The 56,289-nt window shown below is 60.8% G+C and carries 56 protein-coding genes, 1 tRNA gene and 1 pseudogene (2 of these 58 running past the window's edge); 33 read left to right on the forward strand and 25 right to left on the reverse strand.

From position 1 onward, the window contains the following. Together G533_RS23580 and G533_RS0113215 are read right to left on the reverse strand one after the other, a co-directional pair. Positions 1-558 carry the 5' portion of a glycerophosphodiester phosphodiesterase family protein gene (locus G533_RS23580; protein WP_051230334.1) on the reverse strand. 819 nt of this gene lie to the left of the window's left edge, so the window shows 558 of its 1,377 coding nt (coding positions 1-558); its start codon is at positions 556-558; its stop codon lies off the left edge, out of view. 69 nt (positions 559-627) lie between these two features. Beyond that, the gene (locus G533_RS0113215; RefSeq protein ID WP_051230336.1) at positions 628-1,572 is read right to left on the reverse strand and encodes a cyclase family protein; all 945 of its coding nucleotides are present in this window, start codon (positions 1,570-1,572) and stop codon (positions 628-630) included. 102 nt (positions 1,573-1,674) lie between these two features. Between G533_RS0113215 and G533_RS0113220 the strand changes: the two genes are divergently transcribed. The 4 genes from G533_RS0113220 (at position 1,675) to G533_RS0113235 (ending at position 6,182) form a co-directional block, all read left to right on the forward strand. After that, positions 1,675-2,283: a hypothetical protein gene (locus G533_RS0113220; RefSeq protein WP_027950362.1), complete on the forward strand. Its 609-nt coding sequence runs from the start codon at positions 1,675-1,677 to the stop codon at positions 2,281-2,283. Continuing rightward, positions 2,280-3,146, forward strand: a complete 867-nt coding sequence (locus tag G533_RS22015) for an alpha/beta hydrolase family protein (protein WP_051230338.1) — start codon at positions 2,280-2,282, stop codon at positions 3,144-3,146. Before G533_RS0113220 ends, G533_RS22015 begins: the two co-directional genes overlap by 4 nt. After that, the gene (gene kynU / locus G533_RS0113230; RefSeq protein ID WP_027950363.1) at positions 3,143-4,372 is read left to right on the forward strand and encodes a kynureninase; all 1,230 of its coding nucleotides are present in this window, start codon (positions 3,143-3,145) and stop codon (positions 4,370-4,372) included. The genes G533_RS22015 and kynU overlap by 4 nt, the downstream gene beginning before the upstream one ends. A 64-nt stretch (positions 4,373-4,436) precedes the next feature. After that, on the forward strand, positions 4,437-6,182 hold the full coding sequence (locus G533_RS0113235) for a DUF885 domain-containing protein (RefSeq protein WP_027950364.1): 1,746 nt from the start codon (positions 4,437-4,439) through the stop codon (positions 6,180-6,182). Positions 6,183-6,188: 6 nt separating this feature from the next. Here the strand turns inward: G533_RS0113235 and G533_RS0113240 are convergent, their stop codons facing one another. Then, entirely contained in the window at positions 6,189-6,902 is a 714-nt protein-coding gene (locus G533_RS0113240) for a YebC/PmpR family DNA-binding transcriptional regulator (protein WP_027950365.1), read from the reverse strand. 161 nt (positions 6,903-7,063) lie between these two features. Here G533_RS0113240 and G533_RS0113245 point away from each other — a divergent pair, with 161 nt between their 5' ends. Genes G533_RS0113245 through G533_RS0113255 form a run of 3 tightly spaced genes read left to right on the forward strand, consistent with a single transcriptional unit; the run spans position 7,064 to position 9,307 of the window. Further along, a complete protein-coding gene (locus G533_RS0113245; RefSeq protein WP_027950366.1) occupies positions 7,064-7,861 on the forward strand; it encodes a hypothetical protein in 798 nt (265 codons plus the stop codon). A gap of 3 nt (positions 7,862-7,864) precedes the next feature. Beyond that, positions 7,865-8,710 (forward strand): glutathione-dependent disulfide-bond oxidoreductase, encoded by an 846-nt coding sequence (yghU, locus tag G533_RS0113250; protein WP_027950367.1) that lies wholly within the window; start codon positions 7,865-7,867, stop codon positions 8,708-8,710. Positions 8,711-8,758: 48 nt separating this feature from the next. Next, on the forward strand, positions 8,759-9,307 hold the full coding sequence (locus tag G533_RS0113255; protein ID WP_027950368.1) for a DUF2058 domain-containing protein: 549 nt from the start codon (positions 8,759-8,761) through the stop codon (positions 9,305-9,307). A gap of 23 nt (positions 9,308-9,330) precedes the next feature. Here G533_RS0113255 and G533_RS0113260 read toward each other — a convergent pair whose 3' ends face one another. Further along, positions 9,331-9,945 (reverse strand): DUF4136 domain-containing protein, encoded by a 615-nt coding sequence (locus G533_RS0113260; protein ID WP_027950369.1) that lies wholly within the window; start codon positions 9,943-9,945, stop codon positions 9,331-9,333. A gap of 156 nt (positions 9,946-10,101) precedes the next feature. On the opposite strand from G533_RS0113260, the gene G533_RS0113265 reads away from it, so the two are divergent. Together G533_RS0113265 and G533_RS0113270 are read left to right on the forward strand one after the other, a co-directional pair. Next, positions 10,102-10,560: a nuclear transport factor 2 family protein gene (locus tag G533_RS0113265; protein ID WP_027950370.1), complete on the forward strand. Its 459-nt coding sequence runs from the start codon at positions 10,102-10,104 to the stop codon at positions 10,558-10,560. Next, positions 10,547-11,815, forward strand: coding sequence for a cytochrome P450 (locus G533_RS0113270; protein WP_158413421.1), 1,269 nt, complete (start codon positions 10,547-10,549; stop codon positions 11,813-11,815). Before G533_RS0113265 ends, G533_RS0113270 begins: the two co-directional genes overlap by 14 nt. Positions 11,816-11,828: 13 nt before the next feature. Here G533_RS0113270 and G533_RS0113275 read toward each other — a convergent pair. The 7 genes from G533_RS0113275 to rpsU form a co-directional block, all read right to left on the reverse strand. Beyond that, a tRNA-Ile gene (locus tag G533_RS0113275) sits at positions 11,829-11,905 on the reverse strand. 85 nt (positions 11,906-11,990) lie between these two features. Further along, on the reverse strand, positions 11,991-12,737 hold the full coding sequence (locus tag G533_RS22020; protein ID WP_051230342.1) for a hypothetical protein: 747 nt from the start codon (positions 12,735-12,737) through the stop codon (positions 11,991-11,993). A gap of 140 nt (positions 12,738-12,877) precedes the next feature. After that, positions 12,878-13,888, reverse strand: coding sequence for a glycosyltransferase family 2 protein (locus G533_RS23585; protein ID WP_027950372.1), 1,011 nt, complete (start codon positions 13,886-13,888; stop codon positions 12,878-12,880). Between the two features lie 73 nt (positions 13,889-13,961). Next, positions 13,962-15,773: an RNA polymerase sigma factor RpoD gene (rpoD, locus tag G533_RS0113290; protein ID WP_027950373.1), complete on the reverse strand. Its 1,812-nt coding sequence runs from the start codon at positions 15,771-15,773 to the stop codon at positions 13,962-13,964. A 123-nt stretch (positions 15,774-15,896) separates the two neighbouring features. Continuing rightward, positions 15,897-17,738 carry a DNA primase gene (dnaG, locus tag G533_RS0113295; RefSeq protein ID WP_027950374.1) on the reverse strand — a complete coding sequence of 614 codons (1,842 nt, stop codon included), beginning with the start codon at positions 17,736-17,738 and terminating at the stop codon, positions 15,897-15,899. 132 nt (positions 17,739-17,870) lie between these two features. Next, positions 17,871-18,326 carry a GatB/YqeY domain-containing protein gene (locus tag G533_RS0113300; protein WP_027950375.1) on the reverse strand — a complete coding sequence of 152 codons (456 nt, stop codon included), beginning with the start codon at positions 18,324-18,326 and terminating at the stop codon, positions 17,871-17,873. Between the two features lie 34 nt (positions 18,327-18,360). Further along, the gene (rpsU, locus tag G533_RS0113305) at positions 18,361-18,576 is read right to left on the reverse strand and encodes a 30S ribosomal protein S21 (RefSeq protein ID WP_027950376.1); all 216 of its coding nucleotides are present in this window, start codon (positions 18,574-18,576) and stop codon (positions 18,361-18,363) included. A 239-nt stretch (positions 18,577-18,815) separates the two neighbouring features. Between rpsU and tsaD the strand changes: the two genes are divergently transcribed. From tsaD to folK, 3 genes are all read left to right on the forward strand, one after another. Beyond that, positions 18,816-19,841, forward strand: coding sequence for a tRNA (adenosine(37)-N6)-threonylcarbamoyltransferase complex transferase subunit TsaD (gene tsaD / locus G533_RS0113310; protein ID WP_027950377.1), 1,026 nt, complete (start codon positions 18,816-18,818; stop codon positions 19,839-19,841). Between the two features lie 129 nt (positions 19,842-19,970). Beyond that, on the forward strand, positions 19,971-20,333 hold the full coding sequence (gene folB / locus G533_RS0113315) for a dihydroneopterin aldolase (protein WP_027950378.1): 363 nt from the start codon (positions 19,971-19,973) through the stop codon (positions 20,331-20,333). Then, complete coding sequence (gene folK / locus G533_RS0113320; protein WP_027950379.1) at positions 20,330-20,845, forward strand: 2-amino-4-hydroxy-6-hydroxymethyldihydropteridine diphosphokinase; 516 nt, start codon at positions 20,330-20,332, stop codon at positions 20,843-20,845. Before folB ends, folK begins: the two co-directional genes overlap by 4 nt. A 4-nt stretch (positions 20,846-20,849) precedes the next feature. Here folK and G533_RS0113325 read toward each other — a convergent pair whose 3' ends face one another. From G533_RS0113325 to rsmA, 4 genes are read right to left on the reverse strand one after another with little or no spacing between them, the layout of a single operon-like run. Further along, positions 20,850-22,067, reverse strand: coding sequence for a multifunctional CCA addition/repair protein (locus G533_RS0113325; RefSeq protein WP_027950380.1), 1,218 nt, complete (start codon positions 22,065-22,067; stop codon positions 20,850-20,852). Next, a complete protein-coding gene (locus G533_RS0113330) occupies positions 22,064-22,900 on the reverse strand; it encodes a symmetrical bis(5'-nucleosyl)-tetraphosphatase (protein ID WP_027950381.1) in 837 nt (278 codons plus the stop codon). The genes G533_RS0113325 and G533_RS0113330 overlap by 4 nt, the downstream gene beginning before the upstream one ends. 9 nt (positions 22,901-22,909) lie before the next feature. Beyond that, positions 22,910-23,341 (reverse strand): Co2+/Mg2+ efflux protein ApaG, encoded by a 432-nt coding sequence (gene apaG, locus G533_RS0113335; protein ID WP_240472437.1) that lies wholly within the window; start codon positions 23,339-23,341, stop codon positions 22,910-22,912. Further along, on the reverse strand, positions 23,338-24,126 hold the full coding sequence (gene rsmA, locus G533_RS0113340) for a 16S rRNA (adenine(1518)-N(6)/adenine(1519)-N(6))-dimethyltransferase RsmA (protein ID WP_027950383.1): 789 nt from the start codon (positions 24,124-24,126) through the stop codon (positions 23,338-23,340). Before rsmA ends, apaG begins: the two co-directional genes overlap by 4 nt. 157 nt (positions 24,127-24,283) lie before the next feature. On the opposite strand from rsmA, the gene G533_RS0113345 reads away from it, so the two are divergent. Further along, positions 24,284-25,057 carry an ABC transporter permease gene (locus G533_RS0113345; RefSeq protein WP_027950384.1) on the forward strand — a complete coding sequence of 258 codons (774 nt, stop codon included), beginning with the start codon at positions 24,284-24,286 and terminating at the stop codon, positions 25,055-25,057. After that, on the forward strand, positions 25,054-25,779 hold the full coding sequence (locus G533_RS0113350; RefSeq protein ID WP_035528134.1) for an ABC transporter ATP-binding protein: 726 nt from the start codon (positions 25,054-25,056) through the stop codon (positions 25,777-25,779). Before G533_RS0113345 ends, G533_RS0113350 begins: the two co-directional genes overlap by 4 nt. Here G533_RS0113350 and G533_RS0113355 read toward each other — a convergent pair. Further along, positions 25,721-27,052, reverse strand: a complete 1,332-nt coding sequence (locus tag G533_RS0113355; protein ID WP_027950386.1) for a Wzz/FepE/Etk N-terminal domain-containing protein — start codon at positions 27,050-27,052, stop codon at positions 25,721-25,723. The genes G533_RS0113350 and G533_RS0113355 overlap by 59 nt on opposite strands. Beyond that, a complete protein-coding gene (locus tag G533_RS0113360; RefSeq protein WP_027950387.1) occupies positions 27,049-28,152 on the reverse strand; it encodes an MraY family glycosyltransferase in 1,104 nt (367 codons plus the stop codon). The genes G533_RS0113355 and G533_RS0113360 overlap by 4 nt, the downstream gene beginning before the upstream one ends. A gap of 140 nt (positions 28,153-28,292) precedes the next feature. Here G533_RS0113360 and G533_RS0113365 point away from each other — a divergent pair, with 140 nt between their 5' ends. Beyond that, complete coding sequence (locus G533_RS0113365) at positions 28,293-28,790, forward strand: transcription termination/antitermination NusG family protein (RefSeq protein WP_027950388.1); 498 nt, start codon at positions 28,293-28,295, stop codon at positions 28,788-28,790. Between the two features lie 196 nt (positions 28,791-28,986). Here G533_RS0113365 and G533_RS25145 read toward each other — a convergent pair. From G533_RS25145 to G533_RS25155, 3 genes and pseudogenes are all read right to left on the reverse strand, one after another. Beyond that, a pseudogene (locus tag G533_RS25145) lies at positions 28,987-29,118 on the reverse strand (GDP-mannose 4,6-dehydratase); the annotation flags it as partial. After that, on the reverse strand, positions 29,115-29,264 hold the full coding sequence (locus G533_RS25285; RefSeq protein ID WP_338035406.1) for a GDP-mannose 4,6-dehydratase: 150 nt from the start codon (positions 29,262-29,264) through the stop codon (positions 29,115-29,117). The gene G533_RS25285 and the pseudogene G533_RS25145, both read right to left, overlap by 4 nt. A gap of 219 nt (positions 29,265-29,483) precedes the next feature. After that, positions 29,484-29,678 (reverse strand): GDP-mannose 4,6-dehydratase, encoded by a 195-nt coding sequence (locus G533_RS25155; RefSeq protein WP_240472438.1) that lies wholly within the window; start codon positions 29,676-29,678, stop codon positions 29,484-29,486. A gap of 288 nt (positions 29,679-29,966) precedes the next feature. Between G533_RS25155 and G533_RS0113390 the strand changes: the two genes are divergently transcribed. The 14 genes from G533_RS0113390 to wecB all read left to right on the forward strand — a co-directional run bounded on the left by G533_RS0113390 (position 29,967) and on the right by wecB (position 44,880). Beyond that, the gene (locus G533_RS0113390) at positions 29,967-30,302 is read left to right on the forward strand and encodes a MarR family EPS-associated transcriptional regulator (RefSeq protein WP_027950390.1); all 336 of its coding nucleotides are present in this window, start codon (positions 29,967-29,969) and stop codon (positions 30,300-30,302) included. A 137-nt stretch (positions 30,303-30,439) separates the two neighbouring features. Further along, positions 30,440-31,672 (forward strand): oligosaccharide flippase family protein, encoded by a 1,233-nt coding sequence (locus G533_RS0113395; protein WP_027950391.1) that lies wholly within the window; start codon positions 30,440-30,442, stop codon positions 31,670-31,672. 261 nt (positions 31,673-31,933) lie between these two features. Next, positions 31,934-32,182, forward strand: coding sequence for an LbetaH domain-containing protein (locus G533_RS24835; RefSeq protein WP_158413422.1), 249 nt, complete (start codon positions 31,934-31,936; stop codon positions 32,180-32,182). A gap of 203 nt (positions 32,183-32,385) precedes the next feature. Beyond that, positions 32,386-33,591, forward strand: coding sequence for a hypothetical protein (locus G533_RS22035; protein ID WP_144079880.1), 1,206 nt, complete (start codon positions 32,386-32,388; stop codon positions 33,589-33,591). Continuing rightward, complete coding sequence (locus tag G533_RS0113405) at positions 33,588-34,718, forward strand: glycosyltransferase family 4 protein (RefSeq protein WP_027950392.1); 1,131 nt, start codon at positions 33,588-33,590, stop codon at positions 34,716-34,718. The genes G533_RS22035 and G533_RS0113405 overlap by 4 nt, the downstream gene beginning before the upstream one ends. Before the next feature lie 36 nt (positions 34,719-34,754). Beyond that, positions 34,755-35,882, forward strand: a complete 1,128-nt coding sequence (locus tag G533_RS24025; RefSeq protein ID WP_027950393.1) for a glycosyltransferase — start codon at positions 34,755-34,757, stop codon at positions 35,880-35,882. Continuing rightward, positions 35,879-36,697 carry an FkbM family methyltransferase gene (locus G533_RS22040; RefSeq protein WP_084638999.1) on the forward strand — a complete coding sequence of 273 codons (819 nt, stop codon included), beginning with the start codon at positions 35,879-35,881 and terminating at the stop codon, positions 36,695-36,697. Before G533_RS24025 ends, G533_RS22040 begins: the two co-directional genes overlap by 4 nt. After that, positions 36,694-37,620 carry a glycosyltransferase family 2 protein gene (locus G533_RS0113420; RefSeq protein ID WP_205622619.1) on the forward strand — a complete coding sequence of 309 codons (927 nt, stop codon included), beginning with the start codon at positions 36,694-36,696 and terminating at the stop codon, positions 37,618-37,620. Before G533_RS22040 ends, G533_RS0113420 begins: the two co-directional genes overlap by 4 nt. After that, positions 37,620-39,794 (forward strand): bi-domain-containing oxidoreductase, encoded by a 2,175-nt coding sequence (locus tag G533_RS0113425; RefSeq protein WP_027950395.1) that lies wholly within the window; start codon positions 37,620-37,622, stop codon positions 39,792-39,794. The genes G533_RS0113420 and G533_RS0113425 overlap by 1 nt, the downstream gene beginning before the upstream one ends. Before the next feature lie 113 nt (positions 39,795-39,907). After that, positions 39,908-40,171: a hypothetical protein gene (locus G533_RS24840; RefSeq protein WP_158413423.1), complete on the forward strand. Its 264-nt coding sequence runs from the start codon at positions 39,908-39,910 to the stop codon at positions 40,169-40,171. Next, positions 40,159-40,848: an ATPase gene (locus tag G533_RS24550; RefSeq protein ID WP_158413424.1), complete on the forward strand. Its 690-nt coding sequence runs from the start codon at positions 40,159-40,161 to the stop codon at positions 40,846-40,848. Before G533_RS24840 ends, G533_RS24550 begins: the two co-directional genes overlap by 13 nt. Next, positions 40,848-42,563, forward strand: a complete 1,716-nt coding sequence (locus G533_RS0113440; protein WP_027950398.1) for a heparinase II/III family protein — start codon at positions 40,848-40,850, stop codon at positions 42,561-42,563. Before G533_RS24550 ends, G533_RS0113440 begins: the two co-directional genes overlap by 1 nt. Then, entirely contained in the window at positions 42,560-43,750 is a 1,191-nt protein-coding gene (locus G533_RS0113445) for a glycosyltransferase family 4 protein (protein ID WP_027950399.1), read from the forward strand. Before G533_RS0113440 ends, G533_RS0113445 begins: the two co-directional genes overlap by 4 nt. Before the next feature lie 35 nt (positions 43,751-43,785). Next, positions 43,786-44,880 (forward strand): non-hydrolyzing UDP-N-acetylglucosamine 2-epimerase, encoded by a 1,095-nt coding sequence (gene wecB, locus G533_RS0113450; protein ID WP_027950400.1) that lies wholly within the window; start codon positions 43,786-43,788, stop codon positions 44,878-44,880. A gap of 338 nt (positions 44,881-45,218) precedes the next feature. Here wecB and G533_RS0113455 read toward each other — a convergent pair whose 3' ends face one another. The 5 genes from G533_RS0113455 to G533_RS0113475 form a co-directional block, all read right to left on the reverse strand. Then, positions 45,219-46,637, reverse strand: coding sequence for a hypothetical protein (locus G533_RS0113455; protein ID WP_027950401.1), 1,419 nt, complete (start codon positions 46,635-46,637; stop codon positions 45,219-45,221). Then, positions 46,634-47,899, reverse strand: coding sequence for a hypothetical protein (locus G533_RS0113460; RefSeq protein ID WP_144079882.1), 1,266 nt, complete (start codon positions 47,897-47,899; stop codon positions 46,634-46,636). The genes G533_RS0113455 and G533_RS0113460 overlap by 4 nt, the downstream gene beginning before the upstream one ends. Positions 47,900-48,086: 187 nt before the next feature. Then, the gene (gene pdxA / locus G533_RS0113465; RefSeq protein WP_035528142.1) at positions 48,087-49,142 is read right to left on the reverse strand and encodes a 4-hydroxythreonine-4-phosphate dehydrogenase PdxA; all 1,056 of its coding nucleotides are present in this window, start codon (positions 49,140-49,142) and stop codon (positions 48,087-48,089) included. Between the two features lie 7 nt (positions 49,143-49,149). After that, entirely contained in the window at positions 49,150-50,430 is a 1,281-nt protein-coding gene (locus G533_RS0113470) for a peptidylprolyl isomerase (protein ID WP_027950404.1), read from the reverse strand. After that, entirely contained in the window at positions 50,420-52,780 is a 2,361-nt protein-coding gene (locus G533_RS0113475) for an LPS-assembly protein LptD (protein WP_084639004.1), read from the reverse strand. Before G533_RS0113475 ends, G533_RS0113470 begins: the two co-directional genes overlap by 11 nt. 88 nt (positions 52,781-52,868) lie before the next feature. Between G533_RS0113475 and G533_RS0113480 the strand changes: the two genes are divergently transcribed. The 4 genes in view from G533_RS0113480 to trpE are tightly spaced (at most 55 nt apart) and all read left to right on the forward strand, a layout consistent with a single transcriptional unit that may run on beyond the window. Further along, the gene (locus tag G533_RS0113480; RefSeq protein WP_084639000.1) at positions 52,869-53,897 is read left to right on the forward strand and encodes an aminoglycoside phosphotransferase family protein; all 1,029 of its coding nucleotides are present in this window, start codon (positions 52,869-52,871) and stop codon (positions 53,895-53,897) included. After that, positions 53,894-54,589, forward strand: a complete 696-nt coding sequence (gene murU / locus G533_RS0113485; protein ID WP_027950407.1) for an N-acetylmuramate alpha-1-phosphate uridylyltransferase MurU — start codon at positions 53,894-53,896, stop codon at positions 54,587-54,589. The genes G533_RS0113480 and murU overlap by 4 nt, the downstream gene beginning before the upstream one ends. 55 nt (positions 54,590-54,644) lie before the next feature. Further along, a complete protein-coding gene (gene rpe, locus G533_RS0113490) occupies positions 54,645-55,325 on the forward strand; it encodes a ribulose-phosphate 3-epimerase (protein ID WP_027950408.1) in 681 nt (226 codons plus the stop codon). Beyond that, positions 55,322-56,289: the 5' portion of an anthranilate synthase component I gene (trpE, locus tag G533_RS0113495; protein WP_027950409.1), read on the forward strand. Its footprint extends 523 nt past the window's final position; 968 of the gene's 1,491 nt are visible here — the first part of the coding sequence; it begins with the start codon at positions 55,322-55,324; its stop codon lies beyond the right edge, outside the window. The genes rpe and trpE overlap by 4 nt, the downstream gene beginning before the upstream one ends.

Genomic DNA, 56,289 nt, shown 5'->3' on the forward strand with positions numbered 1-56,289 from the left:
GGCCACCTCGGCGTAGGCATAAAGCGTGTTTTCGGGGAAGTCGATCACACCGCCCCGGTGGGCGTAGTTGAGCGGATCGGCACCGAACACGCGCCAGGGGTTGGGCTCTTTCAGCGCCGGGCTCGTGCACTGTGCATCGTCATTGGCGATGGTGCCCAGCGCCGCGTCACCGGTGGCTTCTGCGTTGCCGTCAACGGTGTAAACCAGGCGCAGTGTCTTGGCCGGCTCGTCAGCCGCGTTGCCAAACACATCAACGGTGATAGCGGCGCTGAGTGCCCCCGGCTCGAGGGTGACTTCACCTTCGGCAGGCAGGAAGTCGACATCGGGCTGTGCGCTGTCGCCCTCTGTGCGGTAACGCACACGCACGGCGGCCGGCTGAGCCTCGGTCATGCTGATCCGAAAGCGGAGCGCATTCATTTCCCCTGGCGCACCCTCCGGGATGGCGGTGGGCGCTATGCTCAGCGACGAGGGCGGCGGCGGTGGTACATCAGTACCGTCGGAGCAGCCCGCCAGCACAGCAATGGCGAGCGGAAGAAGCAGCGGTCGGGATGTATTCACAGGGAACAGTTCCTTGGTGGGAGGCGCATAACGCTACGCAATTTCCGTGACAATCGCTAGCGCATCTCGTTAGCGAATAGCGACAGGGTTGATAATGGCCTGCACGGCACCGACAAAGCGTGGCTGCCCGAGCACAAACAGGAACTCCTGCACCTGATCCGCCACCAGGGCGCGCGTGTCCATGTTTTCCAGTATGTAAACGCCCTGGCGTGCGAGCAGTTCCTGATGGGCCGGGAACAGTACCTCGGCTTTATCGCCGGGCAGGGCGTCGAGCCCCCAGGTGTCTGCCCCCACCGCGACCACGCCGAGCTCCCCCAGGTAGCGTGCGCCGTCCTCACCCAGGCCGGGTTCGCCCGCCATGAAGCGGGCCGGGTCACTGTCGGCGATCGACAGCCAGCCGGTATGGAACAGCACCACGTCACCCTGTTTCAGGCGCACATTCTGGGCACGGGCGGCGGCTTTGATGTGTTCACTGTTGAACACGGTGCCCGCATCCAGCATGGGTTGGTTGAAGTGCGCGGCCATGTTGAGCAGCACGCCGCGGCTGACGATGGGGGGCAGGCTGTCGATGCTGAACGTGGTGAGGCCGGTCACTGTGACGAATTCGCTGGCGTGCTTGCCGTTGTAGTAGCGATGATCGATGCCGAGGTGGCCGAGGCCATCGATCTGGCTGCCGATACCCATCCAGGTTTGCAGCAGGTCGTCGTTGGAGGTCATACGATTCGAAGCCATCGGTGTGCCCAGGCCGTCATCCAGTTGCAGCACTGTCATGGCGTAGCGGCGCGGCCCGTAGGCGGGTGAGTTTGGCCCCGTCGGTACGCCCAGGGCGTAGGTTTTACCGGTGGTCACCAGCCGCGCGGCCTCCACGACAATCTCCGGTGACAGGAAGTTGATGGCGCCCAGCGTGTCATCCGCGCCGTGGCGAGAGGGGTACCAGTCATCCGCCAGTGCCGGAGTCGCGAGCAGCAGTGCTGCCAGAAGTGTTCGCAGTTGAGCCTTGCGTGAAGCTGTCATGCCGAGATTCCTCAGTCTTGTTATCGTTGCGGCCTGTAGTCGCCAGCCGCTCTGGGATAGCATACGGTGCCAGACCCCGTCGACCAAGAGGATTCACCCGTCATGAAAATCATTGTTGCGCTGCTGTCCGCGCTACTGGCCGCCTGCCAGGCGGGTGCGCCGGCGCCCCAGGCCTCAGCCCCCGCGCTGAGCGCCTGCGATATGAGCGAGAACCTGCTGGGCAATCCGGGTTTTGCCAGTGAGGGCGAAAGCGGTTCCCGCCGCCCCTGGTCCGGCTCACAGCACGCCGGCGAGCCCTCTTTCACCACGGAAGTGGATGACGGCGTGTTGACCATCGAGAAAATTGCCACCCAGCCGTGGTTCAAGTTCAGCCAGGCCCCCAGAGCCCGTCCCCTGCGAGGCGAGCAGTTGCTGTTTCAGGCGGAGCTGAAACTGGCGCTGGATACCCATGAGGTTATCCACGGCTTCAAGCGCGGCGGCGGTGCGCAGATTCTCATCTGGGGCGACCCTGACCCGGTGATGGGCGGTGATCGCCTGATGCTGGAAAGCACCCTCGAGCACGAGCCGCATCTGGGGCAGACGGACTGGTTCACGGTACGTATCCCGGTGAGTGTGCCGGCAACGGCCACGCGGATGAACGTGGGCTTTGTGCACCAGGCCAACGGGGTGATGCAGGTGCGTAATCCCGGCCTGTATCGCTGTGCCCCGTGAGCCTGCCTCGACGCCTGCAGGCGCTCCTGCTGCACCTGTCGTTGACCTGGCTGGCAGCGACGGCTAGCGCTGAGCAGGTCGTCATGCCTGTGAGTTTTGACGAGGTGTTGGCCGCGCAGTCTGCGTCGCACAGTGGACAGTTTGCCTACGGTGCGGCACAGAGCCAGTATGCCCGGCTCTGGCGGGCGCCTGTTGCCCACGAGCCGGCGCCGGTGGTGGTTCTGGTGCACGGCGGTTGCTGGCTGCAGGCGTACGACGTGGCACATATCGCGCCGCTGGCCAGCGCGCTTGCCGCGGCCGGTTTCGCGGTGTGGGCGCCTGAATACCGGCGGCTGGGTGAGCCCGGGGGCGGCTGGCCGGGCAGTGCCGAAGATGTGCTGGTGGCGGTTCAGGCCCTGCGCGAACTGGGCCCGGCCCATGTGGACCTGCAACGCGTGGTGCTAGCCGGGCACTCCGCGGGCGGTCAGCTCGCGCTGTGGGCCAGTGCCGCGTTACCCGGCGATGGCGAGGCTGGCCTGCGGGTGCGCGGGGTCATCGGGCTTGCAGCCATCACCGACCTTCACGACTATGCGGCGGGCAATAACAGCTGCCAACAAGCCGCTGTGCGTTTTCTCGGCGGGCGGCCCGACGAGGTGCCCGCGCACTATGCTGCGGCGTCCCCGCGAGAATTGACCCTGCCTCAGGCGACCATTCTGCTGCATGGCGATGTCGATCCCATTGTGCCTCTCGCGCAGGCACAGGCGATCACCGCGGCCGAGATGCGGGTTGTGGGGGGCGCGGGACATTTCGACCTGATTCACCCGGACACGGCCGCTTTCCCCGCGCTTGTGCGGGCACTGAACGATGTGCTGGAGCAACCATGAAAGACGCCGCCGCACTGGATGCAGACGATGCCCTCGGGTATCTGCGCGGACGTTTTCAGCTGCCAGCAGACACCGTCTACCTGGACGGCAATTCACTCGGCGTGCTACCGGCTGCCGTGCCGGCGCGGCTGGCGCAGTTACTTCGCGACGAGTGGGGCCAGGACCTCATCAGCAGCTGGAATCGCCACGACTGGATCGGGATGCCGGTTGCCGTTGGCGAAAAAATTGCCGGGCTGCTCGGCGCCGGCCCCGGGCAGGTCATTTGCTGCGACAGTATTTCGGTCAACCTGTTCAAGCTGCTCACCACCGCGCTGCAGTTGCGGCCCGGGCGCACCGTGATTCTCAGCGAAGAGGGCAACTTTCCCACCGATCTGTACCTCACCCAGGGCATCAGTGACCTGCTCGGTACTGCGCGCTGCTCGGTGCGCAGTGTGCCGCCGGAGGAGTTGATCAGCGCCATGGCCGAGGATGTCGCCGTGCTCATGCTCACCCAGGTGAATTTCCGCGACGGCAGCCTGCACGATATGCAGGCACTGACGCGTGCGGCGCATGACCGGGGCATCCTCGTACTCTGGGATTTGGCCCACAGCGCCGGTGTGCTGCCGATTGAACTGGATGCCTGGCAGGTGGATATGGCGGTGGGCTGCGGCTACAAGTTTCTCAATGGCGGGCCGGGCGCGCCGGCCTTTGTCTACCTGGCATCGCGTCATCAAAACCAGGTGGCGCAGCCGCTGTGTGGTTGGCTGGGGCATGCGCAGCCCTTTGCCTTCGAGCCGGGCTATCGCCCCGCGGCGGGGGTGCAGCGCTACCTTGCCGGGACCCCGGGTATCCTCGGCATGGCCGCCCTGGACACGGCTCTGGACTGTTTTGCCGGTGTGTCGATGACCGCCCTGCGCGCAAAGTCCCTCGCGCTCTCTGGTTATTTCATCAATGGCCTGCAGGAAGAATTGCACGGTGGTGTGCTGCGCCTGCTCACGCCGCGCGATGCGTCGCGCCGGGGCAGCCAAGTGGCGCTGTCGCACCCTCACGCCTGGGGGGTGTCCCAGGCGCTGATTGCCGCCGGGGTTATTGTCGATTTTCGTGAGCCGGACGTTGTGCGTTTCGGGTTCGCGCCGCTGTACAACAGCTTCTCTGACGTGGCTTATGCGCTTGGCCGGCTGCGGCACATTCTCGCCACCGAGGCTTACCGCGATGCCCGCTTCAGTGAGCGGCCCCGGGTCACTTGAATACCCACTCGTCCCGGCGGCTGCTATCCTGCCGTTGCCGCGATCCTGCCTGCCGGAGACTGTCATGCCCTGTTTATTGCGCCACCGAGCCCTGCTCATTGCCGTTGCTTTTTTTTCACCGCTTGCCTGGACGGCGGATGCCCGCGAGCAACTGCACACACTGCTGGATGAGTACTGGGCGCGCGCAACGCAGGAGCAAGTGTTTTTTCGCACCGACCCGGATGCTTTCCGCCCGGCAGGCAAATTACCCGACCTGAGCCCGGCGGGCCGTGAACGGCGTCGTCAGTTCAATGCAGAGATGCTGGAGCGACTGGACGGAATCGATACCGGCGCGCTGACCGGCCAGGATGCCATCAGCGCGCGACTGTTCCGCTACGAGCGCGAGACGGAGCGCGCGAGCTACGGCTACCAGGACCACATGTTCCCTATCACCAGCCTGTTTGGCTACCACAGCTACTTCGCCAATGCGCCGACGAACATGCCCTTTGCTACGCTTGCAGACTATGAGCAGTACCTGGTCAGCCTGGCCGACTTTCCGCGCTACAACCGCGAGCAGATAGCTGCACTGCAGGCCGGGGTGGACAGCGGGTTCACGCAGCACTGCGGTGCGCTGGGAGGTGTGGAGGCGAGCATTGCCGAGTTGCTGGTGGAAAGCCCCGAGCAGAGCAGCCTGTATGCGCCCTTTGTTGCGCTGCCCGATGCCGTGCCGGCCGCTGAGCGCGCACGCCTGCGCGATCGCGGAGAGGCGCTTATCGCCAACGCCGTGTTGCCCGCCTACCGCGAACTGTTCGCCTTCTACCGCGACCGCTATCTGCCGGCGTGTCGTGAGCAGGTAGGAATCACCAGCGTGCCGGGCGGCGATGCCTACTATGCGTATCTTCTCAATTACTTCACCACGACGGACCTGAGCGCGGAGGATATCCACGAATTGGGCCTGCGGGAAACCGAGCGTATCCGCGGTGAAATGGCGGAGATCATCGCCCGCACCGGCTTTCAGGGCAGTTTCCGCGGCTTTCTCGATCAGCTGCGCGCGGCCCCTGAGTCCTACGCTGGCTCCGCTCAGGAGCTGATGGAGAAAACCGCCCTGGTGGCCAAGCGAGCCGACGGCATGATGCCGCGCTTTTTCGGCCACCTCGCACGCAATACCTACGAAATCCGCAATGCACCGGGGCGGGGCGCCTATTACGTTAGTGGCCCCGCAGACGGGCGCACCGCCGGGGTGTACTTTATCGATGCCAGCAGTTTTCCGTCGCAGCCCCTGTACGCACTGGAGGCGCTCACCCTGCACGAGGCTGTACCCGGTCATCACCATCAGTCGGCACTGGCGCTGGAGCTTGATTTGCCCGCATTCCGCCGCCCGCTGTACCACGCTGCGTTCGGCGAGGGCTGGGGCTTGTACGCTGAAAGCCTGGGCAAGGAGATGGGTTTCTACACCGACCCGCACAGTGACTTCGGGCGCCTGACCTATGAGATATGGCGCGCCAACCGGCTGGTTATTGATACCGGCCTGCACGCGTTTGGCTGGTCGCGCCAGCAGGCCATATACTACCTGCTGGAAAACTCCGCGTTGTCAGAGGCAGAGGTGGTATCGGAAGTGGACCGCTATATTACCTGGCCCGGCCAGGCCACGGCGTACAAGATCGGCGAGTTGCGCATTCAGGCGCTGCGGGCGCAGGCGCAGGAGGCGCTGGGTAGTGACTTTGATCTGCGCGCTTTCCACGACGTGGTGGTCGGCAACGGCTCGCTGGCGATTGCGATTCTGGAAGACGTGGTCGAGGGCTGGATTGAGGCTCAGCGCGCCGCCCTGTGAGCGTGCTCAGGCGGCGTTGTGATAGACGTTCTGCACATCGTCCAGGTAGTTGAGCATATCCAGCAGGCGCTCCATGACCTGCGCATCCTCGCCCTCAAGTGCCACTGACGCCTGGGGGACAAACTGCACCTCGTCGACTTCAAACTCCAGCTCGCTGAAGGCGTCGAGTAGCGCCTGGCGGGCCTTGAAGTGCTCGGTGTGGGGTACGAAGGCGCTGACGCGTCCCTCCTCGCACTCAATGTCGGTCACGTCCACATCGGCATCCATCAGCGCTTCCAGTGCGGCTTCCTCGTCGTCTCCCGGGAAAACCAGAATAGCGCTGTGGTCGAACAGGTGGCTTACGCTGCCCGGTGTGCCCAGCTTGCACTTGGTTTTGGTAAAGCAGTGGCGCACATCGCCGAAGGTGCGGTTCGGGTTGTCGGTCAGGCATTCCACAATCACCATGGTGCCACCCGGTCCGAAACCCTCGTAGCGGGCAACCGAGAAGTCTTCGCCGCCGCCTCCGCTGGCCTTGTCCAGTGCCTTTTCGATCACGTGCGCAGGCACCTGGTCCTTGCGTGCGCGCTCAAGCAGGCTGCGCAGCGCGAGGTTGGCATCCGGGTCGGTGCCGCCGGATTTGCCGGTGACGTATATCTCCCGGGCGTACTTGCTGTACACCCGCGCCTTGGCGTCGGATGTCTTGGCGATGGAGTCTTTGCGGTTCTGGTAGGCGCGGCCCATGTGCTGGTCCCGTTGGTCAGAGAGCCGCGCATTATAGAGCCTGCCCCCGGGGGCTTGACAAGCACCGGTCCCCTTGTGCAGGTGAAACTGCCGGTTACGGACTCCGGCGAGCCTGCTAGACTACGGCGGCAACGCTGCGCGCAGCGCACACGGAGGAGCCTATGAAAAACCGCATGCTAGTGACCTTGCAGGCGCTTGCCTGCCTGATGCTGCTGACCCTGCAGCCACAGGCGTGGGCAGCAGAAGAGGGCGTGCTTACGCCACTGAAAGTGCTGGTGCGTAGTGACGATGCCAAGTTCATCGGCAGCAAGGTGGGCGGGCTACAGGTGCAGGTGCGCGCGGTGGCAACCGGCGAGGTCCTGGCGCACGGCCCGCTGGAGGGTGGCACCGGAGATACTGCCGCCCTGATGCAACAGCCGCAATTGCGTGGGCAGTCGGCAACAACAGGCGAACCGGCGAGCTTCAATGCCGAGCTGGCGCTTGAACGGCCTACCCGGGTGGAGATTGTCGTGACCGGTCCATTGGGGGTAGCGCAAAGCGCGCAATCGACAGCACTGAGCCTGTGGCTGTTGCCGGGTGAAGATCGCGCGCAGCGTCCGGTAATTCTGCATATGTCCGGGCTGATTGTGGATCTGGTCGACTACCAGCTCGCCGCGCAGGCGCTTACCGTTACCGCGCAGGTCACCATGCTCTGCGGGTGCCCTCTCGACCGCGACGGCCTCTGGCCTGTCAGTGATTTCAGCGTGGCGCTGCAGGTGTTGCAGGCGGGTCAGCCTGTGGCGCAGCAAGCCCTGACGTTCACCGGGGTCGAAAACGAATTTTCCGGCACGCTCACCCTGCCCGGTGCGGGCGATTTCGAGCTGCAGGTCACCGCGACCCAGCGCAGTACCGGCAACGCCGGCGTCTATCAACACCCGTTGCGGGTTTCCGCCGCGGCGCAGCAACCACAGGAGCAGTAAGGCATGAGTGAGTCAAACGAGTACGTGCCACCCAAAGTATGGACCTGGGAGCCCGGCAATGGTGGTCGGTTTGCCAATATCAATCGGCCCATCGCCGGTGCCACGCACGACCACACACTGCCTCGGGGTGAGCACCCGCTGCAGCTCTACTCCCTCGCCACGCCGAACGGTGTGAAAGTGACGGTGCTGCTGGAGGAGCTGCTGGCACTGGGTCACCAGGGCGCGGAATATGATGCCTGGTTGATCAACATCCTTGAGGGCGATCAGTTCGGTTCCGGCTTTGTCGAGATCAACCCCAACTCCAAGATTCCCGCACTGCTGGATTGCAGTACCGACCCTGCCACGCGGGTGTTCGAGTCCGGCGCGATACTCCTCTACCTGGCGGAAAAATTCGGCGAATTCCTGCCTGAAGACGCCGGCCCTCGCGCGGAATGCTTTTCCTGGCTGTTCTGGCAGATGGGCAGTGTGCCGTACCTGGGTGGCGGTTTTGGCCATTTTTATGCCTATGCGCCGGAGAAACTCGAGTACCCGATCAACCGTTTCACCATGGAAGTGAAGCGTCAACTGGATGTGCTGGATCGCAACCTCGCCGAGCGACGCTTCCTCTGTGGCGACCACTACACCATCGCCGATATGGCGAACTGGCCCTGGTATGGCGGCCTGATGCTCGACAACCTGTATGAATCGAAAGAGTTTCTCGATGTGGACTCCTATGTGCACGTCAACCGCTGGGCCAGGGAAATTGCCGAGCGGCCCGCGGTGCTGCGCGGGCGCCGGGTGAACCGTGTCTGGGGCGACGAAGAGAAGCGTCACCCCGAGCGCCACTCGGCGCAGGATCTGGATGAGTAGGATGATGGAGTCAAACAGGGTTTGTGGCGGCGTGGGAGGCCGGGTCTGATGGCGGGTTCACTACAGGATCAATTGTTGCAGGCAGGCCTCGCGGATACGGCCAAGGCCAAGCGTTTGGCCAAGGACAAACGCAAGCAGGCCAATGTGGCGCGTCGTGGCGGGCACGACCCGGCAGAGGAAACCCGCGAGGCCGCACGCCTGGCACAGGCAAACAAGGCTGAACGTGACCGTGAGCTGAACGAGGCGCGCAATGCTGAGGCATCGCGCAAGGCGATCAACGCGCAGATCAAGCAGCTGGTCGCCAATCACAAACTGCCGCGCGGCAAGGGTGATGTGGGCTTCAATTTCACCGATGGTACCCGGGTGAAGAAGCTGTATGTCACCAGTATGGATCAGAAGCAGCTGGCGGCGGGCAACGTCGCTATCGTCAAACAGGGTGATCAGTACGAAATGCTGCCGCGCCCCATCGCCGACAAGATTGCCGAACGCGATGCCGCGCGGGTGATTATCTGCAGCGAGGCGGACGCCACTGGCCTCAGCGCGGAGGAGCAGGACTGGTACAAGGACTACGAGATTCCCGACGACCTCATGTGGTGAGGGCGCCGGGCCACGCTCCGCTGCTATTGGGCGGGCGCAGGGCTCGGCGGGAAGTCGGCCAGCAGTTCGCTGGCAACCTCGGAGGCTACACGGTTCTTGTCGTTGATCGACATATCCTCTTTCAGGCGGCCCTCGGCGATGCCGCGCCAGATTATCTTGCTGCTGCGCGTATCAATGATATCCAGCACCACCGTACCTTCCTTGTAGGTTCTGACGCTGGGGCCGGAGCTGTAGCCCAGGCTCACCGCCGAGCCATACGTGCCGACGCCCACCCCGCCGTGCATACCCGCTGACGGGTAGCCGCTGAAGCTGTCAATGCGCATCTGCTGCTCTTTGGATATGTGGTAGTTCACCCACAGGTCGGCGCGTTCCGTGGTGCTTTCGCGCAGGCCATGGGCTTTCAGTTCGCGGTCGACATAGGTGCGTACGCGCTTGTCCGAGCTGTTGTACTGCCGGTACTCGGCGAGCTCGGAGCCGTGGATGTCGTCGTACCAGCGGTAGCTGCGGAAGCTGTTGAAGTCTGCATCGTCGGCATAATCAACCGTGAAGGTGGGTTGACTGCTGCAAGCGATGAGGGTCAACAGCAGCGCAAGGAGCGCGGCGCCTCGCCACAGAAGCTGTGGGAATGGGTAAGACATGGCCGTGGGTTCCTGAGTTGTTGGCAGGCTGGTGGGTCATCATAGCGTTGCGCTGCGTTAAGTGCCACGCAAGCCCCGAACTCCGGCACAATCGGGTCGCAGCCTGGCAGGCCGTGTGCGAGGATGTTCGTGGCAACCAGTGAACGGAGAAGAATAATGACCGAACTTGAACGGATGCTCATCGTGAACGCAGTCCATCAGCTCAAGGGGCGATATTTCCGTACCCTGGACTGCAAGGACTGGGCGGGTTACGAAGCGGTGTTCGCGCCGGATCTGGTGGCCGATATGCGCGACGCCAGCGGCCAGCGCGATGAATCCCAGCTTATTTTCGGAGCTGCGGCCTACGTTGCCGGCCTCGCCCCAGCGCTGCAGGGCGTGATTACCGTGCACCATGGGCATTCGCCGGAAATCGATGTCCTGTCAGCCGCCGAGGCGACCGGTATCTGGGCGATGGAGGATAAACTGTGGCCCGGCCCCGACTCACCTTTACCCTTTCGCTTTCTGCACGGCTACGGCCACTATCACGAGCGTTATGTGCTGTGGGAGGGAGACTGGCGAATCCGTGAGATTCGGTTGAGCAGGCTGCATGTGGAGGTTGAACATGTCGGCGCATAGGCACCACGACCCTGTTCTTATGCGGGCGCCACTCTATTCCCCGGAACCGGACGAGATATTGTCCGATGAGGCCATCAGCAACCCGCAGCAGCTCTATGCGCGTTTGCGTCAGGATGCGCCACTCGCCCGCATCCACGCTTCGGGCGTTCACACTGTGGCAAACTGGTCGCTTATTGAGGAGGTGCTCAAACGGGAAGCAGATTTTTCTGCCAATCTTACCGGCGTGCTATACCGTGGCCCTGATGGACAGCCACAGTGCTTTGAGCTTCCTTCAAGTCGCGCCAACGAAGTCATCGCGACAGCTGACGACCCGCAGCATGCCGTGCACCGCAGCATACTCCAACCGGCTTTTCTCGCATCGCAGATCAAGGCGATGGAACCTCTGCTCAGGCGGTGGACGACTGCCACATTGCAACCGCTGCTTGACGCAGGGTCTGGGGATTTTGCCGCAGTCGCTGAACAGGTGCCGGCCCGGGCCGTGGCGCATTTGCTCGGGCTGCCGCAAGAGGACCTGCCGCAGCACCGCGTCTGGGCGATGATGGGCGGGGATATTCTCGCAGGACAAATTACCAGTGAAAGGCTGGAATTTCTGGCCAATGAAACCGCCAATATGTCGGCCTATCTGGGCAAGCATCTTGACCATGCCCTGGCCAACATCGACGACTCGGACACCGCACCGATATTGCATACGCTTGCCGGGGCTGTCGTAAGCGGTGAGGTTGACAGAGAGCAGGCACTGGGAATGGCGGTCATCCTGTTTGGCGCGGGTGGTGAATCGACCGCCGCCTTGATTGGCTCGATGCTCTACCGTCTGGCTCAGGCTCCCGACATGGCAGACCAGATACGGGAAAAACCCGAGCTGGCGCCATTGTTTGTGGAGGAGGTCATCCGGCTTGAGCCGCCCTTCAAGTTTCACTACCGGTCAGTGCGTCGGCCTTGCAGTCTGGGTGGCTACGAACTCGCCCCCGGTGACAGGCTCATGCTTTTGTGGGCTTCAGCCAATCGTGACCCGGAGCGCTTCAGCGACCCGGATGTGCTGCGGCTTGATCGCAAGCACTCTCGGCAGCACCTGGGTTTCGGTCGCGGGCTGCATTTCTGCATCGGCGCGAGCCTTGCTCGGCTGGAAGCCAGAATCGTGCTGGAAGAACTGCTGGCCGACGGCAGGCAGCCAGGCTGCATTGCGGGGCAACCGCCTGTGTATGCGCGCAGCATTTTCGTGCGTCGCCTTCAACACCTGCCCCTGGGGCTTACTTAGGACACTGCAAAAATGGTGGGCCCACCAGGACTTGAACCTGGGACCAATCGATTATGAGTCGACTGCTCTGACCAACTGAGCTATAGGCCCGATAAAGCAAGGGGTGGGATTATAAAGAAGAACCCACCGCAGTCACAGCCCCGAATGGAGCGATGATTGCGGTGGATGTGGCTCTCTAGGGGGCGGCAACAATATTCACTGCATCATAGAGGTTGGGCGAGCTGCAGTGTGACACATCGTCCATCGCGGCGTTGGCCCTGGCTATCCCGCCGCCGTTCATGTACGCCTCAAAGGCTTTGCCCAGTGCAGGATAGGATGGCCATGCGGCTACGTGGTAATAGTCAAATTCGGCATCACCACCGCCCAGAGATGGCGCAAACATCCAGCTCGCGCCGGGCGCCTCCATCTCCACCATCATGTCACTGACCGTTGTGTGGCCGGCCATCGCGTCGGCCATGCTGCTGTCGTCGTCGAGGGAGCAGCGAGCAAACCAGACGACGCCATCACCGGGGCCTCCCTCGGGGGGCAGCACGGTATAGGACGCCATCAATCCGTGACTGCAGTCGAGGGCGTCGACATACGCCTGTGACACGTCTCCCGATTCGTTTACCCACTTGTCCATCTGCGAGCCGAACTGCTCGGCGTTGGCGTATGCGCCGATAAAACCGACGTCGAAGGCTTCCTCTCCGGCACGGAACTGAGGAGTAATCATCCAGGCGTTATAGCCGCGGCTGTGTTTGGACGCCCACTTTTTCAGATCCTTGTTGGCGTTCTCGAGGTCGCCAAACCCCTTTCCCTCCTTGAAGGTGCAGGCATAGAGTTCAACGGGTTGTGCGTTCATGGCGTTCTGGGCGAAACTCGGCGCGGCTGTGGCGCCGGCTAGGGCGAGCGCTGCTGTTATGGCATAAGTTACTGATTTCATGGCACTATTTCCTGTAATTGTTATGAGGGCGATGCCAGTGAGACAGATATCGGCATGCGTTAAGCGTAGGTCATGAAGGGGGCGTGTCAATTTGCGGCTCGCGGCAGGACACGGTGGTGCTTGGTCGCAGCGTATTTTGCTCAGGCGCTATGCTTGCCCGAGCGCGCCTGCAGGCTCTCGATATTGCGCTGAATCACGTCATTGATCTCCGCACTCAACCCGCCCAGGTCCAGGCACGCCTGCAGCAGTGCGGCCGCGCGCTGATGGTCCCCCGCCTTGACGGCGAGGTTGGCCCGGTTCAGGCACATGGAGGGTGTGCGGTGCCCGGCGGCGTCTGCGCGTTGGTAGAGGTCGTTGGCGGCGCCGAAATCCTGTGCGCGGTAGCAGGCCTCCGCCGCGCCTTCGAGGCTGTGGCCGGGGCGATAGCCCAGTTCCGCGGCTCGCATAAAATAGTCACGCGCGCGCGCGCAGTCGTTGGCGTGATACATGGCGCTGGTTGCGGCGATGCTGTAAAGCCTGCCGCTGGGCGCAGCCGCCAGTTCGCGCTCCATCAATTCCAGATAGCGCAGCGAGCGTGCGGCACGCGGCCTCGCCGGGTTGGCGTCAATATAGTGGTGAATAGGCATATCGAGCGTGCCTTGTCGGTCTTCCGCTATGGCCGCGTCAACGGTCTCGTGGATGCTGCCGGCGTAGCGGATGTCGGGCCGGTTGCGGAACAGGCGCAGAATGGGGTTGACGGTGAAGCCAGTGAATCCGCGGCTGAGCGTCAGGTCCTGCGCCGGTTGCCAGCCAAAAGCCGACTGGTCGTTGTTGTAGTTGCACTGCTGCAGGAAAAAGCCATCCAGCGTTGTACTCTCGGTCAGCCTGCGCAGCGCGGCGAAGTCTGTGGGAGTGATCAGCTCATCCGCGTCCAGTACCAGAATCCAGTCGCAGCGTGCCTGCTCCAGGGAGTAGTTGCGTGCAGCGGCGTAGTCATCGTGCCAGGTGTAATCGAATACGCGGTCGGTGAACTCGGCGGCGATGCCTTTGCTACCGTCAGTGGAGCCGGTGTCTACCACAACCAGCTCGTCGACGTGGGGGGCGGCAGCGGCCAGGCAGTCGTGAAGGAAAAACGCTTCGTCCTTGACGATCATGCACAGTGAGAGGGGCATGTTCAGGCTCCAGCGGTACAGCGGCGGGCACTGGCGGCGAGCCGTCCATGGCCCGTCGCGACAGCCTTGCGGGTTACTCGTCCAGGAAGCTGCGCAGATAGTCCGAGCGTGTAGGGTGGCGCAGCTTGCGCAGTGCCTTGGCTTCTATCTGGCGGATTCGCTCGCGGGTCACGTCGAATTGCTTGCCCACTTCTTCCAGCGTGTGGTCGGTGTTCATGTCGATGCCGAAACGCATGCGCAGCACCTTGGCCTCCCGGGCGGTCAGGCCCGCCAGTACATCCTTGGTGGCTTCTTGCAGCCCCTGGCCCGTGGCGGCCTCGATGGGCGAGCTGATCGTGCTGTCCTCAATGAAGTCGCCCAGGTGCGAGTCTTCATCATCACCAATGGGGGTCTCCATGGAAATGGGTTCCTTGGCGATCTTCAGGACCTTGCGCACTTTGTCTTCGGGCATATCCATGCGCTCGCCAAGCTCTTCCGGCGTGGGCTCGCGGCCCATTTCCTGCAGCATCTGGCGTGAAATCCGGTTCAGCTTGTTGATCGTCTCGATCATGTGCACCGGTATGCGAATGGTGCGCGCCTGGTCGGCAATCGAGCGGGTAATCGCCTGGCGTATCCACCAGGTGGCGTAAGTGGAGAACTTGTAGCCGCGGCGGTATTCGAACTTGTCTACGGCCTTCATCAGGCCGATGTTGCCTTCCTGAATGAGGTCGAGGAACTGCAGTCCCCGATTGGTGTATTTCTTGGCGATGGAGATCACCAGGCGCAGGTTGGCCTCGACCATTTCCTTCTTGGCGCGGCGCGCACGGGCCTCGCCCATGGACATACGGCGGTTGATGTCCTTGATTTCGTTGACCGACAGGCCGCACTGCTCTTCCACGGCAATAATGCGGCGCTGCAGGCGCAGAATGGTGTCCTTCTGTGCGATGAGGCGCGGAACATAGTCTTTCTTGCCCTTCGTCTGCCGCGTGATCCACTTGAGATCCGACTCGGAGCCCTGGAACGAGGTAATGAAATCCTTGCGCGGCATGCCACAGTCGCGGATAGCGATGGTCATGATCTGGCGTTCCTGCTCGCGCACGGCAGTCAGCACCGCGCGCGGCGACTCCATCAGGGGGTCGAACACCCGCGGTGTCAGCTTGAAGAACTTGAACAGCTCGCCCAGCTTTTCCATTTCCTTGATGGTGGTTTTGTCGTTGCGGCCTTTGGCAGCAATCGCCTTCTCGGTTTTCGTGAACTGGCGCTTGAGGGCCGTGAAGCGCTTTTTCGCTTCTACCGGATCGGGGCCGGACTCGGTCTCCTCATCGGAATCGTCCTGATCGTTGTTATTGTTGCTTTCTGCCACTTCGGCAGCGGACGGCACGTGGTCTGCCGGGTCAAGATAGCCGATCATCACGTCGCCGAGGCGGCGCTCTTCGCGAGTGACCTGATCGTATTCATCGAGAATCTGCTTGACGGCGCCGGGGTAGTGGGCGAGGGCCGCCATCAACTCGCGGATACCTTCTTCGATGCGCTTGGCGATCACGATCTCGCCTTCGCGGGTAAGCAGCTCAACGGTGCCCATTTCGCGCATGTACATGCGCACGGGGTCAGTGGTGCGGCCGGCTTCTGTTTCCACGGCGGCGAGTGCCGCAGCGGCTTCTGCCGCGGCGATGTCATCGGCAGAGCTGTCGCCTTCGGTCATCAGCAGTTCATCGGCGTCCGGTGCCACTTCGAACACCTGGATACCCATGTCATTGATCATCTGAATGATGTCTTCAACCTGATCCGGATCCGAAATATCCTCCGGCAGGTGGTCGTTGACTTCGGAGTAGGTCAGGTAGCCCTGATCCTTGCCTCGGGCGATAAGATCCTTGAGCCGGGACTGCTGTTGGGCGGCGTTGGTCATTCGGCGGACACCTTCGAATAAAATACAAAAAAAACGTAGCCGGAAATTATAGCCGGAACGGAGCCTCCCCTCCAGTGCAATCCCCGGTAATAATTGCAGCGCGTTCACGTGGGTGGCGAGGATTCAGGACTTCTTGCGTGCCTCATCGAGGCGCTGTTTTTCCTTGAGCAACTCCCGGAGTTGCTGCTTGTCCGCTTCGCTCATGTCAGCGTAGTTGGTCGCTTTCAGTTTGTCGACCCGAGCCGACAGCTTGCTGCGCTGGGGCCGCTGTACCAGCGTCGCCAGGGTATCGGTGAACTGTTTTTCAATCCCTTCGCGCGGGATCAGGCGCTCCTCTCCCGCCAGCCTGCTCAGCAGTTCACCTTCGGGCGTACCGTACCAGTGGCCCAGCAGCATGGCGGTATTGGAGTCGGGGCGGCGCTGCAGCAGGTCCAGCAGCTCGCGCAGCAGCACGATGTCGTCGCCTTCCAGCGCTGTCAGTGGTTCCAGTTCCACGCGCGGCGCGATATCCGGTTGGTGCAGAAGCAGGGCGATGGCGGCCTGGGCCAGGTTCGAATAGCCCAGCGGCGCACGGCTGGTGGGGCTGCGCTGCCGCGGGCCCCGGTTCCCCGTCTCCCCGCTCGGCGGAGGCTCTTGCGGGGGCGCGCTGGAGGGCGGTGGCGGCGCCTCCAGATGCATCAGTTCGGCCACGGTGAGGCCGGTGCGCTCGGCGAGGGCGCGGAACATGAGTTGACGGAACACGCCGTCCGGGAGCTGGCGCAGCCAGGGAAGCGCGAGTTTGCTCAGGCGTGCGCGCCCTTCCAGAGTGGCCGTATCCAGACCTTCGCTCACCGCGTCAAACAGGAACGCCTCCAGCGGTGTGGCGCGCTTGACCAGCTCGCGGAAGGCCTCGCTGCCGAGCTTGCGCACCAGTGTGTCCGGGTCCTCGCCCTCATCCAGGAACAGGAAGCGCGCCTGACGGCCGTCTTCCATGCACGGCAGGACGGTCTCCAGTGCGCGCAGTGCCGCCTTGCGTCCTGCGGCATCGCCGTCGAAGCAGAACACCACTTCCGGTGTCAGCCGATACAGCCGCTCGAGGTGGGTCTGGCTGGTGGCGGTACCCAGAGTCGCTGTGGCCTGGGTGATATCGTGCTGCGCCAGCGCGATCACATCCATGTAGCCTTCCACCACCAGTACCCGCTCCAGCTTGCGGTTCGCCTGGCGCGCCTGGTAGAGCCCGTAGAGCTCGCGTCCCTTGGAGAAGACCGGGGTTTCGGGCGAGTTCAGGTACTTGGGCTTGTCGTCGCCGAGCACCCGGCCGCCGAAGGCGATAATGCGGCCACGCTGATCCCGGATGGGAAACATGACGCGGTCCCGAAAGCGGTCATAGGTACGCCCGGCCTCGTTCTGCACCAGCATGCCGGCCTCGAGCAGCAGTTTGCGCTGCTCCTCGCTGTTGCCCAGGGCCTGCAGGAGGTTATCCCAGCCCGGCGGGGCGAAGCCCAAGTCAAAGCGCTTGGCAATCTCACCGGTAAGGCCGCGCTGCTTGAGGTAGGTGACGGCGCGGCTGGCGTCGGGGTGGGTGCGCAGCTGCTTCTGGTAGTAGCGTGCGGCCTGTTCCAGCAGCGCATACAGTGGCTTTCCGGTCTCCTCGCGGCTCGGTTGCGAGCTGCCCGGGCGTGACTGCTCCCGAGGTACTTCCAGGCCCAGGCTGCCGGCCAGCGTCTCCACCGCCTGGGGGAAGTCCACATTCTCGTAATCCATGACAAAGCCGAGGGCATTGCCGCCGGCACCGCAGCCAAAACAGTAGTAGAACTGCTTGTCGGGGTTGACGCTGAAAGAGGGGGTTTTTTCCTCGTGAAAGGGGCAGCGGGCGCTGTAGTTCTTGCCGGTTTTCTTCAGTTTCACCCGGCGGTCTATCACCTCCACGATATCCACGCGGTCGAGCAGGTCGTCGAGGAACTTTTGTGGAATGCGTCCGGCCATCAGAGGGTCAGCAGTGCTCAGTGTAGCCGGCCATTGAAGCACGGTGGCAGAGGCTTGTCAGCGGTGTGCAGGCGGACGGGCCGCAATGCGGACGCTAGTTTCGGGTATGGGCCGGGTCGGGGTGGCAACCGCTCAGGCGGTCAGGCGCGCCTTGACCAGCTTGCTGACGGCGCCGACATCAGCGCGGCCCTGCAGTTGTGGCTTGAGCTCTGCCATCACGGGCCCCATGGCCTGCATGCCGCTGCCCTCGGCGCGGGCGATGGCGGCATCGATCAACTCGTCGAGCTCGGCTTCGCTCAGCTGGCTGGGCAGGAATTCCTGGATAACAGCAATTTCCCGCTCTTCCTGGGCGGCGAGCTCGGGGCGCTCGGCTGCTTGATACTGCTGCGCCGAGTCGCGGCGCTGCTTGATCATTTTGTCGAGAACGGCGAGGGCGCGGGCGTCATCGATTTCGATGCGCTCGTCAACTTCTATACGCTTGAACTCCGACTGTATCAGCCGGATAGTGCCCAGGCGCTCCTTGTCACGTGCCTTCATGGCCGCTTTCATGGCGGCCTTGACGGTATCAGTGAGTGTGGCGCTGCTCATGGGCGAAGGTGCCTGGGTGCTGCCGGGGAGGGGATCAATACAAGCGGACGCGCTTGCGGTTTTCCCGTGACAGCTTCTTCAGGTGGCGCTTTACAGCAGCGGCTGCAGCGCGCTTGCGGGTGGTTGTGGGCTTCTCGTAGTGCTCACGCTTGCGCACTTCAGCCAGTACGCCAGCTTTTTCGCAGGAGCGCTTGAAACGGCGCAGGGCGACGTCAAAGGGCTCGTTTTCCTTCAGTTTGATATGCGGCATTAACTCTTTACCTGTTTCGTCTGCTCGTGGCCTGCACGCCCGTTCCGGGGGCGTTGAGCCGTAAAAGGTCGCGCATTCTATACCCATGTGACGGTATTTGCAAAGCCCGGTGAGGCGGGTTTCGGGCGGTTTGGCAGGCCCCGGGGTTGCCAACCTGCGAGCCACGCCGGGTGCAGTGCGCCTCGCGCCCGCGCCGGCAACCCGCTATTATCGCACCCTGCCAAAAACAGGGAGCGGCAATGCGAATTCTGGGCCTCGAGACCTCCTGCGACGAAACCGGCGTGGCCATCTTCGATACCCGGCGTGGGCTGCTGGCGCACGCCCTGTTCAGCCAGGTGGATATCCATGTCGAGTACGGTGGCGTGGTGCCGGAGCTGGCGTCGCGTGATCACGTGCGCAAGGCGCTGCCGCTTGTGCAGCAGGTCATGCAGGACGCGGCAACTACCCCCGAGGAACTGGATGGCATTGCCTACACGGCGGGCCCCGGGCTGGTGGGGGCTCTCATGGTGGGTGCCACCCTGGCCCAGACACTGGCCTGGTCCTGGAGCATCCCGGCGCTGGGTGTGCATCATATGGAAGGGCACCTGCTGGCGCCCATGCTGGAGGACGAGCATCCGCAGTACCCGTTTGTCGCCCTACTGGTCTCCGGGGGGCACACCCAGCTGGTGCGCGTCGATGGTATTGGCCAGTACCGGTTGTTGGGTGAATCGCTTGACGATGCCGCAGGTGAAGCCTTTGACAAGGCGGCCAAAATGCTCGGCCTGCCCTACCCCGGCGGTCCACACATTGCCCGCCTGGCTGAGTCGGGCGACGCGGCGCGCTTTGATTTCCCCCGCCCCATGGTGAATCGCCCCGGTCTCGACTTCAGCTTCAGTGGCCTCAAGACGTTCACGCTGAACACCGTGAATGCCTGCCGCGACGAGACCGGCCTGACTGATCAGGACAAGTGCGATATTGCCCGCGCGTTCGAAGAGGCGGTTGTCGCCACACTGGTGATCAAATGTCGTCGCGCGCTGGAGCAGGAGGGGCTGTCAACGCTGGTTATGGCGGGTGGTGTCAGCGCCAACCGCAACCTGCGGGCACAGTTGCAGGCTGCCCTGGCGAAGTTGGGCGCCCGCGTTTTCTACCCGGCCCCACAATTCTGCACGGATAATGGCGCCATGATCGCCTATGCCGGCGCCCAGCGGCTGGCGGCAGGGCAGATGGACGGCCCCGCCACAACTGTGCGGCCGCGCTGGCCGATGACCGAGTTGGCCCCGCTTTAGTTTGCACCTGGCGGGCGGTTACTGGCCCGGCGCCTTTGATGCCAGTATCATGCCCTACTGCATTTTCAAGGCCCTCACTATGCCCCGAGATACTTGTAGTCGCCCCTGCGCGGCGCCGGAACAGCCCCGGTGGTAGACATCGTCTTCATCCGCGAACTGCGCGCCGACGCCGTTATCGGCGTTTACGATTGGGAGCGCGGTATCCGCCAAACTCTCCTGATCGACCTCGAGATGGCCTGGGACAACCGGCCGGCCGCCGAGGGTGACGCCATCGCGCGGGCGCTGGACTACGCGGCGGTGTCGCAGCGGGTGATTGACCTGGTTGAAGCCTCGCGCTTCGAGTTGCTGGAAGCGCTCGCCGAGCAGCTCGCCGAACGGGTGTTGGCGGAGTTCGCCGTACCCTGGCTGCGCCTGCGGGTGTGCAAGCCCGGCGCAGTGCTTCAGGCGCGCGATGTGGGCGTGTTGATCGAGCGCGGGGTTATGCCGGCGTGACGCAGGTGTTCCTGGGGCTCGGCAGTAATATAGAGCGTGAGCACTACCTGGTAGCCGGCCTGGATGCCCTGCAGGCCCTGTTTGGTGCGCTCGAGCTGTCGCCGGTTTACGACAGCGCGGCCATCGGTTTTGATGGCCAGCCTTTTCTGAACATGGTGGTCGCGGCAGACACAAGCCTGCCACTCGCCACCATGGCGGCGCGTCTGCGGCAGATCGAGACTGAGCACGGACGCCCTTTGCACGCGACCCGCTTTTCCGCCCGACGCCTGGATATTGATATCCTCACCTACGGTGATCTCGTGGGTGAGCACGACGGTATCAACCTGCCGCGCGGGGAGATTCTGGACAACGCTTTTGTTTTGCGCCCCCTGGCCGAACTGGCGCCGACCGCCTTGCACCCGGGCAAAGGCCTGAGCTATGCGACGCTCTGGCGCGGCTACCAGCAGCAAAGTCAGACACTGGTGCGGGTGGATTTTGCCTGGCAGGGGCGCTGGATATCGCGGGCAGAGTAGCTGCTTATTTGCGCATGTCGTCGAGCAGCCGGGTCTGCTCCGCCGCCAGCGCCTCGCCGATGGCCTTGCCACTGAGCCCTTGCGCCACGAAGCCTTCGGCGCTGACCGACTGCGCCCGGCGCAAGGCTTCGCGCAGATAGTCCGCCTGCGGATAGGCTTTCAATTCACTGCCGGCACGCCCGCGTGCGTCTGCTTCACAGGCCGCCAGAAAAGCGTCGAACCGGTCCGGTTGACGCAGTGCGCCGGTGCCGCGCAGCAGTTTGAGCAGCGTTTTGCCGCGCAGTTCCTGCGCGCGGTGGCAGAGCAGGTGAAACTCACAGACCTGCAGGGCCAGGTCCCGGTACTGATTGGGCGCGCGTAAGCGCTCACAGACATCGCGCACCAGGGCGATGCCGCGCTGCTCGTGTGCGATATGCCGCGGCCACTCGGCCTGTGGTGTGATGCCCTTGCCGAGGTCGTGGAGCAGGGCGGCAAAGCGCACGTCGGCGGCCGGGCTTAGCAGCGCCGCCTGTTGCAACACCATCAGGGTGTGCAGGCCCGTATCGACTTCCGGGTGGTACTGCGGGCTTTGCGGCACTCCGAACAGGGCGTCCACTTCGGGCAACAGGGCACGCAGCGCGCCGCAGTCGCGGAGTACGGTAATAAAGACGTCGGGGCTGCGCTCACCTAGGGCTTTCTGCGTTTCTACCCACACGCGCTCCGCCGGCAGGTGCGCCAATTCGCCCTGACTCACAATCTCCGTCATCAATTCCAGCGTTTCCACCGCCACCGAAAACCCGAGGTGGGCATAGCGGGCGGCGAAACGCGCCGTGCGCAGTACCCGCAGCGGGTCTTCCACGAACGCGTCGGACACGTGGCGCAACACACGCTGCCGCAGGTCCTCTTGCCCGCCATAGGGGTCAATAATGTGGCCTGCTTCGTCTCGGGCCATGGCATTGATGGTCAGATCGCGGCGAAGCAGGTCTTCTTCCAGCGTGACCGCGGGGTCGCAATGCACAGCAAAGCCGGTGTAGCCGTGCCCCTGCTTGCGCTCTGTGCGAGCCAGTGCGTGCTCTTCCTTTGTTTCAGGGTGTAGAAACACGGGGAAGTCCTTGCCCACCTGTTGATACCCTTGGTCCAGCAGGGTCTCCGGTGTCGCTCCCACCACCACCCAGTCGCGTTCGCTGCAGGGGTAGTCCAGCAGCGCATCGCGCACCGCACCGCCGACCAGATAGATGTTCACTTGCGGCAGCGGCCGTTCTTGCACGGGCAGCAGGTGCGCTCGCCGGTATCCAGGTTGTACAGGGTCATGGCGCCCCCCCAGACGCAGCCGGTGTCGAGACCAATCGTGTTCGGGCTGTCAGTTGAACCCTCGATGGATGCCCAGTGCCCGAAGATGATCTTGTCCCCCGCTGTTTTGCGCGCCTTGTGACTGAACCAGGGAGAAACCTTCTTGCTGTCGGCTTCGGGCCGCGGGTTGGGGATGGGCCCTTTGCTGACCAGGTCGAGAACGCCCTTTTTGGTGCAGTAGCGCATGCGCGTCAGGTAGTTCGTGATCACCCGCAGTCGGTCCATACCCTGCAGATCATCCGACCACACGGCCGGCTCGTTGCCGTACATGGCGGCAAGAAACGCGATGCAGTCCGGGCTCTGCAGTACCGCCTCCACTTCCCAGGCACGGTGCATCGCGTCTTCCACACTCCACTGCGGGGGGATACCCGCATGCACCATGGTGTAACCGTGCTCGTAGTGCAGCAGGGGGCGGTGCGCCAGCCAGTTCATGAGCCTGTCGCGGTCCGGTGCGGCGAGAATCTTGCCCAGCGTGTCAGAGGGTGAGGGCGATCGCACCCCGGCGGCAACCGCCAGCAGGTGCAGGTCATGGTTGCCCAGCACCATCACCAGGTTGTCGCGCATATCGTACAGGAAGCGTAGTGTTTTCAGGCACTTGGGCCCGCGGTTGACGATGTCGCCGACTGACCAGAGCACATCGCGGTCGGGGTTGAACTGCACGCGCTTGAGCAGGTGTTTGAGTGGCTGCAGGCACCCCTGGATATCGCCGACTGCATAGGTTGCCACCCCGGAACCTCAGTTCAACGCGGTCGGGGTGTGGAGGGTGAAGGCGCGAATCGGCACATCAAAGCGGTGGGAGCTGTCCACTTTCTGTTCATGCCCTGTGGCAACGACCATGGTGTAGCTGCCCTCCATGAAACCCACCGGCGTGGCGAGCGTTGTGCCGCTGGTGTAGCGGAAATAGGCTCCCGGCTGTATCACCGGTTGTTCTCCAACCACGCCCTCTCCGCGCACTTCCTGCTGGCTGCCATCGGCGTCAGTGATGATCCAGTGCCGCGAGAGCAGTTGTACCGGCTCACTGCCCGTGTTGCGAATCGTGATGGTGTAGGCAAAGGTGTATTGCTGGTCCGCTGGGCGGGAGTGGCGAGCAAGATAGCTGGTGACCACATCAATGTTCACCAGAGTGGGGTCGAAAGTGCCGGGTGCGTTGGTTTCCATGCTTTTCATTCGTCGCTCAGGTGGTTGGCCAGGCGTATAAAGTCCAGCAGCTCCAGCGTTTCGGCGCGCGCGCCAGGGTCGATCCCGAGCTGCTCCAGGTCATGGTCCGCGAGTATACCTTTTAAATTGTTGCGCAGGGTTTTGCGGCGCTGGGCGAACGCGGACTGAACAATGCGGCGCAGGCTGCCTTCCTCACACTCTGGCCACGGCGATTGTTGGTACGGGGTTAGCCTGACGATGGCGGATTGTACTTTCGGTGGCGGATAGAAGGCTTCCGGCGGCACATCGAACAGGTGCTCCACCGCGCAGTGGTATTGGGCCATGATGCCGAGGCGCCCCCAGTGCTTGTTGCCCGGCGCAGCGGCCAGACGGTTGACGACCTCCAGCTGCAGCATGAAATGCATATCCTGCACCAGCGGCGCGAATTCCAGCAGGCGAAACAGCAGTGGCGTGGAAATGTTGTAGGGCAGGTTGCCCACAACGCGCAGCGGCACGCCATCGCGCGCCAGCGCCGCGAAGTCGAAGGCCAGTGCGTCTGCGCTGTGCAGCTTGAAGCCGGGGTAGATGCTGAAGGCAGCGAGCAGGCCCGTGGTCAGGTCGCGGTCCAGCTCCACCACGTCGAAGCGTATGTCGCGGTTGATCAGCGCCGCCGTCAGTGCACCCTGGCCGGGGCCGATTTCCACCACGTGTTCGCCGGCCTGTGGATGTATGGCGTTGGCGATGCCGGCGATGACTCCGGCATCCTGCAGGAAGTTCTGGCCGAAGCGTTTGCGGGGCGTGTGGGCAGTTTTCATGGGGGCATTGTACGGGCCCTGCGCACCAAAGTGTACGCATTCAGGTTGTGGCGCATCGTGCGCCCGGGGCGGTCCGGAGCACGCCCAGCAGTCGCGCACATCACGTGCAGCGGCTGCTATACTGCCGCCCGTTATCCATGAGCTACCCGATGTCCGCATGACACTCTCGCACTACGCCACTCTCATCGACACCATGGCGCGCCTGTCCCTGAAGGCCGATGCCTCGCGTTATTTTTTCGGCTATATCTGGTGGGTGTTGGAACCCCTGCTGTACGTGCTGGTGTTCTATGTGGTGTTCGAGCTTATCTTGCAGAACCGCAAGGAAGATTTTGTGGTGTTCCTGATGTGTGGCCAGCTGGCTTTTGTCTGGTTTTCCAAGTCATTGAACCAGGCGTCGCGCAGCATTCTGGGTAGCAAGGGGCTCGTCGGCCGGGTGGATATTCCCAAAAGCCTGTTCCCCCTGGCCACCATTCAGGAGGGCCTCTACAAACAGGCGGCTGTTTTCCTCCTGCTTTTTGTGGTGCTCTTTGCCAAGGGCTATACGCCCTCCCTGGTGTGGGGCTGGCTGCTGCCGGTGATGCTCGTGAATTACCTGTTGATTGTAGCCTGTTCCCTGTTCGCGGCGTATCTCGTGTGCTGGGTGTTCGATTTCCACGTGTTCATATCAATGGCGACGATTTTTCTCATGTTTACGTCAGGCGTGTTCTGGGACCCGCGTGATCTGGACCCCGCCATGACGCACTGGGTGCTCACGCTGAATCCGCTGGCGTTCTTGCTCGATGCCTACCGGCAGATCATGCTGGCCGAAATAGCACCCAATGCGGTGCACCTGGCCATTGTGGGCGGTATTGCGCTGCTGGTTGCCCTGGCGGGGCTGTTTTTGCTGCGTCGCCACAGCCGGTTCATTGCGCTGCGGGTGATCACCTCATGAGCGGGCAGCCGATGCTGGAGCTGGTGGGGGTGTCGCACCACTACATGGCCCGCAAAAACAGTTTTGATCACGGACTGCACCATGTACTGGACAATGTTTCGCTGTGCGTGATGCCAGGGGATACCCTGGGGATTGTCGGTCGCAACGGTGCCGGCAAGACCACCATGCTGCGCCTGATGGCCGGCATTATCGAGCCTCGCCAGGGGCTGATCCGCCGCCGTGCGGGGGCCAGCTGCGCACTGCTCAGCCTGGGGCTGGGCTTCCAGGATTCCCTCTCTGGTCGCGACAATGCCCTGCTTTCCGCCATGCTGCAGGGTGTGAGCAAACGCGATGCTCTGGCCAGCCTCGACGAGATTCGCGAGTTTACCGAACTGGGTGACTCCTTCGAGGAGCCGGTGAAAACCTATTCCTCGGGTATGCGCGCCCGGTTGGGGTTTGCCAGTGGCCTGCTCACGCGCGTGGATATCCTGCTGATTGACGAAGTGTTGAGCGTGGGGGATGCGCAGTTTCGCGACAAGGCGCTGGGCGCCATGCAGCAGCGCCTGGGCGGCGAGCAGACTGTCGTGTTTGTCTCGCACGCCGAAGGTCAGCTGAAGGCGCTTTGCGACCGGGCGGTGTGGATTGAACAGGGGCAACTGCGCGCTGAGGGTGCCCCTGAAGAGGTTATTGCGCAGTATCGGCAGCCGGTGGGGGCTGGCGGCGGTTCTGCACGGCAGCCATAACCAAAGCTATTAATATGCCGAGCATTGTGCCCGCAATGAGTGCAATCGCCACCGTCAGTGCCTTTTTGGGGCGGATTGGCGTTTTGCGCGCAACAGCTTCTTTGTCCACTCTGGCCATTTTTACATCGGCGTAGCTTGCCGCAAGGAAATTACGCAACTGGGTGATTTCCGCGCGCAGAGCACCGGTATTCTCGGCTAGTGCCTCGTAGTTTTCTCGGCCTTGCAGCAGCTCAATGCGGCGATTTTTCTCCAGCAGATCCAGCTGCTCCTGCAGATCTCGCAGGCGTGGCTCCATGTGAGCATCCGACGTTCTTTGTTCCAGGGCGGCAAGTTCGGCCTCCAGCATACGGCTGCCGCGCAGATAGAGGGGGTCCCGTGTGCCGTCTGAAAGCTCCGCCCGGAAAGCCACAGATTCATTGCCGCCGTCGCGGTTTGACATCATGTGCATTGTCACGGGGTCCTCAATTCCGAGGCTCTGAGCAATGGCCAAGGCCTCTTGCAGCTCGGTGATTTTGTCCAGTCGCAATTGACGGGTTTTACGTGTTAAGGCGGCAATCTGGTCTTGCAGGTCCCTCCGGCGCAGTTCATCCGCCTCTTGTAGTTGCACGACCGTGTCCTGATCGTTCCTCTTAAGCTCGTCAGCGCCGAGGACAATTCGGGATTCCAACACCCGGATGCGGGTCTCCATGACTACCCGCAAGTCATCCAGCACGCCTGCACGCGCTCTACTCCGTGCGGCGGTCGCAAGCGCATTGGAGATATCGGCGGCGAACTGGTTGTCAGCGTGTTTAAATGTAATAGTTGCTGTGGTTTCGGCTAAAACATCATTTTTGCCCGAACCGTCAACCTTGGTCGAAGAAGCCGGCAGAAAGTTGAGCAGAAAGTATTGTTCAGCTAGCGCATCGCTACGAGCGTTTGAATTGAGAAAGCGCTCCTTGAATGCATCAAAAACCTGCCGTTGCGTGCTTATGGCCCGCGCTTCAAAGATTACGCGGCCAAAGGCTTCTTCAGGGCTAAGTGTCAGCTGACCGGTTTCGTTGATGGCTGCGAGCTGCGAGGCGAGAGGGGGGCGCAGGCGGGCGGAGGATTCGTACACAGGGGTGGTAAGCAAAAGATAGGCTGCCGCGAGCGCGAGCGCCACCGCGATAACGGCCAGTACCACCCACTTGCGCCGCCACAGGCCCACGACGAGCTCGAACAGGTCGATTTCGTCATCGGCCCACGCGGGCGGCGGTAGCTGCGATAGCGAAGGATGGTTGCCGGGTTGCGTCATGCGTTGTCCGTGGGGTTGAGTTCAATGGTGACCTTGTTTATTGAAACCTGCTGCGTCCGTTTGCTCGCTACATACCAAGCCTGACTCATGACGATAGAGTACAGGATAAAGGCACCCACCAGAATGCTGAACTGGTAGGATTCCGGCGTGTTCGCCCTTGCCAGCATCAGGCCGAGAAGAGGGATGGAAGCACCCACGCTACAGATCAATAGCAATGCTCGCTTTTCCGACAATCCCAGCGCCCGCAGCAGGTGGTGGATGTGAGTATTATCCGCTCGGATCGGGGATTTGCCGCTCTGTAGCCGGCGCAGTGTGGTAAAGGCCATGTCGAACAAGGGCAGGCCGAGGAGGTACACGGCGGTTATCGGCTGCAGATAGCGAACCTGGCCGATCTGGGCGGACGTAACGGATAGGGTCAGGGCTACAACGATGAAGCCCAGCAGCTTGGAACCCGCGTCCCCCAGGAAGGATTTCGGGATGAACGGCGCCAGCCCCAGGTTGGAGATGAGGAACGCCACCAATGCGGCGCTCACAACAATCGTAATCAGGCCAGGCGGCAATCCGCTGAACAAGTGGAAAGCAAAAATCGTGATCAGTACGATTATTCCCAGCAGGCCGTCCATGCCGTCTAGCATGTTGTAGGCGTTGATCACAACGAAGATGATCAGCACGGTGAAGGGGTAGCTGAGCCAAGCGCTGAGTTTGACCTTGCCCAGCCCCGCGAAATCGCCCAGGTTGGACAACCGCAGCTCCAGGCTTTCGATCAAAAACAGCGCCACGCCGATTTCGGCCAAGACCCTGGTAAGCACGCTCAGATTGTAGCGATCATCCAGTATTCCCAGTACCACCAGCATGCCCCCGGCCGCCAGGAAAACATAAATTATGTCGGTTCTCAGCCCCTCGTTGCCCCCCTGGGTCTGCCCCCAAAGGAGAGTGGCCACCAGCAGTGCCAGGTAGATGGCGATGCCACCGACCAGCGGGATGGAGCCTTCGTGCTGTTTGCGGTGATTGGGAGCATCTACTAATCCCAGGCGCGTGGCAATGGGGCTCAGGGCCCAGATGCAGAACAGCGTCAGGCAGAAGGCTAGCGTGGCTTGCATTAGCGTTGGTGACATGGGGTTTTGGGATTCTGACCGTGGAGAAAAGATACAGCCGGGTTTGTGAAAAGACCAACACAGTATGTTTGTAAGTCACCGGCAGATACAGGAGAATCAAGAGATTTAGGCAGAAACCTGACTGCATGACTGACTCTGGCCGACAATGGTATGCGGTGGCGACGCGCCCGCGCATGGAGGTTTCTGCCCGCGCGAATCTGGAGCGACAGGGTCACGAGGTGTGCCTGCCGGAGATCCGACTGCGCAAGCGGCGGCAGGGGCGCTGGCAGGAAGTGACTGAGCCACTGTTTCCGGGCTATCTTTTCGTAGCACTCGATCTGGAAGCTGATAACACGGCTCCGATCAGATCCACTGTGGGGGTGCGAAGCCTGGTGCGCTTCGGGTTGCGTAGCCCGCCCATGCCCGCCGGGAGCGTGGAGATGTTGCAGGACAATGTCGGGGCCGCAGGCGAGACCCCCTTGGCTTTTGTCGCGGGCGATTCCGTGCGGATTGTTCGGGGGCCCTTTGCGGGGCTTGGGGCGGTGTATCAGATGCGGCGGGGAGAGGAGCGGGTGCAGGTGTTGCTGGCGCTGCTGGGGCGGGAGCATGTGGTTGGGGTGGAGATTGATGATGTGGAGCTTTAACTTTCTCGTTTCCCGATGGCTTGCCATAACGTTGTTCAGCAATTGGTGCGTGAGACAGCCGAAGGTCCTCCGCAGGCGGCGGCGATGTCGTCGACGTGGAGCACCTCACGCAGCGGGGGCCGGAGCCCCAGACCACCACCTCCGCCGGGCGGAAATAGCGCGGGTCCACCCACGCAATCACTGCCCCCGGCGCTAGGGCCGGCGCATTGCTGCCAGTAATGCTGGTCTCCTTCAGCCCTACACCTTCAAAGCGAAGCTCTAAGCCCAGCTCCGCGGCACTCCAGCGCACGAACTCGCGCACGGAATACTGCAAGCCTGTGGCGATCACATGGTCCTTCGCGCGGTCCCGCTGCAGGCGTACATCTCATACGCCTTGCGGTAGTTGACCGTGATCCAGTAAGCGTACAGCTTGGCCACCGCATAGGGCGAGCGAGGGTAGAAGGGCGTCGTCTCGTCCTGGGGCGTCTCCTGCACCAGCCCTTAAAGCTCCGACGTCGACGCCTGTTAAAAGCGCGTTCTGCGCTCCAGCCCCAGCAGGCGGATCGCCTCCAGGATGCGCGGCGTGCCCATCGCCTCTATAGCCGCCGGATGCTCCGGCGCCTCGAAACTCATCGTCACCTGCTCTGGACGCCAGGTTGTAGACCTAACCCGGCTGCAGCTGCTGGATAATGCGGTTGAGGCTGGAATAATCCGTCAAATCACCGTCGTGGAGAATAAAGCGCTGGTTGTCGGCATGCGGATTCTGGTGGATATGCGCCAACTCTGGGAATTGTACAGCAAGGTTCGGCGCTCGATGACGTGAACGTCGTAGCCTTTTTCGAGCAGGAGCTCTGCCAGATAAGAGCAGTCCTGCCCGGTAATGCCAGTGATGATTGCTCTGAATGCCAAGGTCGGACTATGCGTGAATATGATCAGGGGGGGCTTGTCGGCTGAGAATCTACCCCCTCATCCGTTGAAAGAAAGCGTCAGCTTGCACAATAACCAAGCTAGGTTACCATCGGGCGCAGTCGATAGCATGCTGTGCTTGCAATCCCTGCAATCCCTCGCTAGCCTGTTCAGCGACTGAACAATGACATCTAAAAGCTGGGCAGAGCACTACCTAGGGAACGCCAGTAAATGATGCATTCTCTGCGGTAGCCTGCCCGCTCCTGCGGCAACGCACCCAATAAAACCAATATGAGTCAGACGGAACAAGATCTTAGAGTGCTGCGACTGCTTCAGGGCCAGCCCGATATCACCCAGCGACAGATGGCCAGCGAGCTAGGCATCAGCTTGGGTGGCCTAAATTATTGTCTGAGGGCTCTGGTGGAGAAGGGCTGGGTGAAGATGGACAATTTCAGCGGCAACCCGAACAAGCTGAAATACGCCTACCTCCTGACGCCCAATGGCGTAAGGGCAAAGACCCGCCTTACCGCGCACTTCCTCAAGCAGAAGCTGGCGGAGTACGAGGCGCTGAAGGGGGAGATTGAGCGCCTCAAGACCGAAGTCGCCCAGCCCCGCGGCAGCAAATGAATCCACAAACTTCCGGGTAAAGGCCACGATGCATCACAAGGCACCAGAACAAACAGCCGTCGTCATCATCGGCTTCTCCCCTTCATGCTGGCTAAGCTTTTGATACGAAGCTTAGACGACTGCCATAAAGTGCAATCATGAGCTTTCGTGCTCTACTCAACAATGCATTCTGGTCTGCCTTCAGCCATTTGCTGCAACGTGGCAGCTTAATGCTATGTAGTATTATTCTCGCTCGGAGTCTGACGACTGAAGGGTTTGCTTCTTACAGTTACTTTCAGATGACAGTAGTAATGTTATCCACTTATGCCGCGATGGGCTTTGGAGTTGCCGCCTCGCGCTTTTTCGCTGAGATTGGCGCGGACGAGCAGAGCTCGGTTTTGCCGCCGGTGGGGTTGCTCGTAGCAATTTCAACTTTCATGTCCATAGCTGCGTTCTTTGCGATTTTGATGCTACCTCGCGCGTTGATCGATTCCGGCTTACCGGTTCCTCATTGGTTAATCGCTATCGGGGTTGCAGTCACTGTATTGGGAATCGTCCCGGGGGGGGGGATTCTAGGATTAGAGAAATACCGACAGGCCAGTCTGGTTTCGTTATTTTCAGCGTTCGCTATGCTTTCTTTTACAACTTTAGCTTCAATTCAACAAGAGCCGACGCTTGGAATGTTGGGAATTGTTCTCGGGCTGTTAATTCAAATTGTTGGCCAGTATATCGTGATCTTCCAAACCACCGGCATATCAGTTTTCGCGAGCACTTGCAGGTGGTCTTTGGCTGAAATACATAAAATCCTTTGGTTCGCTGGCCCGATGTTTTTGGTCTCGGTTTTGAGTGGGTCAATCGCCTGGATCGTTGGACGGCTGATTTTTGCCGCTAGTGGAGAAATAGAGTTTGCCCTTTACTCTATTGCCCTACAGTGGTTCGCATTAGGGTTGTTCCTGCCAGGCATGGTATCCAAAGTGCTACTTCCTCGCCTAGTGCGCATCGGGGAAAGTGATTTCCGACAGGTGGTGCGAAGGGGCACAGCAATGGCTGTGGTTCCGGCCGTGCTTTTCGCCTTCTTCGGATTGTTGTTCGCGCCATGGCTTATTCGCCTCTACGGCAGCCAGTACAGCAGCTTTGCTTATGTGATTCCCGCATTTTTGGCAGTCGCCGCTCTCAATGCACCCATTAACACTATCGGAAACGCAATTGTAGCCAAGAATGGCCAGCTACATTGGTTGTGGTTCAGTTGCATCTCATTTATCTCACTAATGGCTTGTTTGATCATTGCTCCTGCTACAACCACGTTCTGGGCGATATTCGCACACGGTGTCGCAGCTTTAACGATGCTCACCGTGGTTCTGATCCACGCGAAACGAAAAAGATTAATTTGACAAATGAAGAGCTCCAGACTCTATATCTATCATTTACTCACAGCGCTAATGCCTCCCACGCGGCTTTTCGCAGTAAAGAGGAAGCTCTTACGCTGGGCTGGTGCTACGATTGGAGAAAATGTCCGCATAGTATCCAGTGCAAAATTTCTCCTCACGGGAGACCTAGAGATCGGAGATGGAACCTGGATAGGCCATCAGGTAATGATAGTAGGGGGGGGCGCGAGCGTACGAATTGGATGCGATGTTGACATCGCGCCGCGAGTGACGCTTATCACTGGCAGCCACGAGCTATACAACATCCCTGGAAAAGCGGCAGGGCAAGGTCACTCAAAGTCGATTTCTATCGAAAACGGCGTTTGGATTGGTGCGGCATCTACGATTCTTGGCGGCGTAAGAATTGGTAAGGCAAGCATTGTGGCTGCTGGTACCTTGGTTCGTAGCAATATTCCAGATCGCGAGATTCATGCAGGTGTGCCAAATAAACCGATTGGGCATGGACCAGCATTCTAGTGAAGGCGCCCAACCCATCACTTGGTGCATGCTTATTCGTCGCTATTGCAATATTGATGCGAAGCGCCACGGAACCCACCGCGAACCTCAGTTACTTTATGCTTGGTGGTTATGCTCTTGTAGGAAGAGCGCAAGCTATTCAAGCCCTGTGCCTCTCTTGGTTCTTCACTATGCTTAGTCCTGGCATAGGAGCGGAAGCATCCTTGGCATCCATCGGCCGCTACGTAGTGATCCTCGGTGCAACGCTTTCTGTATTCTTGCGCAGTGGCATAATTTCCGGCAGTTTCGGAGTCAGTCGACCAGTGGCAGCTGTATGCGGCCTCGGGCTTTTGTTTATTCTGCACTCTATATTTTTCAGCACGATACCTGATGTATCCCTTCTTAAAGCAATCCTCTGGACGCTCGTGCTTGCAACGCTCATGTCTGCATGGGAAGGCTTGTCAAATGAGGAGCGCGAGCGCGTCGTAAATCAAATTTTTGGCGGGCTGATCGCAATAATGCTAATCAGCTTGCCCTTACTTGTCTCACCACTTGGCTATCTGCGCAATGCGACAGGATTTCAGGGAATACTGAATCATCCTCAAGCTTTTGGCCCAACCATAGCGCTGCTTGGCACTTGGGCGGCCAGCCAGCTGTTTGCGCAAGCCCGCCCATCCTGGTCGATTATCGGCCTGGCAGGTGCAGCCCTGGTGCTTGTGGTACTTTCCGAGGCCCGCACGGCCGGTCTGGCCATGGTCTTGGGCGTGTGTGTTGCCATAGTCAGTGCGCCCATTCTTTCCGGCCGCCCTTTGCGGGGAGTTATGCCGGGCCTGCGCAGTCAGCGTGTCTGGGTGGTTCTGGGCGCCGTTTTGTTTGTGGCGGTTGCCTTTGCGCCGCGCCTCAGTGGCGTGGTGGAGCACTATCTGAGCAAGTCTGGCAGGGCAGGGGAGTTGCAGAGTGTCCTCGAGGCCTATGATCGTTCCCGTGGTGGCCTGATGGACGAAATGTGGCGGAACGTTACTCTGCATCCGTTTACCGGGATTGGTTTTGGTATCGCTTCGGCACCTCACGAAATGCAAGTGGAGCGCGACCCGATTCTGGGGCTGCCTGTGAGTGCCTCCATTGAGAAAGGCGTATTGCCACTGGCGATCTTGGAAGAGCTTGGGATTATCATAGCGGCAGTTGTTGGCCTGTGGTTCTTTGGGTTGCTTCGTCACGGCGCAAGAGCAGGTGTAACTCCCCTGGCAATCACTGCAACGGCCCTGCTGCTGAATATGGGTGAGAGCACTTTCTTCTCTCCCGGGGGGGTGGGCTTGCTGTCCCTCGTGTTGATTTGCTGGGCAGCTACATCGGAACGCAGGCCCAGCAGGCGTTGCATAGATGGGGTTGCAGTAGGTAAACATGTACCTGCGCGGAATAGCGAACCATGAGGGAGCATCAGATCTGGTTCTGGCAGCTGATCATCAGCCCTCACATGGCCGGCCTTGCAAAAGCAATGGCAGATCGTGGGCACTGGGTGGTCTATGTTGCCCAACACGAGATGACACCACAGCGGGCAGCCCAGGGCTGGCAGCCTCCTTCATTGGGTGCAGCCCAGTTACGGCTGGTACCAGATGCGGCCAGTGCGTTGGCTCTTGCGGAACAGGCACCTCCTCAGGCAGTACATATCTGTCAGGGCATTCGCGGCAACGGGCAGATCGGCCAGGTGCAGCGGCGCTTGGCACAGCTGGGGCGCCGACAATGGGTTGTGATGGAGACGGTAGATGACAGCGGCTGGCGCGGTATCGCCAAGCGCCTTGCCTATCGTCTGCGGTTTAGTCGGTATCGCGCGCACCTCGAGGGTGTATTGGCCACGGGCCTGCGCACCCGGCAGTGGGTGATTGATCGGGGCATGTCCGCCAGCAAGGTCTACCCCTTTGCTTACTTCCTGCCCGAGCCGGAATTGCTGCAAGCCCATGCACCTCTTGAGTCTACGACAGGAGCGCCTTTTAAAGTGCTGTTTGTGGGGCAGTTCATACAGCTAAAGCGCCTGGACCTGCTGATTGATACGGTGGCATCCATGCATCGCCGCGATGTGAAATTGGTGGCCGTGGGCTCTGGTCCTTTGGACGCAGAGCTGCAACAGAAAGCCCGACAAAGGCTCGGCGACCGGGTGCAGTGGATCGGCAGACTGCCCATGGCGGATGTGCACAAACTGATGGCCGAAGTGGACTGCTTGGTGCTGCCCAGTCGTTACGATGGCTGGGGTGCTGTGGTAGTGGAGGCGCTGATGGCTGGCACGCCTGCGATCTGCAGTGATCGCTGTGGGGCCGCCGAGGCGGTTTTGGCAAGTGGTGTGGGCGGAGTTTTCGGCAGTGGTGATGTGGCATCTCTAACTAAGACTTTGAGCGACGTTGTTGAGGCGGATGGGGTCTCCAGGCTACGGCGCCAGAACCTTGCGAGTTGGTCCAAATGTTTTTCTTCCGACACGGGCGCCCAGTATTTAGGTCAGATATTGCACCATGTGGAGAGAGGCGAACAACGACCAGCGCCTCCATGGTCGATCGGCATAAGGTGATTTTACAAGAATGATTTTCGGAATCTGCTCTTTATAATGAAATTAATTCACGTAGTACCTCACATTTCAGCCGAGGCATCTGGCCCCTCCTACGCGGTGCCTCGCCTCTGTCAGGCGATTGCCCGGAGGGGAAACGATGTGACCTTATCGTGCCTTGCCGCTGGTCGAGAAGTGCCAAATGTCACGCTATCGGTGCATGACTCCTGGCCGGTGCTGCAGCGCTTTGCCGTGTCACCTTCCCAGGCAAACTGGCTGCTACAACAAGCTAAGCAAGTAGATATCATGCACAACCATAGCCTGTGGTCGATGGTGAATGTAACGGCAGGCTGGGCGGTGCCTGGCAAGCACGCAAAACTGGTGACGTCACCTCGCGGCACACTCTCAGAGTGGGCTTTATCGCATAGCCGATACCGGAAAAAGGCGCTTTGGCCACTTCAAAAGCGTGTGCTTGAGCGCGCGGACTTGCTCCATGCTACCAGCGAGGAAGAATATGCGGACATTCGCAGGCTTGGTTTCAGCGCACCCGTTCTGATCGCCCCGAATGGGATAGATTTACCTGTTTTGCGTGAGCGTCAGTCCAAACCAATCGATCGTGTTTTGTTGTTCTTGTCTCGTATTCATCCTGTAAAGGGCATAGAAAATTTGCTGGACGCCTGGTCAGGCATGGAAGCCATATTTGGTGAATGGCGTCTCAGCATTGTAGGGCCGGGGGATGCTGATTATATCAGCTCCCTCAAGATCCGGGCATTGGCACATGGCTTGTCACGGGTTGACTTTGTCGGGCCCCTATACGGTGCAGAGAAAGACATGGCTTACCGTGAGGCTGATCTTTTTGTACTTCCTACCCATTCAGAAAATTTCGGTATGGTGGTGGCTGAGGCGCTGTCTCATGAATGTCCAGCCATCGTCACTCACGGTGCGCCCTGGGCGGGGTTGGAAAAGGAGGGTTGTGGCTGGTGGACACCCAACTCAGTTGAAAGCCTGCAGGCCACGCTTGAGGTGGCCATGGCATTGCCCAGAGATGCGCTACATGGGATGGGTGCCAAGGGGCGAAGGTGGATGGAGCGGGATTTTTCGTGGGAGGCTGTTGCTCAGTCCATGGAGGCCGGGTATCGGTGGTTGCTTGAGGGTGGTGAGCCGCCAGAGTGTGTGAGGACAGAATGAGCATCGACCAATCGGAGAATGTAAAACGTACAGGAGCCCTCCGGCGTTTGGCAGAACATGCGTTGGGTCGGCTCACGTTAACACGGCGCCTTCCCTCAAGTTCTGGAAGTGGATTGATTCGGGTCAGCGCACGGGTAGGCGGCCTCAAGTATCTGTTTAAGCCAGCCGAAAGTTGGGATCCGGAGCTGATTGAAATCGCAGCAGCTCTGGTGTCGCGCGATGAACATGTCTGGGACGTTGGTGCAAACGTTGGCTTGTTCTCAAAGGCCGCTGCATTCCACACAGGTGTTCTAGGCAGTGTGCTATCGATTGAAGCTGACTTTGAGGCTGTCGCCCTTCTGCACAAGTCGGCACGCAACCACACTTTAGATCACGCTAAAATGACGATTCTTCCTGTTGCTGTTTCTGACAAGACAGGAATTCTAAATTTCGCGATAGCCCGCAGAGCGCGAGCAGCCAACGCCATCGCCGGATTTGGCTCTAGTCAAACTGGGGGGGTAAGTGAATTGCGGACTTTACCCTGCATGACCATGGACAGTCTGTTGCCCCATTTTTCAGCGCCCAATGTGCTAAAGATCGATGTGGAAGGCGCCGAGATGCTGGTGTTGCGGGGTGCACTGAAAGTTCTGGAGCAGTGTCGCCCAAAGATTTACTGCGAAGTCTCCGCTAGGTCTAGAGAAGAAGCATGTGCTTTTCTTGTGAAGTTAGGCTATGCGGTTTGGGATGGGAAAGGTTACGGACGGGGCGGGCGCAATCCAGTAACGCCGGATACCAAGAACATCGTTGCTATTCATAGCCGGAGGTGTGGGAATTGAAAACTCCGTTCAAACAGCCCTTGGCTAATGACAGCGTTAAGGTACTGCCCACCGAAGGTGCTGTCCCAGTCGCGGTGATCATGATTTCTTTGAACGAAGCCCACAACATGCAAGCCGTACTGGACAACTTGAAAGGTTGGGCCCAGGAAGTTTTTCTGGTCGACAGCTATAGTGTTGACGACACGGTCGACATCGCACTGGCCAATGGTGTGCATGTGGTTCAGCGCAAGTTTCGAGGGTTTGGCGACCAGTGGAACTTTGCGCTTGAAAACCTTCCTGTTCAGGCACCCTGGGTTATGAAGCTGGATCCGGACGAGCGGCTTACCGATAAATTAAAGCAGAGTGTCGGAGCCGCAACTGCTCGCAATGCCGCTACCGGGATTTCTTTCAGTCGACGACTCTGGTTCATGGGTAAACCACTGCCTATTCGGCAGGAAATCGTAAGGGTCTGGAAAGCAGGGCGTTGTCGCTTCACCGATGTATCGGTCAATGAGCACCCGCTAGTTGATGGGGATGTTTGTCATGTTGAGGGTGACCTGGAGCATCACGATAGCCCGGATTTGCATCACTGGGTTGATAAGCAGAACCACTATTCAACTGCAGAGGCAGTCGCTCGTATGAATCTGGCACTGGCTGCACCGGCCAAGTTGTTTGGCTCGCATCTTGAGCGGAGAATGTGGATTAAAAAACACTTCGACAAGTTCCCCATGCGCTTTTTTGCGGTATTCCTTTTCTATTATTGTTACAAAGGGCTGTTTAGAGCGGGTTGGGTTGGCTATACCTGGTCTAAGCTCCGTGCTCATGTGTACTGGATGCGCTATATCAAGTATCGGGAGATGCTAATAACCAGTAGAGCTTCTACCTCTTCAACTTCAGATCCCTCTGCCAAAGGCCAGCCTGACCTCCGGGTTCCACAATACTGATGAAACAAATCCTCCAAAGCCTCAAAGATGGCACCACCCAGCTCGCCGATGTGCCCACTCCTGGCCCGCGCCGTGGTGAGGTGCTGATTCAAACCGCCCGCACCCTGGTCTCCGCTGGCACCGAGCGCATGCTGGTAGATTTCGGCAAGGCCAACCTGCTCAAAAAGGTGCGCCAGCAGCCGGACAAGGTGCGCATGGTGCTGGACAAGGTACGCACCGACGGCCTGGCCACCACGCTGGAGGCGGTGCAAAACAAGCTGGATCAGCCCCTGCCCCTGGGTTACTGCAACGTAGGCCAGGTGTTGGATAGCGGTGGTGAATCGGGCTTTGTCCCCGGTGACCGGGTGGCGAGCAACGGCCACCATGCTGAGGTGGTGGCCGTGCCGCGCAACCTGTGTGCACGTATTCCCGATGCCGTTAGCGACGAACAGGCGGCTTTTACCGTGCTGGCCGCCATTGGTTTGCAGGGTGTGCGCTTGGTCAATCCCACCCTGGGGGAGTGTGTGGTGGTGACCGGCCTGGGCCTGATCGGCCTGCTCACGGTGCAGCTGCTGCGCGCCCAGGGCTGCCGGGTGCTGGGCATTGACCTGGATCCGGCGCGCCTGGCCTTGGCCCGGCAGTTCGGTGCAGTGGTGGTCAATCCCGCTGCGGGCGAGGATGTGCTGGCTGCAGCCACGGCCTTCTCCCGCGGTCGCGGGGTGGACGCGGTGATCATTACCGCCTCCACCAAGAGCAGCGAACCCGTAAGCCAGGCCGCCACCATGTGCCGGCAGCGCGGTCGCATCGTGTTGGTGGGAATGACAGGGCTGGAGCTGTCCCGGGCGGATTTCTACGAAAAAGAGCTGACCTTCCAGGTGAGTTGCTCCTACGGCCCTGGCCGCTACGACTCGGCCTACGAGGAGTGCGGCCAGGATTACCCGGTGGGCTTTGTACGCTGGACAGAGCAGCGCAATTTCGAGGCTGTGCTGGACCTGCTGGCCTCGGGTGCTCTGGATGTGGCCCCCTTGATCAGCCATCGCTTTGCCTTGGAGCAGGCGGTGGCAGCTTATGAGTTGTTGTCGTCGGGCGAGCCTTCGCTGGGGATTCTGCTGGAGTACCCCGGTAGTGTTGCAGAGCTTGGCGACCAGGGTGCCGCGCCACGAGCGGCGGGTGGCCGGGTGGTGCCGCTGTGTGTTGCTGACACCATTGTTTCTGATTCAGTTGTCAAGCCCGCCCAGGGCGATGTGAACGTGGGCTTTCTCGGCGCCGGCAACTACGCGGGTCGGGTGCTGATTCCGGCCTTCAAGGCCGCCGGCAGCACTTTGTACAACGTGGTCAGCAGCGGCGGCGTGAGTTCGGTGTACTACGGCAAGAAGCACGGCTTCCGCCAGGCCTCTACCGACGGCGCTGCCATGCTGGCGGATTCCGGGGTGAATACCGTGGTTATCGCCACCCGGCACAACGCTCATGCCCGGCAGGTGCTGCAGGCCCTGCAGGCTGGCAAGCATGTCTTCTGCGAAAAGCCCTTGTGCCTCACCCTTTCGGAGCTGCAGGACATAGAGGCCGAGGCTGCCCAGCGCCCGGAGCAGTTGCTGATGCTGGGCTTCAACCGCCGCTTTGCCCCGCAGGTGGTGGCTATAAAAGGCCTGCTGGACACCGTGGCAGAGCCCAAGAGCCTGGTGATGACCGTCAACGCAGGGGACATCCCGGCGGACCATTGGGCGCAGGACCCGGAGATTGGCGGCGGCCGCATCATTGGCGAGGCCTGCCACTTCATCGACCTGCTGCGGCACCTGGTGGGCGCGCCCATCACCGCCCACCACAGCGTGGCCCTTGGCCGCCACCCGGCCTTGGCCGTGCGTGATGACAAGGTCACTATCACCCTGACCTTTGCCGATGGCTCGGTGGGCACCATCCACTACCTGGCCAATGGCCACAAGGCCTTCCCCAAGGAGCGCCTGGAGGTGTTCTGCGCCGGCGGGGTGCTACAGCTGGACAACTTCCGCAAGCTGCACGGCTGGGGTTGGCCTGGGTTTCGTTCGCTGAATCTGTGGCGGCAGGACAAGGGGCAGGGCGCCTGTGCCCGCGCCTTTGTGGATGCGGTGCGCGAGGGTGGCCCGGCGCCGATTTCCCGAGAGGAGATTTTTGAGGTGTCGCGGGTGGTGCTGGAGGTGGCGGAGGGGGTGCGGGGGTAGGCTTCTGATCGCAGCCGCGGGCGGTCGTTTTTGATGTTGGTCTGTGCTATCGCGTTGAGCTATATTAGCCGGCTGGGCTGATTCTTGTCAGAGTGTATGGGAGAAGTGTGCAAATGGCTGACTGCAAAGGAAAAAAATCAGTGGTGAAGGTGCGGAAATCGAGCCGCAAGGGCGCGTTTGATGACAACAGAAAGCTTCTGCATTTCGCCAAAGTATCGTCTCGCAAAGCCATAGAGCGCGCGTTTGCTTCCGGCGTCGCTGTCTACTACGTGAAGGACGGCAACCTTATCAAGGAAGAGCCCAACCACGAAGCGCAGATAATCAAAGAAGCTGGGAAGAAGCCTTTCGATCTTCGAGAGTACCTGTGCCACGGCTGAGGTTGATAGCGGGACCGAATGGCGCAGGAAAAACCACACTGCTTCGCACTCTGGTAGATGAGGGCGTCCCAGTTGGCCAATACATCAACCCTGATGACATCGCCCGCCATATCGATCTCTCGGCAACACTAAGTCGCTCCCTAAAAAAGGTTGACGACAATGCAGAGTGGCCGTCAATAACCCCAACTCTTCGTGACTACTTTTCAGTTTTTCTTGCTCAGACTATAGCCATAGGCTTACGCAAGGACTGGTTGGGCTACAACCTGTCTTTGACTTATGAATCTGTGATGAGCCATGCAAGCCACCTGGATTTTGTGGATCAAGCAATTCAGGCAGACTTCGAGCCCTATTTGTATTACATCTGCACTTCGGATCCGGATCTTCACATGGGGCGTGTAAAGCAGCGCGTTGCGCAGGGTGGGCACGATGTGCCGGAGGACAGCATAGTGACTCGCTATGAGCGAAGCCTGAAATTTTTGGAGCAAATGGCTCGCAAATGCAAAAGGGCTTACTTTTTCGATAACTCGGGCAAGGAGAAACTGCACTTCGCAGAGATCACTCCCGATGGCTATCTGGATATTTTTGAAAAGCAATTCGATAAAGCACAGCCGACTTGGTTTGTTGAACACTTGCTGACAAAGTGGTCGAAAGAGCAAGTGCGCCTCTCCTCCTTGTAATGTCCTTAAACATCGCGTTCCGCTACTGGCACACCTTGCGCCACCTCAAACCCGTGCAGTTTTACGGCAGGCTGTGGTTTCGCTTCTACCGCCCGCAGCCCGACCTGAGACCCGCGCCGCCGCTGCGCGAGCCAGGTGCTGGCTGGCAGCTGCCGGCCTGTCGCGAGCCCAGCCTGCGCGGGCCTGAGCTCTTTGTTTTCCTGGGCGAGGAGGGGTGCCTGGCGGACGTCGGCTGGAGCGGTGATGCCCGCAGCAAGCTGTGGCGCTACAACCAGCACTATTTTGATGACTTGAATGCCGAAGGTGCCGGGGATCGAAGCGAGTGGCACCAGGCCTTGCTGGCCCGTTGGGTGGCAGAGAACCCAACGGGCCAGGGCGACGGCTGGGAGCCTTACCCGAGCTCTCTGCGTATCGTCAATTGGGTCAAGTGGGCGCTGGCGGGCAATCAATTGCCGGCCAAGTGTGTTGCCAGCCTGGCGGTACAGGCGCGCTGGCTGGCACGCCGCCTGGAGATCCACCTGCTCGGCAATCACCTATTCGCTAACGCCAAGGCACTGGTATTTGCCGGCTGCTTTTTTCAGGGTGTGGAGGCCGAGCGCTGGCTGCGCACGGGTTTTCGCATTCTGGCCCGCGAGGTGCCGGAACAGATCCTCGCGGACGGCGGTCACTTCGAGCGCAGCACGATGTACCACGCCCTGGCGCTGGAGGACATGCTCGATCTTCTCAACCTGCTGCGCTGCCTTGATCAAGCGTCGTCTTCAGCTTCCCCCCTCGAAAACAGGGCCCTGCACAGTCAGCTCGGCGATTTTCTGCAGGCCTGGCCGGCGCTGATCCAGAAGATGGTCAGTTGGCTGCAGGCCATGTGCCACCCGGATGGAGAGATCGCCTTTTTTAATGACGCGGCCTTTGCTATTGCACCGCCCACTTCGTCCTTGTTGGCCTACGTCGACCGCCTGGGTCTTGGTGCGACATCGGCATCGCCGGATGGTCTTGGCGCCCCGCCGGCCTGGCTGGCCGAATCCGGTTATATTCGCCTTTGCAACGCAAGCGCCGTGTTGCTGTTCGACACAGCCCCCGTGGGACCGGATTACCTGCCCGGCCACGGCCACGCTGACACCCTCAGTGTCGAATTGAGCCTGTTCGGGCAGCGAGTATTGGTAAATTCCGGCACCTCCGAGTATGGCCTCGGCCCCGAGCGGCTGCGCCAGCGTGGCACCGCCGCACACAATACGGTGGTGGTGAACGGTGAGGATTCCTCGGAAGTCTGGAGCGGCTTTCGCGTGGCTCGGCGCGCCCGGGTCACTGCTATAGAGGCGCAGCTGCAGGGGCCGGTACAGATGGCAAGCGCCAGCCACGACGGCTATACGTGCCTGCCGAACCGGGTGGTGGTCGGTCGCGCCATTCGTCTGAAAGTGGAGGCGCTGTTGATTGACGACGAACCCCTGCCTGCCAGCGCGAAGGGCGGTTGTGTCAACGCTGCTGCCCATTTTCATCTGCACCCGGCGGTGGTCGCCAGCCAGCCCGGCGCTGATGGCCTGGAGCTGCGCCTGCCCAACGGCGAGCGTGTGCGCATGCAGTTTGACGGGGCGGCCAGTGTCTCGATAGACGAATCCACCTGGCACCCGCGCTTTGGTGTGGCAGAGCCCAATCGGCGTATTAGCGTGGCGCTGGCATCAGCCCGTCTGCAAACCCGCATTTCATGGAGTCCGCAGTGAGAATTCTCTGCCTGTGTTTTTACTTCGAGCCGGATCTGTCTGCCGGCTCCTTCAAGAACAGCGCCTTGGTGAAAGAGCTCAGCCGGCAACTGCCGGAGGGCAGCGAGGTGGAGGTGATTACCACGCTCCCCAATCGCTATGCCCAGTTCGCGGTGAGTGCGCCGGCGGATGAGCGCCGCGGCAACATCCGCATCCGCCGCATCGCGCTGCCCGCCCACCAGAGCGGCATGCTCGATCAGTCCCGCAGCTTCGCCAGCTACGCCCGCGGTGTGCTGCGTCTGACCCGGGGGCAGCCGTATGACCTGGTCTATGCCAGCTCCTCGCGGCTGATGATGGCGGTGCTGGGCGACTGGGTCTCCCGACGCAAGGGGATCCCACTCTACCTGGACATCCGCGACCTGTTTGTCGACACCATTAAGGATGTGCTGCCGGGTCGTATTACCACCTTCGCCATGCCGGTACTGTCACAGCTGGAAAAACGTGCTGTGCGCCGAGCCAGCCGGGTCAATGTGGTCTCCGGCGGTTTTGTGCCATATTTCCAGCAGCATTTCCCCGGAATTGAGCTGTCCGGCTACACCAACGGCATCGACCAGGAGTTCTTGGAGGCCGCACCCGACTCGGTGCAGCCCATCAGCAAGGCAGTGCCCGAGGTGCTGTACGCCGGCAACATGGGCCAGGGTCAGGGACTGCACCACATCATTCCTCCACTGGCCCGGCGTTTTGAAGGGCAGTTGACCTTTCGGCTGATCGGCAGCGGTGGCCGCCTGCAGCAGCTCAAGGATCGCCTGGCTGAGGAGGGATGCAGCAACGTCACTCTTGGCGATCCCGTACCGCGGGATCAGCTGATCGAGCGGTATCGCCAGGCGGATATTCTCTTTTTGCATCTCAACAACTTCGATGCTTTCAAGAAGGTGCTGCCCTCCAAGATTTTCGAATACGCAGCCCTGGGCAAGCCGGTGTGGGCCGGGGTGGGTGGCTTTTCCGCCGGGTTTATCCGCGACCACATCCCCAACACCGCCGTATTCCCACCCTGCAACGTGGACGCTGCGGTGCAGAGCTTTGCCAGCCTCACGATGGAAACCGCGCCGCGAGAGGAATTTGTGGCACGCTTTGCCCGCAGCAACATCATTCAGCGCATGGCTGCAGAGGTGATTGCCACGGCCACTGGTAACACGGCTCACCTGTAACACAGCTCACCAGTACAAGGATTCGAGAATTCCGCATGCTGATCGACATCATCGCGGGCGCACGCCCAAACTTCATGAAAATCGCCCCCATCATCCACGCCCTACAGGCTCGGCAGGAGCAGGGCGGGTCGCTGCGTTTCCGCCTGGTGCACACGGGTCAGCATTATGATGCGCGCATGTCCGGGGATTTCTTCACCCAGCTGGGCATCCCCGAGCCGGATGTGAACTTGGAGGTGGGCTCGGGCACCCAGGCGGAGCAAACCGGTGCCATTATGTCCCGCTATGAAAAGCTGTTGCTGGAAGCCCCCGGCAGTCTGTGTCTAGTGGTGGGCGATGTAACCTCCACCATGGCCTGCGCCATCGCCGCCCAGAAACTCTGCATTCCCGTGGCCCATGTTGAAGCCGGCATCCGCTCCGGTGACTGGAGCATGCCGGAGGAGATCAACCGTATGGTCACCGATAGCATCAGCAACTGGTTCTTCACCACCAGTGAAGTGGCCAACAACAACCTGCGTGCGGCGGGCGTTATGGAGAAGCGCATCTGCTTTGTAGGCAACACCATGATTGATACGCTGCTGGCCAACCTGCCGCGTTTGCAGAAGCCTGAATTCTTCGACTCCCTTGGGCTGCAGGCTGGTGGCTATGTTGTGACCACGCTGCACCGCCCCGCGAACGTGGACAAGGGCGACGGTTTCGCCCGCCTGCTGACGGCCATTGCCGAGTCTGCACGGGGGCTGCCTGTGGTGTTCCCGGTGCACCCGCGCACGGCCAAAACCCTGCGCGAGCTGGGCGAGGTGCCAGCAAATTTTCAGCTGGTAGAACCGCAGCCCTACCTGGAATTCAACTATCTGGTGAAGAATGCCCTGGCGGTCATCACCGATTCTGGCGGTATCACCGAGGAAACTACGGTCATGGGTATTCCCTGCCTGACCCTCCGCGACAACACTGAACGCCCTGAAACCATCACCCTTGGCACCAACGAGCTGATTGGCACCGACCCTGCCGCCATAAGACCAGCCATGGACAGCTTGTTTGACGGCCAGTGGAAGCAGGGCAGCATTCCGCCACTGTGGGATGGCAAGACCGGGGAACGCATCGTGGCGCACCTGGAGCGGCTGCTGAGTGCGTGATGGCTCAGAACCCTTGTATGCACGGACGGTTTATCGTTTTGGATTTTCATCAAGGGACAGACAATGACTGCTGTTTAGCGCCAACCAGCTTCGGGGAAAGTGGTAGACGACCATATCGGCATCGTCATTTCTGAGGTGATGAAGGTTGCTGCTACAAAGCCCTTTGGCTTTACCTGAAAGTCTGGCGAGCTTTTTGATGTGGTGGTGGTTGCGAAGAACCACGAACCTTTCCGCTACCCTTTTATCCGCACACCATGTGCAGTCCATTTTGGATGATCATTGGGTGTGTCGTAGGCCGGCGTATGAGTGGGTGTGCGTTTTCTGCGAACATACATTTGTCACGGGCTATTCGACGGGCGCTCATGAATAACCAATATCTTGCTGAAATAGGACAACCAGAACAAAGCCGCAGGCGCGAAATAAAGCAATGACCTGGATAGCCCCTGGTGGCCGAATGCACCATGCGGTGCCTGAAAACCGTGGTATATCCACGTGTATGCTATCCCAAGAATCAGGGCTAGCGGAACCGGGCTTGACAAAGTGCAACGGAGGTTTCGACTTAGGATAGACGCCAAGATAGCGGTACATACCGCGAAACTCAATAGATGCCAGTTTGAGAACCAGAGAATACTCTCACGTAGTGGCCCACCGATCGGTGTGTACTGGTCAGTGCTTATCCGAAACCACCCGCTGAGCGCCAGTCGGTGGTCGCCGATCGTCAGGGTGCCGATGATTGGAATCTGAGTTTCGTGTATCTCGTCATTCAAGATAAACGACACCAAAAAGATACCAATGACGGCCCCTGAAGCGAGGACCATTGTTTGTAGCATGGGTCTGGCTGCTGACAGACTCCACAGCACTCCGGCTAGCAGAATCCCCCCCACTCCCAGGCCAGCCTGTTTTGTGAACATGCAAAGTACTGCGTAGCCGCATGCGAGCAATGCCACTTCGGGGGTCTTGCGTTGCAATAGCAGGTGACAGCAAGAAATGCCGAGGAAAAAGGCCAGCGTTACCCATATATCTGCATACCCTACCAGCATGCTATGAATGGACAGGAACGGGATGCTAATCAACAGCCAAGCGCCAAGTGTCGCGGCTAATACGGAGCGTGTTAGTTGCAGCACTGCGCCGTATAGACCCAGAAGCAATGCAATCAATGCCAGCAACCACGGCAAGCCGGCCAATGTTGATTGGTGTGTGCCCAGAGCCAACATTTGCCATAGATGGACGAGGTTGGCGAACAGGCCGTGGGAGGGCTTGATGGTTATAATCGGCGCTTCAAGAGTGCCTCTGGAAAAAAACTGCAGCGTTCTGGGCACCCAGGCATCCCAGGCATCCCAAGCGAATACGGGGCGCAGAAGCACTTCAATGCCGACTCCTGTCAGTCGAAGGAAGATCACCCCCAATAGGAAAACAATTGCAGTTTTACCCAGGTTGCTTGAGCTTCCAGGGATAAAAGAGGGTGCTGCCCAGCTGCTGTGAGCGACTCGACGAAAAACCGACCAGAGACACAATGAAATAAGTCCTAGTACAACACAGGCCAAAGCAAAACTCAGCGCAATCCCCAGAGCGTCCATGGCTCTGAGTACAAGGGTCATGATGAAATATCCGAGTAACAAGCCATGTGCGGCAATTAAGGTCTTCGGCAGTGAATGACGCGCCAATAAAATTGCGGCAAACAGGTACCCAGGCAGCCAGACAGCCAGTGTGGAAAGCGCCAGAATGACGATTTCCGCAGGAGAGGCAAAGAGGGTCATGGCCGACGTGTCCTGTCACGTAAAGTGTTTTTGCTGTTGGCGTAGAGTACTGCAGCTTCGTTTGCGAAAACCGGTGTGAAACCCTCCGGCAATTCCTGACCAGTCAAACTGCGGAAATCCATCCCGGAAGCGTTGTCGACTTTGGAAGTCAGCAAAATGAAATATTGTGACATTGCCGCTCGTTTAATCGATCTTGCGTCTGCTTGTCGCAGTAGGTCACTGCCATGGGGAGGATAGCTGAATCCATGTATTCGGGCATCATGTTCTGGGAGCAGGTGATACTCCATTCTGAACCCGAATGCCTTGGGGACGCTTTCTGCGGCCAACATGGGAAGAACTTGTTGCCCTATTGGCAAGTGCTTCGTTCTTATGGTTTCCGCAAATGCATAATACTCGGCGTCCCAGTCGACGAGCATTTTTTCGCTATGGGATTTCCCGGCGAAGAGGTACACCGTCTCGATTGCCTGTCGTATGACATGGCTTTGCCAGAAGCCGTCCAGTGTAATCCAGCCAATCAGGCCGACGCTTGCAAGACCCAAAGCGCGCTGTCGCCGTAAGTTGCTTCCGGCATCGGATCTGCGCCTGCAGATGATTATGTGTGCAAGCATGAAAATGATCATCGCAAACCCGGTAATGGCGGCGATACTGGGTGTGGGATACGCTAGAGAAGACTTTCGTATGCCGCGGTAGGCGTGTACGGTTGCTTGATTCCAGGGCGCAAACGCTGTCCACTCATCCCACGCTGTCTCCAACAATCGGTCCGCGCGGTAGGGTTCCAGCCGTAGCTCCTCGAGTCTTACAGTGCCCCCCCGCAAATCCCCAAAAAACCCCACCGCCAGTTCGGTAATCGTCCCTCGCCATTCCTCGTTGCGCAGGAGATTATGAAGTTGCGGCCCGTCCCCCGAATAATCCAGCTCCGCAAAGTGATTTACCCCGGGTGCGTCCGCTCTCTGCCAGAACAGCATCACACGCAGTGCCGGGTTGCGGCCTTCAATGTGGTAACGAAGAAAGGGAAACTGGTTAGCCTGGAACAGACGCCGGTGCATCAGCACTGCGTGATCTTCGGGCGCTATTTCAGCCAGTTCACTGATCACGGCGACCGAGCCTTCAAGGCCGCCATCCCCGAACACCACCGGTCGGAAGAGGTTGCCGGGGATCGCAATCGCATCTGCCTTTTGTTGTTCGATGTAGGGCTTGAATTCTGGGTGGAGTACAGGCACTAGTGACAGGTAGGCCGGAAGTAGCAGCACCGCGCTGGCCACGATAGAGGCCACCGCGAGTCCAAGGGCCCGTAGAAACTCGCGATTGCGTATTGGCGTATTCATCGTGGCTTTGGACGCAGAGTTCTAAGGGTAATGCTGATATTTTGCATAAATAGCTGCCGGGTCTGTCGCTGCCGTGCGGACATGGATCTGATGCTCGTATTGCCAGAAGCTTACAGTAAAATTCTTATGGCGATGCGCCAGTGTCTCGTTTTCCGGCCAGCTCCACAGCCAACTCCAACGCCGCCCGCAAACTCCCGTCACTCGCCGCGCCCGTCCCCGCCAAATCCAGCCCCGTCCCATGGTCCACACTGGTCCTCACAATCGGCAACCCCAGCGTGATATTCACCGCATTGCCGAAGCCTGCGTACTTCAGCACCGGCAATCCCTGATCGTGGAACATGGCCAGGTAGGCATCCGCCTGTGCCAGCAACGTGGGGCTGAAGGCGGTATCGGCCGGCAACGGCCCGAGCAGGTGCATGCCGTCTGCGCGCAACTGTTCCAGCAGTGGTGTAATGACCTCGATCTCCTCCCGCCCCAGGTGGCCACCCTCGCCCGCGTGGGGGTTGAGGCCCAGCACTGCGATGCAGGGTTCGCGAATACCAAATTTACTTTGCAGGTCGGTGTGCAGGATACGCAATGTGCGCGCCAGTGAATCGCGAGTGATTGCCGCGGGCACGTCAGCCAGTGGCAGGTGCGTGGTGGCCAGTGCCACGCGCAGCTCGCCAGCTGCGAGCAGCATCACCACCTGTGCTGTATTCGTTCTCGCCGCCAGAAATTCTGTGTGACCGCTGAAAGGGATGCCCGCATCATTGATGATTGATTTCTGTACGGGAGCAGTGACCATGGCATCGAAGGCCCCGGCCAGGCAGCCGTCCGCAGCCAGTTCAAGGGTTTTCACCACATAGGCGGCGTTAGTGCGATCCAGGGTGCCGGGTTCTGCGGGCGCTGACAGGGTCGGAGCGATCAACCCCGGTGCATTCGCATGCGCAGCTTCCGGACCGATGCCGACCGCAGGCAATATGGTCAAAGTGCCTGCCGCCTGCTCTCTGGCAGGGGTCGAGAAGTCCGCCTCCTGCAGCTTGAGGGGCAAACCCAGCGTCTGCGCCCGCTGGCGCAGAAGTTCCGGGTCGGCAATCACCACCAGTTCAGCCGGCCAGTCCTGCTGCGCGATCATCGCGACGATGTCGGGCCCGATACCCGCCGGCTCCCCGGCGGTGATGGCAATCCTGGGCGGCGCCACGCTCGTCCTACTTGATGTCGACGAAGGCTTCGTCGCGGATTTTGCGCAGCCAGGCGTCCAGCTCTTCGTCGTACTTGCGCTGGTGCAGGGCTTCCGTGGCGCGATTGCGGATGGCCTGCGCGGTCATGTCCTGCTCGCGGCGCTCCATCACTTCCAGGATGTGCCAGCCAAACTGGCTTTTTACCGGCTCGGAGATATCTCCCACGGCGGTATCGGCCATGGCTGCCTCGAATTCGGGCACCATCTGCCCCGGGGTGGTCCAGCCGAGATCGCCGCCCTCGGCGGCCGAGCCGATGTCCCTGGAGTACTCGCGGGCCAGCTCGGCGAAGTCCTCACCCTGCAGGATACGATTTCTCAATTCCTCTGCGCGGGCCTCGGCCTGCTCATCCGTCATGATCTCAGAGGGCTGTATAAGGATGTGGCGCACGCGGGTCTGGTTGACCATTTGCTCGCCGCCGCGCATATCCGCGAGATTGATCAGGTGCAGACCGGAGGGGCTGCGAATCGGGTCTGATGTGGCGCCCACCTCTAGGCTGGGGGCGACGTCGCTGAACAGGCTGGGCAGATCTTCCAGCTTGCGCCAACCGAGGTCGCCGCCGGAAAACTGGTAGCGGCCATCGTTGGAGGAAATTACCTGGTCGAAGGCTTCGCCGCGGCGGATGCGTTGCAGCAGGCCATTCAGGTAGCTGCGCGCAGCGGTTACCTCGTCGTCCGGTGCGTCTTCAGGCAGCGGCAGCAGGGCGTGGAGAATTCGGTATTCCGGCTGGGTCAGTTTCTGGCCTTCGGGCGATGCGAGAAAGTTGCGGACTTCCTGCTCGGATATCTGGATGCGCTGGTTCACGTTGCCGGCCTGAACGCGCTGGATGATCATCTCCCGGCGCACCTGCTCGCGCATGGCGGCGTAGGACTGGCCCTGCTGCTCCAGCGCTGCGCTGAAGTCCGCGAGGCTCATACGGTTCTGCGCCGCAACCCGCTCCATGGCCTGGTTCAGCTGGGCGTCCGATATACGCGCCCCCACCCGGTTGCCAAGCTGTAGCTGGATGCTCTCCAGGATCAGTCTGTCCAGAGTTTCACGGATCAAGACGTCTTCCGGAGGCATTTCGACGCCTCGCGCCTCCAGGCTCTGGGTGATGGCGGCAACGCGCTCGCGCAGCTCGCTGGCCATGATCACATCGTCGTCGACGATGGCCACCACCTGATCAAGAATCTGGGTTTGAGCTTGCGTTTGGCCGACAAGGAGCAGTGTCGCGGCAAGCCCCGCGGCCAACAGTGCGGATTTAATAGTCACGTTCGTCAAAACCTCGAATCATGTCTTCTAGCAGGTCGGTGACCCGGCTGCCAAAGCCGCCCATGCCCTTCAGCAGGACCTGGACCTGTGTGGAGTAGCGCCGCTCCAGGCTGGGATCAGTGAAATCCGGGTCCTGGCTCGACGCTGTATCGATATAGCGCAGATACAGCAGGCGCACGCGCCAGCAGCAGCTATCGTATTCGATTCCGACCATATCTTCCACGCTCGTACTGCCCTCAACACTGAAGTTGACGGCACCGAACACGCTCCAGCGGTTGTTGACCGGGTAGTAGGCGGACAGGTGCGCCTGCTCGGTAACAGTATCGCTGTCGACCAGATTGACAGGGCGCCGGTAGGAGTAACCCACGTTGAACAGGGCGTTGTCTGCACGCTGGTAGCTGGCGTAGGCGCTGCCAGCGTTCATGTTGCCGCTATCGGGGTCCCACACCAGGCTGCTGCGCAGGTTCAGGCGCTTGTTCGGCGTGAAGTTCACTTCTCCGGCCATTTCGGAGCTCGACTGATCGAGCGCCGTGTCTTCCGGGTTCAGGCGCACGCGTCGGTCACGCAGGTAGAAAATCTGCCCGACGCTGGCGCTCAGGTACTCGCGGCCGTCTTCGGCGCTGATATAGCGCGTGGTGAGGCCGAGGGAAAGGCGGTTGGCGTCGTCCAGCCGGTCGCGCCCCGAAAAGCGTGTGTCCCGGAACAGCTGGTTGTAGGTGAAGGTGAGTTCGGCGCTGTCGAAGTCCGGTTGTGTCGACTGATCGTCGTATTCGCTGATCAGGTAGTAGGCGCGCGGTTCCAGTGTTTGCAGCAGCGGTTTGCCGGCCAGGCTGGTGGAGCGCTCAAAGAACAGGCCGCCGTCGAGGCTGGCCAGCGCCGAGCCGGCGGAGGGGCTGTCGTTGCCGAGTTGTCCGTCGTCGGTCAGCTCGTACTCCAGGTAGCGGTACTTGGCGGTGGTGTTGAGAAAGCCGTACTGCCACAGCATGGGATAGACCGCGCCGCCTTCCATGTAGACCCGCTGGCCGGTAACCACGTCATCGTTGGAGTCGAAGTAGGAGTACTGGGAAAGGAAAATGGGGGCGATATTGAAGGGTGTATTTTCGCTGCGGTAGCGCGCCGTGATCTGTGGCAGCTTCTGGTAATCGTTGTCCAGATCGTCGGCGAGGGACTGGAATTCCTGTAACTCCAGGCCGATCAGCCACTGGTCACCGAGATAGTCCAGTGACCCCAGCTGCAACAGGCTGGTCTGGCGCTTGGTGTCCAGGTTGGAGGTGTTGAGGTCCTTGAAGTAGTCGACATCACTCACCCGTGAGTAGTCGATGCGCGAGCGCCAGCGCTGCTCGAACAGGCCGTTCTGGCGCACGTTGGCCAGCCAGCGCGAGTCGTCGCTTGCATCCGGGCGTTCGCGGGCGTAGCGGTCGTCGCTGCCCATCCAGGTGCCCCCCACCGACCACATTCCGGTGTTGCGGCTCAGGTAGCGGGTCGCAATTTCGTGGTTCAGTCCGCGTTCCTGGATATAGCGCGGGGTGTACAACGCGTCGTAGTTGGGGGCCAGGTTGAGGTAAACCGGCACGGCGAGGTCCAGCCCGCCGTTGGAGTCGGAGCTGATGTCCGGCCACAACAGGCCGGTGCGCCGGCGGTCGTCCAGCGGGAAACGTACCCAGGGCAGGTAGAGTACGGGCACACCCGCCACGTCCAGCTTGGCACCGGTTGCCGTGCCCAGCCCTTCCACCAGGTCGAGTTTGATGCTGTCGGCGCGCATCGCCCACTCTTCGTCATCCGGCGCGCAATAGGAGACTCGTCCATCATGGATGTACAGCGTGCCGTCCGCGGCGCGCCGCAACTGTGCGGCGCTGCCGTTCAGGTGCTGCTCGTGCAGTACGAACTCGCTGTCGCGGATACTCGCTTCACCACTGTTGGCGGAGTAGCTTGCCTCTTCGCCGCGCAGTAGCACCCCAGGTTCGCGCAAGGTGATGCCGCCACTGACCGTACCTTCGCGTTCGGCGCGGTCGAAATACCCGTCTTCGCCCCGCAACTGCCGATAACCCTGGTCGACACTGACGCCGCCGCGCAGGTAGACATCGTCACCCTGCAGTTCGGACTCGGTCGCACGTGCCCGGATGTCGGAGATCTCAGGCCGGTCGTCCGGGTCCGACTCCGCCAGCGGGTCCACATAGTGGCCGCCGCAACGTAGGCATTGCGCGTCCCGCTCTGCCTCCGGCGTCTCCCCTGTGGACACCCAATCCAGCTCCTTTGCATCATCGGCTAGCGCGCCCATGGCGAGCAGGCCAAGGACAATAGCAAAGTGGCGCAACCGGGAGCGTTGGGGAGTCTGCGAGGGCGGAATCATCAGGGTTAGGTGCAATTTCTGGCGTAAAACGGGATGATAATGCATCGCCCCCGGCTTGTCCGGGTCTTTTTCATTGCGGGAGCGTCCGATGTCTCTACCGCCAAGCGGGCTGTTGCCCTGGGCCCTGAATGTGTTGCCGGCGGGAGCTGCCGGGGAGGCGGTTTTGCAGCCGCTGGCAGGGGATGCCAGTCAGCGTCGCTACTTCCGGCTGCAAACACCCGGGCATAGCTACATGGCCGTCGATTCGCCGCCGGCAACGCAGAAGAACCGCGAGTTTCTCGCCATCCGTCAACAGCTGGAAACGGGGGGCGTGCGCGTTCCGCGGCTACTGGCGGCAGATGTCGAGCAGGGCTATATGCTGCTGGAGGACCTGGGCGATCGCCTGTTGCAGGATGTCCTCACGGTCGATTCTGTTGACGACTATTATCGCCGCGCTCTGGCAGTACAGCGGCGCATGGCAAATCTGGCCGACGATGCGCTGGCACTGCCCGCCTATGACAACGTGCTGCTGGCTGAGGAGCTGGCACGTTTTCCGCAGTGGTTCGTGACCGCGTTACTGGGGTTGTCGATCGCGGAGGAAGAGCATGCCGTGCTGGCGCAGCTGGACGGCCTGCTCATCGGCAGCGCCCTGGCCCAGCCCAGGGTGCTGGTGCACCGTGACTTTCACAGCCGCAACCTGATGTGCACAGGGGAAGGGCAGCTCGCCGTGATCGATTTCCAGGATGCGGTGCTCGGGCCCGCCACCTACGATGCCGTTTCCCTGCTCAAGGATTGTTATGTGCGCTGGCCCCGGACGCGCGTGGTGGGCTGGGCACTGGCCTACCGCGATGCCCTGTGTGACGCCGCGCTGTTGCCGGCGGTAGACGACGCTACGTTCCTGCGCTGGTTTGACTGGATGGGCCTGCAGCGGCACCTGAAAGTGCTGGGGACCTTTGCCCGGCTGGCGCTGCGCGATGGCAAGACGCAGTATTTGCAGGATCTGCCCCTGGTGGTCGATTACGTGCAGGAAGCCTTCGCTCTGTATGCAGGGGAGGATGCGGCGCTGGATGCAGCGGGCGCTTGGTTTGAGGACCGCCTGCTGCCCGTTATACGGCGTCAGCCCTGGAGTCGGGGATGAAGGTGATGATTCTGGCCGCGGGCTTCGGCGAGCGCATGCGGCCCCTGACCGAGCATACCCCCAAACCCTTGTTGCAGGCGGGTGGCCAGCCCTTGATCGCCTACCATATTGAGGCGCTCGCCGCTCTCGGCCTGGATGACCTGGTGATCAATGTCGCGCACCTGGGGCAGCAGATTATCGACTGGTGCGGCGACGGCCGGCGCTGGGGTGTGCGTATCCGCTACTCCCGCGAGCCGGAACCACTGGAGACGGCGGGGGGCATACAGCGCGCGCTCCCGCTGCTGGGGGAGGCCCCTTTTCTGGTGGTGAACGGCGATGTGTGGACCGACTACCCTCTACAACGCTTGCTGGCCCACACGCACTTGCCCGCTGGCGCTGCGCATCTCGTGTTGGTCGACAACCCACCGCAGCACCCGCTGGGTGATTTTCAGCTCACGACAACGGGCTGCGTCGTGGCCCGGCCGCCCGAGGCCGCGGGCCTGACCTATGCGGGTATCGGCGTTTTCAGCCCCGGCTTCTTTGTCGGCATGGCGCCGGGCAAACGGCCCCTGCGGCCCCTGCTGGATGCCGCGATTGCTGTTGAGCGTGTATCAGGCGAACATTTTGTCGGCGCCTGGGCTGATGTCGGTACGCCCGAGCGTTTGCAGGCACTGGATGCGAGGCTCAGCGCGGCCGGTCGCGGCACGGGATGATCTGTCTGCACTTAGCGGCTAGAATAGCGGCCTGTCCAGAAGCCGGAGCCAGTACATGGCCGATTACCTGATTGCACCGTCGATTCTCTCGGCGAATTTCGCCCGTCTCGGGGAAGAAGTGGATGCAGTGCTCGCCGCGGGCGCCGATGTGGTGCACTTCGACGTCATGGACAACCACTATGTGCCCAATCTCACCATCGGCCCGATGGTGTGCAAGGCCCTGCGCAAGCACGGCGTCACCGCGCCTATCGACGTGCACCTGATGGTGAGCCCGGTGGATCGGCTGATCGGCGATTTTGCTGAAGCGGGGGCGAGCTACATTACCTTTCACCCCGATGCGTCAACCCACGTCGATCGCTCGTTGCAAATGATTCACGATGCGGGCTGCAAGAGTGGGCTGGTCTTCAACCCCCATGCCGGTCTTGAGGCCTTGCGCTATGTGATGGACAAGGTGGATATGATTCTGCTGATGTCCGTCAACCCGGGTTTTGGTGGTCAATCCTTCATTCCTGGTACCCTGGACAAATTGCGCGAGGCGCGGGCGATGATTGATGCCTCGGGCTTCGACATTCGGCTGGAAATTGATGGCGGGGTGACAACAGGCAATATCGCCGACATCGCCGCTGCAGGTGCAGACACCTTCGTCGCCGGCTCGGCCATTTTCAACGCGCCCGACTACCGCGCCGTGATTGCGGACATGCGGGCGGCGCTGGCTGAGGTGCAACAGCCCGGATGAACGAAGCGGACTTCAATGCCCTGGCGGCACAGGGCTACAACCGGATTCCGGTCAGCATGGAGGTGCTTGCAGACCTGGAAACACCGGTCAGTACCTACCGCAAGCTGGGTGAAGGGGCCTATTCCTACTTCTTCGAGTCGGTGCAGGGCGGGGAGAAATGGGGGCGCTACTCAATTATCGGCTTGCCCTGTCGCACCCTGTTGCGGGTGTTCGGCAACCGGGTGGAAGTGCTGGTGGATGGTGCAGTGGTGGAGCAGGCTGAAGTGGCTGACCCGCTGGACTATGTTGAGGCATTCCAGCAGCGCTACCGCAGCGCGCCGGATGCCGGGTTGCCGGTGTTCCACGGCGGCCTGGTGGGCTATTTCGGCTACGACACCGTGCGCTACGTGGAGCCGCGCCTGCGCGATAGCGCGCCCGCCGACGAGCTGGGCAATCCCGATATCCTGCTCATGGTGTCCGAGGAAGTGCTGGTCTTTGACAACCTGTCGGGCACCATTCGCCTGATCGTCAACGCGGACCCGGAACAGCCTTCCGCCTTGTCCTCAGCGCAGGCGCGTTTGCGCGGGCTGGCTCTGCGCTTGCGCGAGCCCATGCCGTCGTTGCCGGATGTGGCGCTGGCCGGTGCCAACAGCGATGCACTGGAAGCGTCCGCCCGCTCGCATTTCGATGAGGCGGGTTTTGCGCAGGTGGTGGAGCGCATCAAGGACTACGTACTGGCGGGCGATGTCATGCAGGTGGTGCCTTCGCAGCGCCTGCAGGTGCCGTTCAGTGCGCCGCCGCTGAATCTGTACCGCGCTCTGCGCAACCTGAACCCCTCGCCCTATATGTATTACCTGGATCTGGGGGATTTCCACATTGTGGGGTCGTCCCCCGAGATTCTGGCGCGGCTGCAGGATAACGAAGTGACCGTGCGTCCACTGGCGGGCACCCGCCGCCGCGGACACAGTGAAGCCGAGGACAAGGC

The sequence above is a fragment of the Haliea salexigens DSM 19537 genome (assembly GCF_000423125.1).
GTDB lineage: Bacteria > Pseudomonadota > Gammaproteobacteria > Pseudomonadales > Halieaceae > Haliea > Haliea salexigens.

Bases quoted from the DNA above. Each gene is read 5' to 3' on its own strand.
- G533_RS0113215 (WP_051230336.1), bottom strand. From the start codon at position 1,572: ATGACAGCTTCACGCAAGGCTCAACTGCGAACACTTCTGGCAGCACTG.
- G533_RS0113220 (WP_027950362.1), top strand. From the start codon at position 1,675: ATGAAAATCATTGTTGCGCTGCTGTCCGCGCTACTGGCCGCCTGCCAG.
- kynU (WP_027950363.1), top strand. From the start codon at position 3,143: ATGAAAGACGCCGCCGCACTGGATGCAGACGATGCCCTCGGGTATCTG.
- G533_RS0113235 (WP_027950364.1), top strand. From the start codon at position 4,437: ATGCCCTGTTTATTGCGCCACCGAGCCCTGCTCATTGCCGTTGCTTTT.
- G533_RS0113240 (WP_027950365.1), bottom strand. From the start codon at position 6,902: ATGGGCCGCGCCTACCAGAACCGCAAAGACTCCATCGCCAAGACATCC.
- G533_RS0113245 (WP_027950366.1), top strand. From the start codon at position 7,064: ATGAAAAACCGCATGCTAGTGACCTTGCAGGCGCTTGCCTGCCTGATG.
- yghU (WP_027950367.1), top strand. From the start codon at position 7,865: ATGAGTGAGTCAAACGAGTACGTGCCACCCAAAGTATGGACCTGGGAG.
- G533_RS0113255 (WP_027950368.1), top strand. From the start codon at position 8,759: ATGGCGGGTTCACTACAGGATCAATTGTTGCAGGCAGGCCTCGCGGAT.
- G533_RS0113260 (WP_027950369.1), bottom strand. From the start codon at position 9,945: ATGTCTTACCCATTCCCACAGCTTCTGTGGCGAGGCGCCGCGCTCCTT.
- G533_RS0113265 (WP_027950370.1), top strand. From the start codon at position 10,102: ATGACCGAACTTGAACGGATGCTCATCGTGAACGCAGTCCATCAGCTC.
- G533_RS0113270 (WP_158413421.1), top strand. From the start codon at position 10,547: ATGTCGGCGCATAGGCACCACGACCCTGTTCTTATGCGGGCGCCACTC.
- G533_RS22020 (WP_051230342.1), bottom strand. From the start codon at position 12,737: ATGAAATCAGTAACTTATGCCATAACAGCAGCGCTCGCCCTAGCCGGC.
- G533_RS23585 (WP_027950372.1), bottom strand. From the start codon at position 13,888: ATGCCCCTCTCACTGTGCATGATCGTCAAGGACGAAGCGTTTTTCCTT.
- rpoD (WP_027950373.1), bottom strand. From the start codon at position 15,773: ATGACCAACGCCGCCCAACAGCAGTCCCGGCTCAAGGATCTTATCGCC.
- dnaG (WP_027950374.1), bottom strand. From the start codon at position 17,738: ATGGCCGGACGCATTCCACAAAAGTTCCTCGACGACCTGCTCGACCGC.
- G533_RS0113300 (WP_027950375.1), bottom strand. From the start codon at position 18,326: ATGAGCAGCGCCACACTCACTGATACCGTCAAGGCCGCCATGAAAGCG.
- rpsU (WP_027950376.1), bottom strand. From the start codon at position 18,576: ATGCCGCATATCAAACTGAAGGAAAACGAGCCCTTTGACGTCGCCCTG.
- tsaD (WP_027950377.1), top strand. From the start codon at position 18,816: ATGCGAATTCTGGGCCTCGAGACCTCCTGCGACGAAACCGGCGTGGCC.
- apaG (WP_240472437.1), bottom strand. From the start codon at position 23,341: ATGAAAAGCATGGAAACCAACGCACCCGGCACTTTCGACCCCACTCTG.
- rsmA (WP_027950383.1), bottom strand. From the start codon at position 24,126: ATGAAAACTGCCCACACGCCCCGCAAACGCTTCGGCCAGAACTTCCTG.
- G533_RS0113345 (WP_027950384.1), top strand. From the start codon at position 24,284: ATGACACTCTCGCACTACGCCACTCTCATCGACACCATGGCGCGCCTG.
- G533_RS0113350 (WP_035528134.1), top strand. From the start codon at position 25,054: ATGAGCGGGCAGCCGATGCTGGAGCTGGTGGGGGTGTCGCACCACTAC.
- G533_RS0113355 (WP_027950386.1), bottom strand. From the start codon at position 27,052: ATGACGCAACCCGGCAACCATCCTTCGCTATCGCAGCTACCGCCGCCC.
- G533_RS0113360 (WP_027950387.1), bottom strand. From the start codon at position 28,152: ATGCAAGCCACGCTAGCCTTCTGCCTGACGCTGTTCTGCATCTGGGCC.
- G533_RS0113365 (WP_027950388.1), top strand. From the start codon at position 28,293: ATGACTGACTCTGGCCGACAATGGTATGCGGTGGCGACGCGCCCGCGC.
- G533_RS0113390 (WP_027950390.1), top strand. From the start codon at position 29,967: ATGAGTCAGACGGAACAAGATCTTAGAGTGCTGCGACTGCTTCAGGGC.
- G533_RS0113395 (WP_027950391.1), top strand. From the start codon at position 30,440: ATGAGCTTTCGTGCTCTACTCAACAATGCATTCTGGTCTGCCTTCAGC.
- G533_RS0113405 (WP_027950392.1), top strand. From the start codon at position 33,588: ATGAGGGAGCATCAGATCTGGTTCTGGCAGCTGATCATCAGCCCTCAC.
- G533_RS24025 (WP_027950393.1), top strand. From the start codon at position 34,755: ATGAAATTAATTCACGTAGTACCTCACATTTCAGCCGAGGCATCTGGC.
- G533_RS22040 (WP_084638999.1), top strand. From the start codon at position 35,879: ATGAGCATCGACCAATCGGAGAATGTAAAACGTACAGGAGCCCTCCGG.
- G533_RS0113425 (WP_027950395.1), top strand. From the start codon at position 37,620: ATGAAACAAATCCTCCAAAGCCTCAAAGATGGCACCACCCAGCTCGCC.
- G533_RS24840 (WP_158413423.1), top strand. From the start codon at position 39,908: ATGGCTGACTGCAAAGGAAAAAAATCAGTGGTGAAGGTGCGGAAATCG.
- G533_RS0113440 (WP_027950398.1), top strand. From the start codon at position 40,848: ATGTCCTTAAACATCGCGTTCCGCTACTGGCACACCTTGCGCCACCTC.
- wecB (WP_027950400.1), top strand. From the start codon at position 43,786: ATGCTGATCGACATCATCGCGGGCGCACGCCCAAACTTCATGAAAATC.
- G533_RS0113455 (WP_027950401.1), bottom strand. From the start codon at position 46,637: ATGACCCTCTTTGCCTCTCCTGCGGAAATCGTCATTCTGGCGCTTTCC.
- G533_RS0113475 (WP_084639004.1), bottom strand. From the start codon at position 52,780: ATGATTCCGCCCTCGCAGACTCCCCAACGCTCCCGGTTGCGCCACTTT.
- G533_RS0113480 (WP_084639000.1), top strand. From the start codon at position 52,869: ATGTCTCTACCGCCAAGCGGGCTGTTGCCCTGGGCCCTGAATGTGTTG.
- murU (WP_027950407.1), top strand. From the start codon at position 53,894: ATGAAGGTGATGATTCTGGCCGCGGGCTTCGGCGAGCGCATGCGGCCC.
- rpe (WP_027950408.1), top strand. From the start codon at position 54,645: ATGGCCGATTACCTGATTGCACCGTCGATTCTCTCGGCGAATTTCGCC.